The 49459-nt window shown below is 37.9% G+C and carries 48 protein-coding genes and 1 CRISPR repeat array; of the genes, 35 read left to right on the forward strand and 13 right to left on the reverse strand.

All coding sequences use genetic code 11. The annotated features are described in order from the left end of the window. Window positions 1–120: 120 nt before the first annotated feature. From PZE06_RS16625 to PZE06_RS16690, 14 genes are all read left to right on the forward strand, one after another. A complete protein-coding gene (locus tag PZE06_RS16625) occupies window positions 121–1464 on the forward strand; it encodes a sensor histidine kinase (RefSeq protein ID WP_225310714.1) in 1344 nt (447 codons plus the stop codon). Window positions 1465–1510: 46 nt separating this feature from the next. After that, on the forward strand, window positions 1511–2089 hold the full coding sequence (locus PZE06_RS16630) for a PepSY domain-containing protein (protein ID WP_095308966.1): 579 nt from the start codon (window positions 1511–1513) through the stop codon (window positions 2087–2089). Between the two features lie 244 nt (window positions 2090–2333). Beyond that, window positions 2334–2903, forward strand: coding sequence for a PepSY domain-containing protein (locus PZE06_RS16635; protein WP_150948804.1), 570 nt, complete (start codon window positions 2334–2336; stop codon window positions 2901–2903). A gap of 165 nt (window positions 2904–3068) precedes the next feature. Continuing rightward, on the forward strand, window positions 3069–3911 hold the full coding sequence (locus PZE06_RS16640; protein WP_150948807.1) for an aldo/keto reductase: 843 nt from the start codon (window positions 3069–3071) through the stop codon (window positions 3909–3911). A gap of 53 nt (window positions 3912–3964) precedes the next feature. Next, on the forward strand, window positions 3965–4498 hold the full coding sequence (locus tag PZE06_RS16645) for a GNAT family N-acetyltransferase (protein WP_150948810.1): 534 nt from the start codon (window positions 3965–3967) through the stop codon (window positions 4496–4498). Between the two features lie 767 nt (window positions 4499–5265). Beyond that, a complete protein-coding gene (locus PZE06_RS16650; protein WP_225310715.1) occupies window positions 5266–6216 on the forward strand; it encodes a sugar kinase in 951 nt (316 codons plus the stop codon). Between the two features lie 46 nt (window positions 6217–6262). Further along, window positions 6263–7618 (forward strand): PTS transporter subunit EIIC, encoded by a 1356-nt coding sequence (locus PZE06_RS16655; protein ID WP_150948814.1) that lies wholly within the window; start codon window positions 6263–6265, stop codon window positions 7616–7618. A 32-nt stretch (window positions 7619–7650) separates the two neighbouring features. Then, window positions 7651–9297, forward strand: coding sequence for a hypothetical protein (locus tag PZE06_RS16660; RefSeq protein WP_150948817.1), 1647 nt, complete (start codon window positions 7651–7653; stop codon window positions 9295–9297). A gap of 39 nt (window positions 9298–9336) precedes the next feature. After that, complete coding sequence (locus tag PZE06_RS16665) at window positions 9337–9831, forward strand: PTS sugar transporter subunit IIA (protein WP_150948820.1); 495 nt, start codon at window positions 9337–9339, stop codon at window positions 9829–9831. A gap of 196 nt (window positions 9832–10027) precedes the next feature. Then, window positions 10028–11038, forward strand: a complete 1011-nt coding sequence (locus tag PZE06_RS16670) for a LacI family DNA-binding transcriptional regulator (RefSeq protein WP_150948823.1) — start codon at window positions 10028–10030, stop codon at window positions 11036–11038. A 67-nt stretch (window positions 11039–11105) separates the two neighbouring features. After that, window positions 11106–11732, forward strand: a complete 627-nt coding sequence (hxlA, locus tag PZE06_RS16675; protein WP_150948826.1) for a 3-hexulose-6-phosphate synthase — start codon at window positions 11106–11108, stop codon at window positions 11730–11732. 4 nt (window positions 11733–11736) lie between these two features. Next, window positions 11737–12285, forward strand: a complete 549-nt coding sequence (gene hxlB, locus PZE06_RS16680) for a 6-phospho-3-hexuloisomerase (protein ID WP_150948829.1) — start codon at window positions 11737–11739, stop codon at window positions 12283–12285. Window positions 12286–12628: 343 nt separating this feature from the next. Further along, the gene (locus PZE06_RS16685; protein ID WP_150948833.1) at window positions 12629–13126 is read left to right on the forward strand and encodes a YehS family protein; all 498 of its coding nucleotides are present in this window, start codon (window positions 12629–12631) and stop codon (window positions 13124–13126) included. A gap of 5 nt (window positions 13127–13131) precedes the next feature. Beyond that, a complete protein-coding gene (locus PZE06_RS16690) occupies window positions 13132–13830 on the forward strand; it encodes a M48 family metallopeptidase (RefSeq protein WP_150948836.1) in 699 nt (232 codons plus the stop codon). Window positions 13831–13925: 95 nt separating this feature from the next. Here the strand turns inward: PZE06_RS16690 and PZE06_RS16695 are convergent, their stop codons facing one another. The 3 genes from PZE06_RS16695 to PZE06_RS16705 form a co-directional block, all read right to left on the reverse strand. Next, window positions 13926–14867, reverse strand: a complete 942-nt coding sequence (locus tag PZE06_RS16695) for an NAD(P)H-binding protein (RefSeq protein WP_150948838.1) — start codon at window positions 14865–14867, stop codon at window positions 13926–13928. Between the two features lie 85 nt (window positions 14868–14952). After that, on the reverse strand, window positions 14953–15846 hold the full coding sequence (locus PZE06_RS16700) for a LysR family transcriptional regulator (RefSeq protein WP_150948840.1): 894 nt from the start codon (window positions 15844–15846) through the stop codon (window positions 14953–14955). A gap of 109 nt (window positions 15847–15955) precedes the next feature. Next, a complete protein-coding gene (locus PZE06_RS16705; protein WP_150948843.1) occupies window positions 15956–17539 on the reverse strand; it encodes a bifunctional metallophosphatase/5'-nucleotidase in 1584 nt (527 codons plus the stop codon). 181 nt (window positions 17540–17720) lie between these two features. On the opposite strand from PZE06_RS16705, the gene PZE06_RS16710 reads away from it, so the two are divergent. The 4 genes from PZE06_RS16710 to phnE (PZE06_RS16725) all read left to right on the forward strand — a co-directional run bounded on the left by PZE06_RS16710 (window position 17721) and on the right by phnE (PZE06_RS16725) (window position 21318). Continuing rightward, window positions 17721–18794 carry a phosphate/phosphite/phosphonate ABC transporter substrate-binding protein gene (locus PZE06_RS16710; RefSeq protein ID WP_150948846.1) on the forward strand — a complete coding sequence of 358 codons (1074 nt, stop codon included), beginning with the start codon at window positions 17721–17723 and terminating at the stop codon, window positions 18792–18794. Window positions 18795–18907: 113 nt separating this feature from the next. Further along, window positions 18908–19690, forward strand: a complete 783-nt coding sequence (phnC, locus tag PZE06_RS16715; protein WP_150948849.1) for a phosphonate ABC transporter ATP-binding protein — start codon at window positions 18908–18910, stop codon at window positions 19688–19690. After that, the gene (gene phnE, locus PZE06_RS16720) at window positions 19683–20498 is read left to right on the forward strand and encodes a phosphonate ABC transporter, permease protein PhnE (RefSeq protein ID WP_095308910.1); all 816 of its coding nucleotides are present in this window, start codon (window positions 19683–19685) and stop codon (window positions 20496–20498) included. Before phnC ends, phnE (PZE06_RS16720) begins: the two co-directional genes overlap by 8 nt. 16 nt (window positions 20499–20514) lie before the next feature. Beyond that, entirely contained in the window at window positions 20515–21318 is an 804-nt protein-coding gene (gene phnE, locus PZE06_RS16725; RefSeq protein ID WP_150948852.1) for a phosphonate ABC transporter, permease protein PhnE, read from the forward strand. Window positions 21319–21652: 334 nt separating this feature from the next. Here the strand turns inward: phnE (PZE06_RS16725) and PZE06_RS16730 are convergent, their stop codons facing one another. The 5 genes from PZE06_RS16730 to PZE06_RS16750 form a co-directional block, all read right to left on the reverse strand. Next, the gene (locus tag PZE06_RS16730) at window positions 21653–22612 is read right to left on the reverse strand and encodes a dimethylarginine dimethylaminohydrolase family protein (RefSeq protein ID WP_150948854.1); all 960 of its coding nucleotides are present in this window, start codon (window positions 22610–22612) and stop codon (window positions 21653–21655) included. Between the two features lie 146 nt (window positions 22613–22758). Beyond that, window positions 22759–23487, reverse strand: coding sequence for an amino acid ABC transporter ATP-binding protein (locus PZE06_RS16735; protein WP_150948857.1), 729 nt, complete (start codon window positions 23485–23487; stop codon window positions 22759–22761). Window positions 23488–23508: 21 nt separating this feature from the next. Next, window positions 23509–24165: an amino acid ABC transporter permease gene (locus tag PZE06_RS16740; protein WP_150948859.1), complete on the reverse strand. Its 657-nt coding sequence runs from the start codon at window positions 24163–24165 to the stop codon at window positions 23509–23511. Window positions 24166–24201: 36 nt separating this feature from the next. Next, window positions 24202–25029 carry a transporter substrate-binding domain-containing protein gene (locus tag PZE06_RS16745; RefSeq protein WP_150948861.1) on the reverse strand — a complete coding sequence of 276 codons (828 nt, stop codon included), beginning with the start codon at window positions 25027–25029 and terminating at the stop codon, window positions 24202–24204. Between the two features lie 26 nt (window positions 25030–25055). After that, window positions 25056–26003: a dimethylarginine dimethylaminohydrolase family protein gene (locus tag PZE06_RS16750; protein ID WP_150948863.1), complete on the reverse strand. Its 948-nt coding sequence runs from the start codon at window positions 26001–26003 to the stop codon at window positions 25056–25058. Window positions 26004–26162: 159 nt separating this feature from the next. Here PZE06_RS16750 and PZE06_RS16755 point away from each other — a divergent pair, with 159 nt between their 5' ends. From PZE06_RS16755 to PZE06_RS16765, 3 genes are read left to right on the forward strand one after another with little or no spacing between them, the layout of a single operon-like run. Then, the gene (locus tag PZE06_RS16755) at window positions 26163–27836 is read left to right on the forward strand and encodes a M20/M25/M40 family metallo-hydrolase (protein ID WP_150948866.1); all 1674 of its coding nucleotides are present in this window, start codon (window positions 26163–26165) and stop codon (window positions 27834–27836) included. Beyond that, the gene (locus tag PZE06_RS16760) at window positions 27833–28402 is read left to right on the forward strand and encodes a helix-turn-helix domain-containing protein (RefSeq protein WP_150948868.1); all 570 of its coding nucleotides are present in this window, start codon (window positions 27833–27835) and stop codon (window positions 28400–28402) included. The genes PZE06_RS16755 and PZE06_RS16760 overlap by 4 nt, the downstream gene beginning before the upstream one ends. Window positions 28403–28419: 17 nt before the next feature. Continuing rightward, on the forward strand, window positions 28420–29847 hold the full coding sequence (locus tag PZE06_RS16765; RefSeq protein ID WP_150948872.1) for an amidohydrolase family protein: 1428 nt from the start codon (window positions 28420–28422) through the stop codon (window positions 29845–29847). A gap of 139 nt (window positions 29848–29986) precedes the next feature. Here PZE06_RS16765 and PZE06_RS16770 read toward each other — a convergent pair whose 3' ends face one another. Beyond that, window positions 29987–31084: a DUF1648 domain-containing protein gene (locus PZE06_RS16770; RefSeq protein ID WP_150948876.1), complete on the reverse strand. Its 1098-nt coding sequence runs from the start codon at window positions 31082–31084 to the stop codon at window positions 29987–29989. A gap of 16 nt (window positions 31085–31100) precedes the next feature. Beyond that, a complete protein-coding gene (locus PZE06_RS16775; protein ID WP_150948879.1) occupies window positions 31101–31493 on the reverse strand; it encodes a GntR family transcriptional regulator in 393 nt (130 codons plus the stop codon). A gap of 304 nt (window positions 31494–31797) precedes the next feature. Between PZE06_RS16775 and PZE06_RS16780 the strand changes: the two genes are divergently transcribed. The 7 genes from PZE06_RS16780 (at window position 31798) to PZE06_RS16810 (ending at window position 38629) form a co-directional block, all read left to right on the forward strand. Continuing rightward, a complete protein-coding gene (locus PZE06_RS16780; protein ID WP_225310716.1) occupies window positions 31798–32655 on the forward strand; it encodes a class I SAM-dependent methyltransferase in 858 nt (285 codons plus the stop codon). A gap of 260 nt (window positions 32656–32915) precedes the next feature. Beyond that, window positions 32916–33821: direct repeats of the CRISPR family, unit length 33 nt; unit sequence GTCACACTCTGTATGGAGTGTGTGGATTGAAAT. A gap of 93 nt (window positions 33822–33914) precedes the next feature. Further along, a complete protein-coding gene (locus tag PZE06_RS16785) occupies window positions 33915–34355 on the forward strand; it encodes a hypothetical protein (protein ID WP_150948882.1) in 441 nt (146 codons plus the stop codon). After that, entirely contained in the window at window positions 34313–34765 is a 453-nt protein-coding gene (locus tag PZE06_RS16790; RefSeq protein WP_150948883.1) for a MarR family winged helix-turn-helix transcriptional regulator, read from the forward strand. The genes PZE06_RS16785 and PZE06_RS16790 overlap by 43 nt, the downstream gene beginning before the upstream one ends. Window positions 34766–35257: 492 nt before the next feature. After that, window positions 35258–35965, forward strand: coding sequence for an ABC transporter ATP-binding protein (locus PZE06_RS16795; protein WP_150948886.1), 708 nt, complete (start codon window positions 35258–35260; stop codon window positions 35963–35965). Window position 35966: 1 nt separating this feature from the next. After that, window positions 35967–37568, forward strand: a complete 1602-nt coding sequence (locus PZE06_RS16800; RefSeq protein WP_150948889.1) for a hypothetical protein — start codon at window positions 35967–35969, stop codon at window positions 37566–37568. Beyond that, the gene (locus tag PZE06_RS16805) at window positions 37565–37774 is read left to right on the forward strand and encodes a DUF1648 domain-containing protein (protein WP_275791703.1); all 210 of its coding nucleotides are present in this window, start codon (window positions 37565–37567) and stop codon (window positions 37772–37774) included. The genes PZE06_RS16800 and PZE06_RS16805 overlap by 4 nt, the downstream gene beginning before the upstream one ends. A 21-nt stretch (window positions 37775–37795) precedes the next feature. After that, window positions 37796–38629 (forward strand): DUF6544 family protein, encoded by an 834-nt coding sequence (locus PZE06_RS16810; RefSeq protein WP_150948895.1) that lies wholly within the window; start codon window positions 37796–37798, stop codon window positions 38627–38629. Window positions 38630–38938: 309 nt separating this feature from the next. Here PZE06_RS16810 and PZE06_RS16815 read toward each other — a convergent pair whose 3' ends face one another. Next, window positions 38939–39862 (reverse strand): Ppx/GppA family phosphatase, encoded by a 924-nt coding sequence (locus tag PZE06_RS16815; RefSeq protein WP_225310717.1) that lies wholly within the window; start codon window positions 39860–39862, stop codon window positions 38939–38941. Window positions 39863–40020: 158 nt separating this feature from the next. Between PZE06_RS16815 and PZE06_RS16820 the strand changes: the two genes are divergently transcribed. From PZE06_RS16820 to PZE06_RS16830, 3 genes are all read left to right on the forward strand, one after another. Beyond that, a complete protein-coding gene (locus PZE06_RS16820) occupies window positions 40021–42216 on the forward strand; it encodes an RNA degradosome polyphosphate kinase (protein ID WP_150948898.1) in 2196 nt (731 codons plus the stop codon). A gap of 248 nt (window positions 42217–42464) precedes the next feature. Next, on the forward strand, window positions 42465–43595 hold the full coding sequence (locus PZE06_RS16825; RefSeq protein WP_191963264.1) for an MGDG synthase family glycosyltransferase: 1131 nt from the start codon (window positions 42465–42467) through the stop codon (window positions 43593–43595). Between the two features lie 23 nt (window positions 43596–43618). Continuing rightward, window positions 43619–44575 (forward strand): metal-dependent hydrolase, encoded by a 957-nt coding sequence (locus tag PZE06_RS16830; RefSeq protein WP_150948904.1) that lies wholly within the window; start codon window positions 43619–43621, stop codon window positions 44573–44575. A gap of 264 nt (window positions 44576–44839) precedes the next feature. Here the strand turns inward: PZE06_RS16830 and PZE06_RS16835 are convergent, their stop codons facing one another. Continuing rightward, window positions 44840–44989, reverse strand: a complete 150-nt coding sequence (locus PZE06_RS16835) for a hypothetical protein (RefSeq protein ID WP_191963265.1) — start codon at window positions 44987–44989, stop codon at window positions 44840–44842. Between the two features lie 342 nt (window positions 44990–45331). Between PZE06_RS16835 and PZE06_RS16840 the strand changes: the two genes are divergently transcribed. The 4 genes from PZE06_RS16840 (at window position 45332) to PZE06_RS16855 (ending at window position 48395) form a co-directional block, all read left to right on the forward strand. Next, a complete protein-coding gene (locus PZE06_RS16840) occupies window positions 45332–46177 on the forward strand; it encodes a PHP domain-containing protein (RefSeq protein WP_150948906.1) in 846 nt (281 codons plus the stop codon). A 1-nt stretch (window position 46178) separates the two neighbouring features. After that, window positions 46179–46811 (forward strand): LbetaH domain-containing protein, encoded by a 633-nt coding sequence (locus tag PZE06_RS16845; RefSeq protein WP_150948909.1) that lies wholly within the window; start codon window positions 46179–46181, stop codon window positions 46809–46811. A gap of 133 nt (window positions 46812–46944) precedes the next feature. Beyond that, entirely contained in the window at window positions 46945–47556 is a 612-nt protein-coding gene (locus tag PZE06_RS16850) for a class I SAM-dependent methyltransferase (RefSeq protein ID WP_150948911.1), read from the forward strand. Between the two features lie 137 nt (window positions 47557–47693). After that, on the forward strand, window positions 47694–48395 hold the full coding sequence (locus PZE06_RS16855) for a GntR family transcriptional regulator (RefSeq protein ID WP_150948913.1): 702 nt from the start codon (window positions 47694–47696) through the stop codon (window positions 48393–48395). Window positions 48396–48465: 70 nt separating this feature from the next. On the opposite strand, the gene PZE06_RS16860 is transcribed toward PZE06_RS16855, so the two are convergent. Further along, window positions 48466–49110 carry a GntR family transcriptional regulator gene (locus PZE06_RS16860; RefSeq protein WP_263641565.1) on the reverse strand — a complete coding sequence of 215 codons (645 nt, stop codon included), beginning with the start codon at window positions 49108–49110 and terminating at the stop codon, window positions 48466–48468. Window positions 49111–49459: the final 349 nt, after the last annotated feature.

Genomic DNA, 49459 nt, shown 5'->3' on the forward strand with positions numbered 1-49459 from the left:
AGATGTCTTGAAGAAAACGAATAAACAAACACAGCAATTACTTAAAAATCAACTATCACAATGGGTTACAGGTTTACCCGGTTATATTAGGGCTTACCTGCCTGATTTGGTCTGCGAAAGTTGAGTAATTTATATTCGACGGTAGTGTTTATTATTTTATTGATTTTACTGAATGGAGCGATTTATTATTCCTTTAGTCAGATGATGTACAAGAGTGAACTGGAAAGGACAATAGCCCAAGCAACTCGTGCTGCCGATGGGATAGGCCAAATCGAGGGAGAGGTCCCTCATCAGGAAGTTTTGCGGGCTTACATGCCGATTAATGGAATGCTGCAAATTGTCAATAACGATGGGAGCCCTGGAACAGCGGTCGTTGATCCAAATCATCAATATTTACATAAAGTGAATGTACAGTATTATGACAAACAAGTACAAGAAATTACTTCTTACGATCGGGTGACGCATACTTTTGCCTCGCTTCCGATTGTTTGGCGAAATGGGGAGGTAGCAAATCTTCAAATAACGGTAAGTTTACAGCAAACTGATGAAATCCTTTCCACCTTGCGAATAGTCCAAATTATTGTAACTTTATTGGCGATAATTCCAGTTCTTCTTTCCTCTAGATTTCTAAGCAACCTGATTACTCGTCCGATTACTTCAATGATTCAGACGATGAGAGAGATTCGGGAAAGTGGGCAATTTAGACGAATTGCGAAGTCGAAGGAATCAAAGGATGAGCTTAGTCAAATGGCTGAGACATTCAATGAGATGATCGATCTACTAGAACTGAATTATGAGAAACAAGGACAATTTATTTCAAATGCCTCTCATGAGTTAAATACTCCGTTAACGGTCATTGAGTCTTATGCTTCACTGTTGAAAAGAAGAGGGCAAGAACAGCCTGAGTTATTTGCAGAGTCCATTCAAGCTATTCATTCTGAAGCAATTCGAATGAAAAGCTTAACAGAGCAGTTGTTGAATTTGGCAAGAAATGATAAACCTTTGAGAATCGAACTTGAGGAGATTGCTCTTGCTGATGTGGTCGCTGAAATGGTCCGCACGATTGAAAAATCCTATCAGCGAAAAATTGAATTGGAAGTTGAGGGTGAAGTAACGGTTCAGACCGATTTGCAAAAGTTTAAACAATTATTCTATATCTTCCTTGATAATGCGAGGAAGTACAGTGAGGATACGATCAAGGTGCGAATTAAGACGTTGCAGCGCGAAGGTGTCGTGGAAATAATTGATTATGGAATAGGCATCCCTGCGCCAGAGTTGGAAAAAGTGTTTGACCGATTTTACCGAGTGGATAAGGCAAGAACGCGAAAAACAGGTGGATTCGGCCTTGGGTTATCATTAGCAACAGATCTTGCTGAGGCAATGGGAGCAAAGATTAGCTTAGAGAGTGTGGAAGGTTTAGGTACAACCGCCAAAATCATACTTCCACTTGCTTCTTCTCATTAAATTCTCATCTTCATTATGTATAATTTTTTTACAGGAAGGAAATGAGGTGAAATGGTTGGAATCATTTAATTGGAAGAAAATGAGCGTCGGCTTTGTCGTTATTTTTGCTGTCGTGATGTTGACTTGGCTACTGTTAAGGTTAATGGCTTCTGAACAAACGGTTTCGGCTGAGGAGGCAAAGAATAAAGTTCAAGAACTATATAAAGGGAAGATCGTCAATATTGAAGAAACAGCGGAAGTATATCAGATTACAATAAAACTAGATACCGGGGAATATGAGGTAGAAATTGCCCGCGATACTGGCGATATTGGAAAATTGAATAGAGTTAGCAAGACGGTTGCTAATACTCCAGAGGAACAAAGTCGAGAAGGCGGAGGGGAAGTGGTGCCCCCTGATTCACCTTCTGAAGGACAAAAAGAACAACCAACCAATCATATTAGTAAAGAAGAGGCTATCTCAATTGCTCTTAGCCAAGTGAAGGGTGAGATAGACGATGTGGATATCGAGCAATCAAATGGTTTGATCTATTATCTCGTAGAAATAGAAGCAAATGATGAGAAGGAAGCGACAGTACAAATTAATGCAATTTCCGGTGAAGTAATGTCGATTACATGGGATGACTAAAAGTGAGGTCATCTCTTTTTTGTTAGGACGGAAAAACACCGTTTCGCTATGTGAAAGAGAGTGTTACTTAAATTCCTTTATTGGAAGTGCCACTTATCAAACAAGTGAAAGAATCGAAGTACGTCGACCGATAGATTTGATCATTGGCTATTCATCCTTTTCTCATCAAATTCTCATTTTGCTATCCGTGAATTCTCATTTTGATTGTCTATATTGTAGATATATCAAATAAGGAGGAAACAATATGAAGAAGAAAATAATTATTTTTGGTGTGGCTGGTTTGTTGTTATTAGGTGGTTCAGTAGGTGTAAGTGCAGTCTCTGAGCAACAGAGCAATGAAAAATTACAGTCAAATGCAAATCTGCTTTCTATTGATAAAGTGAAGGAAATTGCTGCTGCAGAGGTAGACGGTGTAATTGAAAGTGTGGAGTTAGACAAGAAGCAAGGTCGTTTAACATATGAAGTCGAGTTTGATGGAGGATATGGGGAAGACGATGATATTGAAGTATATGTAGATGCGTATTCAGGCGAAGTACTAAAAGTGAAGTATGATGACGATAGAATCGTTACCCCAACTCCGAAAAGCACGAAAACGGAATCTGTCCATACAAAAACAACTAACGGAAAAAGACTAACGAAAGAAGAAGCGATTGCAATCGCAACAAAGGATACTCCAGGTAAAGTAGTCGATGTTGAATATGACGACGGTGAATATGAAATCGAAATCCACACGGATACACATGAAGTGGACTTTGAAATTGATGCGAGAACGGGCGTAATTTTGGAAAAAGATATTGATAGACTTGATGATTGAGCGTATTTAAAAATGATGAGCAAACCGGTAGACTCCAAAAAGTAGTTGACATGCTACTTTTTGGAGTTTTTTATTTGAACGGATTTTATTCCTCAAGACAACTGCTGTGATTATTTCAGAGTAGTATGATATTTTTAAAGTAATCGAAGGAAGGAAGTGTTGAAAATGAGCAGTCGAATTCCAGAAATAACGCTTAATGATGGTTTGAAAATACCGGTGGTAGGTCTAGGTACATACAGTCTTAAGGGGAGTAAAGGTGCCGCTTCAATTCAAAGTGCGATTGAAAAGGGGTATCGACTTCTTGATTCAGCTTATAATTATGAAAATGAAGGAACAGTGGGAGAAGCAGTTAGACGTTGTTCTATTCCAAGATCAGAGCTAAAAATCACCTCTAAATTACCTGGTCGCTATCATGAATATGAAAAGGCAGTCAGCGCTATTCAAGAATCATTATATCGAGCCCAATTAGATTACTATGATTTATATCTTATTCATTGGCCTAATCCTAGTAAAGATCAATACGTAGAGGCGTGGCAGGCGCTAATAGATGCAAAAAAATGGGGCTTAATCCGTTCAATTGGGGTATGTAATTTTCTTCCTGAGCATATTGAACGATTGGAAAAAGAAACAGGTGTAAAGCCTAGCATAAATCAAATAGAACTACATCCGTTTTTTAATCAAGCTGAGCAACGAAAATATCATGAGGAAAAAAACATCGCAACCCAGTCTTGGAGTCCTTTTACAAGAGGACTGAAGGATTTAAAAATTGATACACTTCAAGAGATAGCCGCTCGTTATAACAAGTCAATTCCTCAAGTCGTGTTGCGTTGGCATTATCAACTTGGAGCCATTTCAATACCGAAATCAGCATCCCCAACAAGGCAGCTCGAAAATATTTCTATTTTTGACTTTGACCTTAATGAAGAAGAAATGGTGAGTATTTCAGCATTATCGCAGCCAGATGGTAGAATTGCCAATCAAGACCCTGCAGTATACGAGGAATTTTAAGGGCTAAGAGCAATTTGGCTAAAATTAAATGGACAGTTAAGGGAGGTTTTTGGTTGGAATTTAAAACCGAGAGACTATTCATAAGGTTGTTTAACCGTAATGATTTAAACGATGTCTTTGCCATTTACAATAACGATGAAACATGTAGATTCCTTTTGCATGAGAAGTGGACAGTTGAAAATATGGAGGAAGAATTTAATAAAAAACTGAACAATAGGGCCCTTGCAAAAGAATCCAGTTTAAGCTTGGCAGTTGTTTGCCATGAAAAGGTTATCGGTGATTTATCCGTATGGTATACAGGGATGAAGGAGACAGTTGAAATAGGATATAGCTTTGCCGGTACAGCATCAGGAAAAGGCTATGCCACTGAAGCGGTGCGTGGTTTAGTTGAAAGATTGTTTACTGAATTTAAAGTGCATCGTATCCAAGCCAATCTTGATGCAAGAAATAAAGCATCACAACTGTTGTGTGAACGTATAGGCATGCGCAAAGAGGCTCATTTTATTGAGGATTTTTGGAATAAAGGTGAGTGGACGGACAGTATTGTATACGGGATGTTGCGCTCAGATTTAAATTCACAAGCTTAAGGTAAGGAGCCGTTGATTTCCATAAAATCAGCGGCTTCTAAGCTGATGAGAAAATCTTTCATCCATTATAATGAACTCATGAATCCAGCTTCAGCCTTGCCTGTCATGTTAACTTTGGCAGTTATTCCTTATAAAGCTTGCCCGGATTGCTTAATTTTCTATGTTTTGCAATGACTGCTTTTCCAACCACTGGCCAATTCCAAGGAAGAAATTTTCTACTAAAAAGTTGGCGCGATCAATATGAGAGTTTATTTTTTGAAGTGACTGCTCATTTGCATTACCGCGTTTCCGATGCGATCTGTCTAAAAGCAACTGAAAAAGAAAAATTTGAGAATGAAGCGCAGCACTAAGTTGACCCTAAAACCCCAGTTGTGGACTGCCTCCCCATTGTTAGATGATGACTAACAATGGGGAGGCAGTCCACTTTTAGGGTATTTTGCTTGCAGTTCACTAATTGATAAAAAACGCGAATAAGCAGAACAGCATGTGTGCGAAAAGGGGGTTCATGAGGACAAAGAAAGCAGGAAAAAAGCAAATCCTGTCCTCATAGGAGGTTCATGAGACGAAAACTTTGAGTAAAATGCAAGGCATGTCCGCCTAAAAGGTTTAGGAGGAAAATTCTGAAATCATTGGTTGACAAACGCTTACATTTAATTTACGATAAGGTTACTAAACCGATTTAGTAAACCGATTTATCGAAAAGAAAGGAGCGAAAAAACTATTTTCGATGACGTGCACAAAAGTATTATAGAATGGAGCGATTTAGTTTGACGAATTTGGATGTAACCACATTTGGTGAAGCAATGGCGATGTTTATTGCAGAAGAGCCAGGACCACTACATGAAGTTTCTCGTTATTATAGAGAGCTTGCCGGAGCAGAAATTAATGTGGCAATTGGTCTAGCACGTCTTGGATTAAAGAGCGGCTGGGCAAGTAAAGTGGGGAGTGATTCATTTGGAAAGTTTGTTATGGAGCGTCTTAAAAATGAAAACGTTGACATTAGTTGTGTTGTAATAGATGAAAAATATCCCACTGGCTTCCAAATAAAATCAAAAGCTCTTGTTGGCGATCCAGAAGTACAGTATTTCAGAAAAGGTTCCGCTGCTAGTTATATGAGAAAGGAAGAGTTTAAAGAAAGCTTCTTTTTAAAATCAAGTCATGTCCATTTAACAGGGATTCCGTTAGCAATTTCAGAATATGCTAAAGAATTTGCTAGTTTTATCGTTCGTAGTGTATTAAAGAAAAGGATTCCCATCTCCTTTGACCCCAATTTGCGTCCTGCACTTTGGAAATCAGAACAAGAAATGATTAGTGTTGTAAATGATTTTGCATTTAAATCCAATTATGTTCTTCCGGGACTACAGGAGGGCAGAATATTAACTGGTTATGAAGACCCAAGAGATATTGCCTCTTTCTATTTGGATAAAGGGGTAGAGGCGGTTATCGTTAAACTGGGTGAGAAAGGAACATTTTATAAGACTAGTCATGAGGAAGGTCAAGTGGATTCTTTTCCTGTAGAAAGGGTAGTTGACACAGTTGGGGCAGGCGATGGATTTTCCGTTGGATTTATTAGCGCATTATTCGAAAATTTATCAATCTATGAGTCTGTGAGGAGAGGGAATGCTATTGGAGCATTAGCGGTCCAATCGTATGGAGACTATAATGGTTACCCAACAAAACAGCAATTAGATGATTTTATGGCAATGTATACGAGTTAAACGGTTATTATGCACTAAATTAGAATAAAGAATGGGAGGGCTAGAGATGAAAGAACAAGTGGTTGCTAATGAAATTATTAAATATATTGGTGGGAAAGAAAATGTCAAATCAGTTGAGCATTGCGCTACAAGATTAAGGCTTGTTTTGATTGACAAAACAATTATTGATGAGAAAGCGATTGAGAATATTGATGGAGTAAAAGGGCAGTTTTTCTCTGCTGGTCAATTTCAAATTATTCTCGGTACAGGATTTGTCAATAAAGTGTATGATGCGTTTGTAAATGGTGATTCAAGCTTAGAGAATAACAATAAAGAAGAAGTTTATAAAAATATGAGTCTGTTGGCGAAAATTTCAAGAACACTTGGCGATGTATTTATCCCTATTATCCCAATACTAGTAGCAACTGGTTTATTTATGGGATTACGGGGATTTATTATGAATTTAGGGGTTGAATTTGATCCAACGTTATTAACATTTACCCAAGTATTAACGGATACGGCCTTTGCCTTTTTGCCTGCATTAGTCGGTTATTCAGTAATGAGGAAGTTTGGAGGCTCCCCCGTTATTGGAATTATCATTGGGTTAATGTTAGTAGCTCCGCAGCTTCCAAACGCCAACGCAGTTGCACAAGGGACAGCAGATCCGATCTTATTATCAATTTTTGGTTTATCAATACCCGTGACAGGCTATCAAGGCTCGGTCCTACCAGCTTTAGTCATTGCTATCTTAGCAGCAAAAACAGAGAAAAGATTACGAAAAATTGTTCCAGATACATTAGATTTAATCATTACACCATTTTTAACCCTTTTAATTAGTATTGTTAGTGGATTGCTCATCATTGGACCACTGATGCATGTAATAGAAGCTTTTATTCTTGATTCTTTCAAAGTGTTACTAACATTTCCGTTAGGTATTGGTGGAGCCATTATTGGTGCCCTTCAACAAGTAATTGTTATTACTGGTGTTCATCATATTTTTAAAGCATTAGAAATCGAGTTATTAGCAAAAACAGGTGCGAACGCATTTAACGCACTCGTCTCAGGAGCAATTGCGGCTCAAGCAGGGGCAGCGTTGGCAGTCGTTTTAAAAACGAAGGATAAGAAGAAAAAATCCTTATATATGTCTGCAACCATCCCGGCATTTTTAGGAATTACTGAACCGGCGATCTTCGGTATTAATTTAAGACTTATTAAGCCATTTGTATTTGGCTGTATTGGTGGAGGAATTGCTGGAATCTTCTCTTCAATCGTTGGTTTAAAAGCAACGGGAATGGCGATAACAGTTATCCCTGGAATGTTATTGTATCTAAATGGGCAGTTGCTCACGTATTTTATCGCATTGTTGATTGGTTTGGGTGTTGCTTTTACTTTGACATATTTTTTCTATAGATCTGAAGAATAATCATCCAATTATTTGCCGGGAGGGAGAACATAATGGTTCGCTTATATAATAATTTAGAATTGCCGGAGCAGTGGCCACCGAAATATGAGGAGAAAACGTTAGACAAGCCTTTAGAAGTCCCTTATCTAAAAGCAAAACAAGATATTGTCAATATTGAGATCGGTAGACAATTATTTGTGGATGACTTTTTGATTGAAGAGAGTAATTTAACGAGGGAATTTCATCAACCTAAAGTATACGAGAAACCAATCTTCGAACCGAAAACTCCCTTGGAAATGAATAATGGCTATTATCCTTGTGCATGTCCATTTAACGATGGGATTTTTTACGATGACGAGGATAATAAGTTTAAAATGTGGTACCATGCCGGTTGGTTTAATGGTGTAGGCTATGCAGAAAGCGAAGATGGTCTGAATTGGAAAAGGTTAAAGGAATTATATCCAGAGCGAGAATCGGAGAGCGTCCTTCCCCATGAATTTGGAACGATTAGGGATGGGGCGGCAGTCTGGATTGATTATCATGCAACAAATCGCAATGAAAGGTATAAAATGTTTGTCTTTCTGCGCAAATTTGACTTTGAGATTAAGTATTATCATGAAAAACCAAAGCATGCACACGATGATCCTGATTCCATCCCGCCAGAGGAAAAAGGAGTGTTGTTCCAATCAGCTAACGGTATTGATTGGGAGGAATGTGGCACAGTAGGACATTGTGGTGATAATACGGGGTTTTATTATAATCCCTTCACTAACAAATGGACTTTTAGCTTGAGAACATTCTCTTCTCTAGATCGAAGAATTAGAACTAGAGGGTATTATGAAACCGAGCATTTTATTAAAGGTACGAAGTGGACCGAAGATGATATTGTCTTTTGGACAAGAACAGATATTTATGATCGACCTGATAAAGACATGGGGTATTATACACAGCTTTATGATGTTAGTGCAACGCCATATGAAAGCTTGATGCTAGGGGTCTTTAGCATTTTTATGGGGCCACCTAATGATATTAGTGGAAAAAAAGGAACTCCGAAAATTAACGATCTGAAGTTAGCTTATAGTAGAGATGGCTTTCATTGGCATAGACCTTCATATGAAAATTTCATTTCCTCTTCTCGAAAAGAGGGTACTTGGAATTATGGATATGCCCATCCTGTAAATGGTTTATGTCTAGTTGTTGGGGATGAAATCTATTTTTATTTTTCCTGTTTTTCAGGAGTATCGCCTAAATTAGGTTCTCACAAATATGCAGGAGGGAATTTAGGATTAGCCAAGCTTAGAAGAGATGGATTTGTTTCTTTAAGTGATAAAGGGAATGGAGGCGAACTGCAAACTACAAAACTGAAGTTTGATGGTAATCATCTATTTGTTAATGTCTCCTCTGAAGCTGGAACCGTTTGTGCAGAAATACTTGATGAACATTCGAATGTTGTAGATGGCTACAGTAAAGCAAACTGTATTCCAGTAACAGGAGATAGTACAAAGGTTCAAATAAAATGGAAAAACAAGAACCTTGAGGCACTAAGAAATAAAATAATAAAAATTCGTTTCTATCTAGACAATGCTAGAATTTACTCCTTCTGGATTGCTGAGGATGAAGAGGGTCACAGTAAAGGGTTTATGGCAGCAGGTGGTCCGGGCTTTCATGAAGGCCGAGATGTGAGCAAAACAGAGAAATGAACTTGAAAAAGAGAGTAGAACGGAAGAAAAGAGGATTACATGTTTAAACAAATGTTTGGTATGAAAAAAGTGAAAATACTAGAGGAAATGGTTTATCGACCATTATCAGGCACTTTGTTAAAGCTTGAGGAAGTACCGGACCCAACTTTTTCAAAAAAGATGCTTGGGGAAGGGGTGGCCATTGAACCGAGTGAAGGCCGCGTATCATCTCCGGTTGATGGAGTAATCATTCATGTGTTTCCAACCAAACATGCAATAGGAATTCGCTCAGATAGTGGCTTAGAGTTCCTGATTCATATTGGATTGGAGACCGTTAATATGAAGGGCGAAGGATTTGCCGTTTTGGTAAATGAGGGTGAGCGCGTGCAGGTCGGTGATCCCCTAATTGATTTTTCATTGGAATTAATTAAAAAGAAAGCTTCTAGTTGTATAACACCTATTGTCATAACCAATTCAGAAAAAATTGACAGCATAGAACATATATCGGGTTTGAAAAATGGAAAAGAAGTGCTATTTAAGGTCAGAGTAAAATAGTAAAAAAATACTCCTAACCACTTAATTTAGGAGTGTTTTTTCTTATAAATCGTTATCGCTTCATGATTTCGAATGAAACCTCTGGATTAATGATTACAATGTTAAAGCTAGCAGTTTTATATTTTTCGAAAAACTGGAATTAAGCTAACATAATAGATACAATTTATGTAGTCATTTATAAAAAGAGGGTAATTTAATGAAAAAAGTAACGATGGTAGATGTAGCAAAAAAAGCAGGTGTATCTAAAAGTACCGTTTCTCAATTTTTGAACAAGCGCTTTGAATATATGAGTGTAGAAACACGGGAAAAAATTGAAAAGGCGATTGAACAACTTGGATACAAGCCTAATTATATAGCGAGGAGTCTAAAACAAAAACGTACTTCAATGATTGGAATCATTGTTGCAAATATCGTACATCATTTTTCAACTGAAGTAAGTAGAGCGATAGAGGATTTTTTTATCGAGCAAGATATTCATGCTATTTTATGTAATGCAGACAACGATCCTAAAAAGGAAAGAAGATACATTGAAATGCTACAGGCAAAGCAGGTTGACGGGTTAATTATTTTCCCAACTGAACAAAATATTGATTTGTACAAAGATTTAGTCGAATCGGGCTATCCTGTTATTTTTATGGATCGAAAAGTCGATGGCATAAATATTCCGGCTGTAAAAGTAAATAATTCTGAGGCAACAGAAGCAATTATTCAGCACTTTGTTGAATATGGACATGAAAGAATTTCGATTGTGACTCAACCTTTAACCATATCCACTAGAATTGAACGGGTTAATGGATATAGAAAAGCAATTAAAGAAAATGAGATCGAATTAAATGAGGACTTTATTATTCGTGCTGAGACAAAAGAAATTAATGGTCAGCTTAAGTTGCTTTTCTCAAGGAAGAATCCACCGACTGCCTTGATTGCTGGAAACGATTTAGTATTTTTAGAAATTCTAGAGTTCGCAAAAGAAAACAAACTAAAGATTGGAACTGACTTTTCTTTAGCTGTTTTTGATAATATTCCGTTCGCACACTTAGTGACACCAGCAGTTACAACCATTGCTCAACCTTCATATGAAATGGGTGAAAAAGCAGCTCAAATGCTGTTATCCCTTATAGAAAAGGAAAATTCAGAGTTGCAGGATGTTGTATATAATTGTCAATTGTTAATTAGAGATTCTTCTAAAATAGTTAGATCAAAATAGTATGAAAGCTGTCTAATTAATAGATGTTACATGTTGTTAATAAATCGGTTTGGTTAGAGGTGTGAATATGGATATACAATTGGCACTGGATCGAGTAACAATAGAAGATGCATTAGCATTAGTCAAAGAAACAGAGGACGATATTGATTTAATAGAAGTAGGTACTTCTTTGATAAAAGAGTACGGGATAGAGAGTGTGCGGAAAATAAAAAGTGCATTTCCGCACAAGCGAGTTGTTGCAGATATTAAGACAATAGATAATGCAGAGTACGAATTTACTTTATGTTTTGATGCGGGTGCAGATATAGCTACTGTTATGGGAGTATCCCCTATAGAGACGATAAAAAAGTGTCTACAAATAACAAATAAAGAACAAAAGCTGGTTATGATTGATTTACTGAATACTACGGAAAGTAAAAGAAACCAATTATTTTCATTAAGTAATCCGAATGTGATTTTCTGTGAGCATCTAAGTAAAGATGAACAAGAAGTATCGGGAAAAAGAAATTCATTTCCTCATTTGGATAACGGTAGGTCAATTCGCTATGCTGTTGCGGGAGGGATTACCACAGATTCTGTAGCTCAACTAATTGGCAAAAAACTAGAAATCGTGATTATTGGGTCTGCCATTACGAACTCCTCTAAACCAGAAATAACGGCAAAAAGATTTAAAGAACTCTTAAAGGGGCTTTGATAGAATGAAAGCGATCCAATTAATATTAGACGAAATACAAGATGTTATGATGAACGTAAATGAACATTCCTTAGAAAAGCTTGCAGTTTTTTTGGCAAATGGTAAAAGGATCTTTGTCGTAGGTGAAGGAAGATCTGGTTTGATGGCTAAATCATTTGCGATGAGATTAATGCACTTAGGAGCAACCACCTTTGTGGTTGGAGAAACAACGACACCATCGATTGAAGCGGAGGATATGTTAGTCGCTGTTTCAGGTTCAGGGAAAACAAAAAGTGTTGTGTGGACCGCTGAAAAAGCAAATTCGTTAGGGTGTGAAGTGGTAGCTATTACAACTGCTCCCAATTCCGAGCTTGCATTACATGCCTCATTTGTAGTGAACGTCCCGGCTTCGACAAAGTATCGTACAAGTGATGATGTAGAATCAATTCAGCCACTAGGTTCGCTATTTGATCAAAGTGTCCATATTATATTGGATGCAGTTTGCTACCTATATTCAAAGATAACCCAAGCTGACGAAGATGAGACATTTAGACGGCATAGTAATTTAGAATAGAATATAATCGAGTTTGAGAGTCTTTAAAATACAATCTGATAAAGTACATCTTTCTCGACTGTTCACATAAATGTATACTACCATGAAGATAGACGTCGTGAGTTTAAAGATTATGCGCATGCAGAATAGGTATCATCTTTGTAAAGGATGTTAAGATGGAGAATAATGAAAGGTAAAAAAGCTTGCATGCATTAGCAGGCTTTTTTACGTTGTTGCCATTTAGACGGAATAAGGAAAAATGGATTATATCTCTAAAAAGTATTATATTTAACAAGAAATATATGATGGAGTCAAAGAATGCAAGCATGGAAAGCAGCGTTTTGGAACTGAAGGAGGTTCAATAATGGATAATAACGATATATTAATTCGTTTGAGATTTGCGATGGACTTAAAGAATAGAGAAATGGCAGAAATTTTTAAACTGGGTGGAATGAGTGTAACCGTCCCAGAAGTCGTCAAGATTTTAACGAGAACAGATGATTTTGCAGAAGAAAGTGAAGAGCATATTGTATGTGATAACCATATGTTGGATTCGTTTCTCAATGGCTTCATTATTTATAAGAGAGGAAAACAAGAACCAAAACCAGGTCAGCCAGCAAAAGAAGAGCCTTCAATGAGCAAGCATACAAATATGAATAATCTTTTATTAAAGAAAGTGAAAATTGCTTTAGCATTAACGACCGAGGAGATGCTGGATATTTTCGACGAAGGTGGAATTAAGGTGACGAAAGGTGAACTTGGCGCTTTATTGAGAAAAGAAGGGCATAAAAATTATAAGCAGTGTGGAGACAATTTTGCGAGGAAATTTTTAAGAGGGTTGACTGTTCGATATAGGGGATAAGTTTGATGATATATACGCACTTAGCTGAATCGATTTATATTGAGATTAAATACAAGAATCGTACATCGATCGCCATCAAAATGGATGGTTATGGAGTGGTGGAAGTCCATGCACCAAAGGGGACATCTGATGAGAAAGTGCGTCAGGTAATAGAGGAGCAGTGGGACGCGATTCAGGGAAAACGAAGGGAGATGGAGTCCCGGCTTCGGGGACCGGAAGAAAAAATTTATGAGTATGGAGAAAATTTTCTTTATCTAGGCAATTCCCATCCGATTCAAATCTTTGAAGATATGCACGAACGGGTCGAGTTTATGGAGGAGAAACTGCATATTTACGTGGGGCATTGTGATGGGGAGAAAATTAAGCAAGCTCTAAAGCGCTTTTACTACCAACAATGCAAGGCTTTAGTAGAAAAAAGTATAGCCGTTTATCAAAGTAACTTCCAAATGAAGCCACGTTCTATTCAAATCACGGATAGTAAAACAACTTGGGGAACGTGCGATTCCAATCGTAAGCTCACCTTTAATTGGAGGTTGGCCATGGCGCCGCGAGAGGTAATCGACTATGTGGTTGTCCACGAGATGTGCCACATGGTTCACCTTAACCATGACCGCTCCTTTTGGCGCCTTGTTGGGAAAATTATGCCTGACTATAAGAAAAAAGAAAATTGGTTGTACTTATCAAGTTGGAGGATGACGGTTTAATCTTAAAGTTCACCTTTGTTTTCGGAATGAACAGGAGAGCATGCTCGGTGTTTTAAATCCCGCCCCAAAAGTACAGCTTTTGGGGCGGGAGCATGTTAGTTATCTTTTGAATGGCGTTCTCCAACTTGAAAATCATCAGAGTGCTCAAACATATATTTAACTGTCATTGGTTGTTGACCTGTAAGCTTTACAAAGTCATCGGTAAATTGATCCATTTTCCCTAGACGGATGGCTTGTGCGAAAGTAACCATACCTTCAGAAGAGAACGGGGCTTCTGAGTCTTCTTTAAAGATACCGTCAGTTGTTCTCGGCACGCCCATCGCATCAAAAATAAGATAGTTTTCTTCATCAGTAATTTCTTGATAACTGATATTGTGGCCAGTAACTTCATTACCGACGGCAACAAACTCACTAATGGTTAATAATTCAGGTCCGTTAATATTTAAAATCGCCTCATGATAATCGTGAGTGGCAAGGGCATGGGCAACTGCTTTTGCGCAGTCCGTTCGAGAAATATAAGCCATCTTTCCATCGCCTTGGCTGTTTTTTAATACTCCATCTGTCTTGACGTAGGTGAAGTAGTTTGTAATCATTGCTTCTGCATATTGAGAATTACGAAGAAAAATGTAATCTAAGCCGACGCTTTTAATATAGTTTTCTGTATAGGCATGGTCAATTTTTTCAACACTTGGATTGGTTTCATCTGTCGCGTTTACTAATGATGTATAAATAATTTGCTTGACACCTGCCGCTTTGGCAGCATCGACGACATTCTTATGCGCTTTTTGCCGTTTTATCCCTACAAATGGCATAGAGATTAAAGCAATCTTATCAGCGCCAGCAAATGCTTCAGCGAGACCGTCAAGTTTATTAAAATTGGTTACATGTGTATCAATGCCTTGTTCTTCATATTGCTTTAATGATGACGGGTCATAACCACAAAAGATTACTTGATCCTTATTTACTAAGTCTAATAAATAGGCTGCGGCCTGCTTACCGAGATTTCCATCGACTCCAGTTAATAAAAGTTTACCCATCTTCCACACACTCCTTTTTTAAATCTCCTTACAATTATATAGTATGTGAAATACTGAGCAAAATCTAATAGAAAAAGCGCATTCCCTATTGGGAAAACGAATCATACATTTGCTGGAGAAAAGGTTGCAAGGCCGGATTGCGATTATCCTTTAAATAGCCTATTTCGATTTTAAATGTATGGTGAGAATCCTCTATTGGGATTAATCGAACTTCTTCAGTGGTATACGGTAGTTGATAATTATCTGGAAAGAAGCCAATTAAATTTTCGGTTATAATATGGAAAAGCTCTGTTTCGACATCATCAACCGTTCGTATAATATGGGGTTCATACCCATCCTGTAATGCATGTTGAATCATTAAATGATAGGAATCTCCAATTGCCGCTGGACTTAACATCACGAGTGGATAATGATAGAGTTCCTTTTTTGAGATGGATGTGTACTTGAACAGGGGGTGTTGATGACTTAAAACGGCACAATACTGACCTTGATAGATTGGATAGGTTTGTATATCACTCTTCCCTTTAAAAGCGGAGTCAAAAGCGATAGCGATGTCAAAGGTCCCCTTTTTCAAAAAATCGGAAATATCCTTCAACAGCACTTTATTTAATTCCAGTTCAATATTTGGGTGATTTTCTTTAAAAGAAGGAATAAATTTTAATAAACTTTCCATGTCGGTGATAGCTGAATATTCAATGGTTAGCATATGTTTTTTTTCTTTTTGATAATAAGCCATCTTCGTTTTCATATGATTAAACTGCTTCCAAATAGTAACGGCTTCACTGTAAAACAATCGACCAGCTTCTGTCGGTTCTATCGGAATCTGTTTTCGATCAATTAGTTGCATGGCGAATTCTTTTTCAAGTGATGCAATTTGTTGGCTAATTGTTGTTTGCGAGACAAAATTCTTCTTTGCGGTTTCAGTAAAATTTTTGCATTCAACTAGATCGATGAAGTATTTTATCTTTTCAATATTCATCAAGAACCTCCCTTTCATCCAGTCCTTATTTAGCCACGTAATAGTTTGCCCTCTCAGTCAAGTGCGGAATAAAAAAGGCATTTGGAAACGATTCCGAAATGCCATTATTTTAGGAAATTACTTTCCAATTATGATCGCAGCTAGCTGTAACGGTTTTTCTTTTTAAAAAATAGTCGGCAAGTATCTCTGTCATATCTGTTTGAATTTCTTTTAAAACAGGTCTGTCTTTAAACATTTCGAAGTCGCCGCCGCCCCCAGCACGGTAGTTATTCATGACCACTTCATATTGTCCGCCTAGATTGAGCGGTTCGCCATTACGAGTAAGGGATTGAACACGCGAGCCAATAGGCTTTGAAATGTTTAAAACGTATTCAATTCCCTCCCACATATCGTAATTGTAATGCTGAGGTTTTGGTTCAATATAAAAAGGATTAACAGCAATCTCTTGCTTATCATTTAAAGTAAAATAGGAAGCGCATTTTTCCAAAGCATCCTTAATATCTTGACCAGAAATACGAATGACTTTCAAGGTGTTTGGATAAATATAGTTGGAAACAATATCTCTCATCGTCACGTGCTCGGGAAAACCTGGTGACTCATTATGAAATAGAGCTGTATTGGAAATATCGACACCAGCCGCATCCATTTGTACTTTGTTGATAAATTCAATCAGTGGATGATCGCCGGTTCTCACAAGAAATGGGTCTGAGATCGTCATATCGCCCACAATTTCACCAATCGGTTGATCGAGCCAGCTTTGCGTTTCTTGTTCAAACTCTTCTGCCAATGCTAGCACCTCATTTTCAGCAGGGGTAGACTCACTGACCTTTATTAATTCAGCAGACTTGCTGACGATTTGCCATTTTTCATGATCATGCTTAAATTGAAGGACGACCTTCCCTAAAGCTTGACCATTAAACCCAGGCTGTACGATGGTGACTCCATTTAATTCAGTAGCGATCGTGCGATGCTGATGGCCTGTTAAGAGAACATCAATGCCTTCGATTTCTTGGCAAATTTCATAACCTTGATTTTCTCCTGTCAAAGACTCCGTTGCTTCCCCGCTAATGATATCTCTTTCAAAACCACCGTGATAGGAAACAACAAGTAGATCAAATCTTTCGTTTTCTTTTAAAAACCGAACCCATTTTTTTAAACTTTCAAATGTATCTATAAACAGTAAGCCTTTAATATGATTCGGATTTTCCCAATTTGGAATGTAATGGGTAGTAACTCCTAAAACAGCTACTCTTAATCCATTGGGGAATTCTTTTATAAAATAGGGAGGGCCAAATACGGGTTTATTATTATCTTCCGCGATGATATTGGCTGATAGCCAAGGAAAATGAGATTGCTGCACAGCTTCTTTTAGCAACTTCATCCCATAATTAAATTCATGATTGCCAATGACAGCCGCATCATATTTAAGGTGATTTAAGATGCTGATCAGCGGATTTCTTTTATTAGAAAGAAATTTTGCGTAATGATAGGTTAATGGAGTTCCTTGGATAACGTCTCCATTATCGATGAGCAGCGTATAATCGAATTTTTCCCTTTCTTCATTAACAAGATGGGCAATTTTTGCCAAGCCTGAGTTTGATTTCTTTTGATTGCCATAATTTATCGGGAATATATTACCGTGGATGTCGCTTGTCTCAAGTATAACCAATTCACATGATTCATTCATTTTCATTTAAAACGATCCTTTTCATTTATTTCTTAGTTCATTATATCTCCAAAAAACAAAAAACGACAAGAAACTTCGAAAGATAACAACTTTTACAAATACTTTACATAGTTTAATATTATTTATGCTATACTTTTTCTTGCAAGTGGTTTGAATCAAAATTAGTGAAACGATGGGGGAAAAATGAATGAGAAACAAACTGAGATTTTTAATTGGACTAGCTTTGCTTATGGCAATCATTGCGGGCTGTAGTTCAAACAATGAAACGGAGAGCAATGAAGGGAACACGGATGGTGATTCCGAGGCAGTTTCAGAAAATACTAGTATTGATACACTCAAAGTAAGTTTCGTACCGTCACGTGATCCAGAAGAAATTGTAACAGCGACTGAACCACTCAAAGAGCTTTTAAAAGAAGAGCTGGGCAATCTTGGCTATGATGTAAAAAATGTAGATATTAATGTTGGTACAACATATGAAGCTGTTGGAGAAGCTCTTTCAGCAGGTACAACGGATGTCGGGTTAATTCCAGGTGGAACGTATGTATTATATGATGATGGTGCTGAAGTGGTTTTAACTGCAACGCGTGCCGCTTTATCAAATGACTCCGAAAATCCAAAGGATTGGAATGAGAACAAGCCAACTGAAGGGTTGGAAGATAAGCAAGCAACTTACTATCGCAGTATTATCATTGCGGGTCCTTCTGAAAAAGGACAAGAACTTGCAGAAAAAGTAAACAGTGGTGAAGAGTTAACTTGGGAAGATTTAAAGTCTGCTAGATGGTCTGTACAATCAACGTCTTCATCTGCTGGATATATTTACCCAACTTTATGGTTACAAGATAAGTTCGGCAAGAGCATTACAGATCTAGATAATGCTGTTCAGTCGAATGGATACGGTGACTCATTCGCGAAATTAGCAGCAGAACAAGTGGATATTGTTGTTGGATACGCAGATGCGCGCCGCGACAATGTCGATAAGTGGACTGCAGATTTCGCACGTGAAGCGACAATCTGGGACGAGACTAATGTAATTGGTGTGACACAACCGATTTTTAACGATACGGTTTCCATAAGTAAAAACTCTGAAATCATGACAGATGACTTAAAAGCGGCAATTCAAGATGCATTCATCAACATCGCTCAAACAGAAGCAGGAAAAGAAGTAATTGCTATTTACAGTCATGAAGGCTATCAAAAAGCAGAAGGCTCTAACTACGATGGTGAAAGAGATGCACAAGAATTTTTAAAGAATCTAAAATAGTCTATTGCCATAAGTGAGAGGGATATACATGTGAGAACATCAGATTCAAGGATGTTCTCATTTTTTCACGTTTATGATGAATGTGAGACATTTCAAAGAATGGAGAATTACCCATGATAGAGTTTATTAATGTTGAAAAGGTTTACCCAAATGGAACAAAAGCATTAGAAAACATCAACTTAAAAATTGATCAAGGTGAATTCGTTGCGGTTATTGGCTTATCTGGTGCAGGAAAGTCAACGCTGATTCGTTGTATTAATCGTATGCATGATATAACGGATGGCCAATTGTTTGTAGATGAAACGAATGTTTCTAATCTAAAAGGGAAACAAATCCGCCGGTTCCGCAGAAGGATTGGGATGATTTTTCAATCTTTTAATCTTGTTACAAGAACAACCGTCCTTAAAAATGTTCTTGTCTCATTTGTTCCAGATAATCCGTTATGGCGCAAGATAACTGGACTTTATACGCAGGAACAAAAAAGGAAAGCGCTTGAGGCGTTAGATAAAGTAGGTATTCTAGACAAGGCGTATGTTCGTGTCGATCAATTATCTGGCGGACAACAACAGCGTGTAGCCTTGGCTCGTACTTTGGCTCAGAATCCTGACATTATTTTAGCGGATGAACCGATTGCATCGTTAGACCCGGTAACATCAAAGCTAGTGATGGATGATTTTAAGAGAATCAATCAAGAGTTGAATATCTCTGTTATCATGAATATTCACCATGTCGAAGTAGCACTTGAGTATGCCGATCGCATCATTGGCATTCGAAAAGGAGAAGTCGTTTTTGATGGTGAATCCGCAAAGGTTACGGATGAAATTCTCCAAGAAATTTATAGTGGTAATATTGAAGAGCTGAAAGCTGCGTTAGAGGAGAGTCATGCACATGTATGATAAAATATTTCCTCCGAAAAAAATTGAGTTATCGAATGGTAGAGTTGTATTAGAAAAAAGATCTCGTACCCCGCTCATTTTGCTCATTGTCATGATTGCGGTTTACTACTCAGCTCAAGTAACAGGCTTTAGTTTTGAGGTTCTATTTAAACGTATTTCTGAGTTTTTTATCATTATTAAAGAGATGCTTAAGCCGAACTGGGGTTATATTGACGGTATTTGGCCGGAACTGATGTCAACTCTTAAGATGTCTTTATTTGGCTCTGTTGCAGGGGCATTGATTGCATTGCCTGCTGCTTTACTAGCCTCAGCAAATATTATAAAAAATAGAGTTATTGTAGCTGTATGTAAGACCGTTCTTAGTTTACTAAGGACAATGCCAACGCTTGTAACAGCATTAATTGCAACATATGTTTTTGATTTACCTGCAACGGCAGGGACGGTTGCTATTTTCCTCTTTACGATTTCCTATGTGGGAAAATTAATGTATGAGGCGATTGAAAATGTCGATATGGGAGCATTTGAAGCGATGGAATCAATTGGCATGACGAGAATAGAAGCATTTCGCTATGCGATCATTCCGCAAATATTGCCTGGCTATCTTTCCACATCTCTGTTTTGTTTTGAGGGAAATGTCCGATATGCAGCCATTCTTGGTTATGTTGGGGCAGGTGGAATTGGCAAGTTGATTAATGAAACGATCGGTTGGCGCGATTATTCAAGTCTAGGGATGATCGTCTTAATGTTAGTCATTACTGTTTACACGATTGAGACGATTAGTGAGCATTTTAGGAAAAAGTTAATTTAAAGGAGTAGTTCGGGGTATGACGACAATAGAAAAACAGTTACTGCAAGCACCTCGCAATCATCGTTACGTCCTTACAGTTGTAGCAATCGTGGTAATTTTGCTGGCGTGGTCTGTAACTGAATTTAGTCTTAAATTGGACAGTAATGGCATGAAGATTGCCTCTAATATCATTGGTGGACTTTTAAACCCAGATTTAGACTTTTTGTTTAATCTTTCGGATAAAGGCGTTTTATACTTATTGTGGGAAACTTTTGCGATCGCGTTATTAGGAACAATCGTGGGAGCTATTTTGGCGGTACCTTTGGCGTTTTTGGCTGCCTCCAACATTGTCCCAAAGCCCATTTCATGGTTAATTCGTTTATTATTAATTTTCATTCGTACGGTTCCTGCGCTAGTGTATGGATTGATGTTTATCAGGGTGACAGGGCCAGGGCCTTTTGCAGGTGTATTAACCATTGGGATTACTTCCATCGGGATGCTTGCTAAATTATATGTCGATGCCATTGAAGAATTAGATGTGAAAGTGTTGGAGTCAATGACTTCTATCGGCTGTACAACATTTGAAAAAATCCGTTACGGCATTATTCCGCAACTAGCATCAATCTTTTTATCTGTTATGATTTACCGTTTTGATATGAATATGCGTGAAGCGGCTATTCTTGGTTTGGTTGGAGCAGGTGGAATCGGGGCCCCGCTCATTTTCGCGATGCAAGGCTATAAGTGGGAGCAAGTAGGCTCTATATTAATCGGTCTAGTAATCCTCATTCTGCTTATTGAATTTATCTCGAATAAACTTCGCTCTAAACTAGTAAATGGATAAGCGAGCAAAAGGCATTTGGGAAGTGGTTTTTGTACACCCAAATGCCTTTTTATAAATTTTAAGCTTTACGGTTGAGCAAAGATCCTAGGTTCATGTTGTACGCCCCCTCGTTTCACACGTCTTTCAGTTATGCTGAAAGCTTGAGAAAGTGAGCGAAAAATCAACACCGACATATAATAGCAAAGCCGAATTTTTACTTCGAGAATGTTGGTGTAAACCACTCACCACCTTGAAGCGTCAGATTAGAAGCTAATCTTGTACCGTATAATTTCTCTAGCGCAGATCCAGACCCATAGCTTGTAAAGTGATAGTAGAAGTGTCTGATTATTTTCAATTATGCTTTTATTGGATCTCGATTGAGAAAAGCGGTTGTACAGTGGATTGCACCCCAGCCGTTTAATAATTCATCAAGTACAACTTCGACGACTTCAACCCCATTTTGCTCTAAAAGCTGTTTTGTATAAGGATTATTCGCGACCATAACAACTTTTCCCGGTTCAAGGGCTACAAAGTTCAAGCCCATCCCAAGTTTAAGCTCGTCGATATTGGTAAATTCAATGAGTTCTATTCCGAGATCGAGCAGTTGTTTCGCACAATCATAGGTTACATGCCATGGGAAAATCACAAGCTTGTTCGTATCTACCATATTCATATAACCGTCTAGATGAATAGAACCGTATGGAATTTGTGTACGGATAATATTTTTCACACCAATGTTGCGCAGCTCGGCTTCTACTTGACTTGCGCCTGATTCGTTTGTACGGCTTCCGGTACCGATAATGACGGTTTCACGGTTGATCCACATGGCACTTGCCCCTTCAAAATAACCGTCGCCATTAATCGTTTTGATGATTGGGACGCCTAAAGAAGCAAGCGTCTTAGCAACCGCCTTTTCTTCACCGCGCCTAGCTGGAATGGCTGGTCGACAAACGATCGCTCCTTCCGGTGTCATAAACATTAGATCACGCATAAACATGGCGTTCGGTCGATCTGTGCGCTGCCCCTCAATATAATGAACTTCAACACCATGGGCCCGGTAAATATTTGCTAAATCATCATGTTGCTTTCGCGCTCTTTCTGGATCAATTGGTGCCCGAAAACGAAAGTCGTGGAAATTTTCCGCAGTGATCCCTTCGATTTCTTTTCCAGGTCGGTGCATTAAAACAGCTCTAAGCTTTCCAACCTCTGAATCACAATACCAATTTCCCCAAAGTTCTTTCAGTTCGCTAGAAAAAGATTGTTCTGATGGAAACCACCGTTCGCCTTGGACGGTGACTTTTTGTGCAACTGGCATTTTATCGCCTCACTTATCATGGAATTTATATAATGGAAGAGCTCATCCGTTCCTAAATGTGTTCCTCGTTCAGTATGATGATAGCTTCTCTGCAAGCTTTGCGCCGCGATGTGCGTAAAACCATTTATACTGAAAGGCTTTGAACATTAATGATTTAATACTTTTGATAAAAAATTTTTAGCCCTTTCTGAGTCAGGATTTGTGAAAAATTTGTCCGGTGGAGAAACTTCTACGATTTTTCCATCAGCCATAAAAACAATTTGATCGCACATTTCCCGAGCAAATCCCATCTCATGCGTGACAACAATCATGGTCATTCCAGATTTTGCTAAACTTCGAATTGCATCCAGTACCTCTTTAATCATTTCCGGATCGAGAGCTGAGGTTGGTTCGTCAAATAGCATGACCTTTGGATCCATAGCAAGGGCACGGGCAATTGCGACCCTTTGTTGTTGTCCCCCGGAAAGCTGGGATGGATAGGAATTGATTTTATCACCAAGTCCCAACGATTCCAGTAGCTTTTTTCCTTTTTCTTGTGCTTCCTGTTTATCCATTTTCTTTACGTTAATCGGCGCAAGAGTCACATTATCTAGTGCACTAAGGAAGGGGTATAAATTAAAAGATTGGAAAACGAATCCGATCTCTGTACGCACCTTGTTAATATCTGTTTGCTTATGGTGGATCGAGCTTCCATCCACAATAATTTCACCCTCTTCAATGCCTTCCAATGCATTGATTGTACGGATTAATGTACTTTTCCCAGCACCGCTTGGACCGATTAAAGCAAAAACGTTGGACTGGGGAATTTCTAAATTAATATCATCAAGAACAACATTATCTCCAAACCGCTTTTGTACATTTTTGATTGAAATCATTTGGCTTCACCTCTTTTTCTGTTAATCATATGAGTTATATTTCTTTTCTAAAAATCGAATGATTTGCGAGAGGGTGAAGGTCATTATGAAATATAATACTGCAACAAATGTCCAAACCTCTATAGAACGAAAGGAAGTGGCAACTAGATTTTTCGCTACTAATGTCAAATCGACTACAGAAATCACTGACACGAGTGATGAATCTTTAATTAAAATAATAAACTGTGATGCTAAAGGCGGTAATACTTTTCGGAAAGCTTGCGGCAAAATTACTAGTCTCATCGCTTGGACATAGGTCATCCCTGAAGAACGAGCTGCTTCCATTTGCCCGCGAGGTACTGATTGGATTCCAGCTCTGACAATCTCTGCAACGAATGCTCCCGAAAAAGCAGCTAGTCCAACAATGGCGGACCAGTACGGCCCAAGCTGCAAAAATCTGCCCATTACAAAGAATATCCAAAAGAGGAGAACAAGGAGTGGAACGCCTCGCATGATTTCAATGTAAGAAGTTGCTAGAAACGAAATGATTTTGTTTTTTGAAATACGACATAATCCTAATATAATCCCAATTGGAATACTGATGACCAATGCTAGAGCCGAGATCTCTAGTGTGAGTAAGACCCCTTCCCAAAATAGGCCTATATTCTGAGGAATGACACTCCAGTCTGGCTGATACATCCATTCTCCCCCTAGATTTCTAAATTTAAATATGTTTTATTCTTCTTCTTTTACATCATTCATCCAGTCAGCGCTGTTAAACCATTTTTCAAATGACTCTAATTCTGCTGGACTACCTTTATACGATTCTAAAAATGAATTTAACCATTGTACGGTCTCTAAGTCATTATGTCTTACAGCGATGCCAAGATTCTCCGATGAAATTAAGTCATATACTCCACGAACACTATCCGCATTCATTGCTTCATATGTGCGAACTCCTGGTTCATCGTAGATGATTCCGTCTGCTTGCCCCTGTACTAACGCTAATGAAGCGGCTGGGAAATCTTCAAAGTCCACGACTGTCGCTTCTTTAAATAATTGCTTGGCAAGTAACGCCCCTGTAGTTCCAAGTGATACAGCGATTTTCTTTCCAGCTTGATCTAGCTCTTCCCAAGATGTTGTTGTTGTATCACTTTTCGGCAGCATTAATACTTGTCCAGTTGAGAAATAAGGGTTGGCAAAACTAACAGCTAAGGCACGATCGCCGCGTATGGTCATCCCAGCAATGATCATATCGATTTCTCCTGTTTGCAGAGCTGGAATTAATCCATCAAAGCCAAATTGTTTAAATTCGACATCAACATTCAATGCTTCGCCAATGGCTCTGGCTGTATCTACGTCGTATCCAATAAACTCACCATTTAAATCAATCATTTCAAAGGGGAAGTATCCTGGAGCTGTTCCAATGACGAGTTTTTTATTCTTTAAAACCTTGTCAATTGTAGATGGAACAGCGCCAGCTTCTCCATTACTTGTTTCTTTTGTACAACCTGCAAGAATGACAGTAAAAATGATTATGAGAATCATTGATATTTTTTTCATGAATTTTTCAGCACCTTTTCATTAATTTAGTTAATCGGGTCTCGATTTAGAAACGCAGTCATGCAATGAATCGCTCCCCAGCCTTTTAATATTTCACTCATATCCGCCTCAATAACCGTAATGCCGGCCGCTTCCATCTTCGATTTTGTATCTGGACAGCCAGCTGGCATAACGACTTTACCTGGTTCGAGGGCAACAAAATTAATAGAAGCATTTACTTTAATTTCTTCAAGATTTGTCGCTTCCACAATGGTAAAATCTCTATCTATTAATTGTTTCACAACATCGTAAGGTACTTGCCAAGGAAACAAGACAGCGGTTTTTTTGTCAGCGATATTGATTAAGCCATCAAGATGAGCATGGCCATAAGGAATTTCAAAGCGAATAATATGATTTACACCCATATTTCTTAATTCTGACTCTACTTGTTCAGCACCGTTTTTGTTCGCTCTAGCTCCAGTACCGATTATGACCGTTTCACGATCAATCCACATTCCACAAGCCCCATCAAACCAACCATCCCCATTGATTGTTTTTACAATGGGAACACCGAGACGACCAAGCGCTTCCGCCGTATACCGCTCCTCGCCGCGACGGGCTGAAATTCCATTGCGACAGACGATCGCTCCTTCAGGTGTCATGAATACTTGATCACGCATGAATAGGGCATTCGGTCGATCGGCTCTTTGCGTTTCAACATAATGTACATTTACACCGTGCTGTCGGTATATATTAGCTAGTTCATCATGTTGTTTCTGTGCTTTAGCAACATCCATTGGAGCTTTCCAACGGTATGTTGAATAATTATTCTCTGAAATGATCTCGATTTCTTTTCCAGGTCTTCTCATCAAAACATCTCTAAGCTTGCCGGTTTCGGAATCGCAATACCAGTCGCCCCATAGTTTAGGCAATTCGTCTGAGAAGGACTCCTCTGCAGGAAACCACCGTTCTCCCTGTATCGTTACTTTAGTCATTAGCTCCCTCCTACTAATAAATATTAAAAACATTGTAGTTTTTATAAGTATAGTTTATAATTGCCTAAAATGTCTATTAAATTTTGAAAATAATGAATAATTGGAATTGTGCTGGAAATGTTATATTTTAAACTATATAGTCTTTAAGGAGTAGATATAATGGATTACGTGACTTATGTCAGCTCAACAGATATTGAAAAGTTAATCAAACGTCTCGTTCAAGTTCCTAGCATTTCTCATACTGCCGGTGAGGTAGAAATGGCTAATGAAATCTGCAATATTTTGCTGGAGCTTCCTTATTTTCAAGAAAATCCTGAAAATGTAATGAAAGTTCCGATTGAAGGTGACCCCCTTGGCAGGGAAAATGTTGTGGCACTCTTTAGAGGGAAGGGGAGTCCTTCCAGTAAAACAGTGGTGCTGTTAAGTCATTTCGATGTAGTCGGGGTCGAGGATTTTGGTAACTTAAAAGACCATGCTTTTGCTCCTGAAGTTTACACGAAGCTATTAAAAGATGAAAAGATTTTGGATCCTGAAGTGGCTGAAGATCTTTCCAGTGGTGAGTGGTTGTTTGCTAGAGGGATTATGGATATGAAGGCAGGTCTTGCGGGACAAATTGCCGTTCTTTCAGAGCTTATGGAAGATGACAACTTTTCTGGGAATCTGCTTTTAATCGCTTCTCCAGATGAAGAGCGTAATTCTGAAGGTATGTTTGCTGTCATTCCTTTTTTAAATACATTAAAGGAAACACATCAGTTGGAATATGAGCTTTGTATATGTTCGGAACCAAGCTTTGCCTCAGAACCTGGGTGCGAGGAAAAGTATATTTATACAGGATCAGTTGGGAAATTGCTGCCTTTAATCATGTGTGTTGGCAAAGAAACGCATGTTGGTGAACCGTTGGAAGGTTTAAATGCAGGTTGGATGATCGCTGATTTAGTTACGAAGATGGAACTTTCAAACAAGTTAGTAGACAAAAAAGATAAGGAGATCAGCCCCCCACCAACTTGTTTAAAGGTGACCGATTTAAAGGAGCAATACAATGTCCAAACTCCAAGTGTTGCATATGCCTTATATAATGTCTTGACGCTTCAGAAGACGCCAAACGAGATTGTGGAAACAATTAAGGAGATTGCTTTAGAATCAGCAGTATCGATTCATGAAAAAGTAGTGGAAAAATATCAAACTTATAATCTAGCATTCGATGAAGCAAAAGAAAGAGCTTTTCGACCAGCCGTGTTCACCTTTGCTGAGCTGTATGAAAGAGGAATGAAAGATCATGGAGAGGCGTTTGTACAATCGTTTGATAGAATCATGTCCAATCAAGGGGAGATAGATTTTCGTGAACAAACAGTGGATATAGCTGTTGAACTAATGAAATACTTTGCCCATGAGGCCCCATTTTATTTAATTATGCTTGCACCGCCGTATTATCCTCATGTTTACTTGAACAATGCAACAAAGCAGGAAGAGCGTATTTCAAAAATGGTCGCTTATATTATTGAGAAAAGTGAAACACAGTTTCAGGAAAAAATTAAAGTAAAACCTTTTTTTAACGGTTTATCGGATGTTAGTTACTGTCGAATGCTTAATGATCAAGAATCACTTAGCGCCATCTATGAAAATATGCCATTGCTCGGGAATGGATATAATATCCCGATCGCAGCGATTAGAGAGTTTAATGTTCCCTCAATCAATATCGGTCCGTTTGGAAAGGACGCACATAAAAGTACGGAACGTTTAGAAGTTAAATTTTCCACGGAGGTCTTTCCGAAATTGCTTAAAGCAGCCATTAAATTTTATCTCGGTCAAGTGGGAGGTGAAGGTGTTAGATGACAGAAAATTCGAATTTTCCATCGACTGTAATTGGTCAAAAAATTCGTAACGTCCGCAAGGAGAAAGGACTTACCATTGAGGAATTAGCTCAAAAAATTGAAGTTAGTCAAAGTATGGTTTCACAAATTGAAAGGGGTCAAGCGAATCCCTCTTTAGATACTTTGTGGAAGGTAAGTCATGTTTTAGGAACTCCAATTTTTTCTTTCTTTGAAAATATTGAGCACCGCTCTGTTCAAGTGATTAAAAAGGAACAACAAAAAACAGTGAAAATGTTGCATCCCAATGTGGTTTATCGTCTATTAACTAGAAGTTCATCCCTCCGTAAAATTGAATTTTTTGAACTGCAAGTAGAGCCGTTCCATACGGAAAATCTAAAGCAGCTAGCACATAGCGGGGAAGAGTGTGGTTATATTCTGAAGGGCGAAATTGTTGTTGCAGTTGAGCATGAAAAGCATCATTTAAAAGTGGGAGATAGCATCTATTTTGATAGTACACTCCCACATAGTTTTTTTAATCCGGGGAATGAAACCGCTATCGCTATTTGGGCAATGACTGGGAAAAAATAGAGGGAGGGTGTGTCATTTTGAAAGTAGATTTAGTGATTACGCACGCACATGTTTTAACGATGGAGGGACCGGGTGTCGGTTTTATAGAAGATGGGGCTGTTGCCATTAAAGGTCATTTAATTACCGCTGTGGGCAGAACGGATGAGATCCTTGCCAATATTCAAGCAGAGCGGATGATTAATGCAAAAGGTAAAGTAGTTATGCCGGGATTCGTAGATTCTCATATTCACACAGGACTTTCCATTTTGCGGGGAGTAGCACAAGATATCAATAATTGGATGCAAAAGGGGCTTTGGCCATTTCATAAACACGTTACAGTAGATGATGCGATGAAAGGCTCGCTTGTTAATATTATTGAAGGAGTGAAAGCAGGAACGACAACTTTTTGTGATTATGACGAATCGATGAACAAGATCGTTCATAATTATGTCAAAATCGGGGCAAGAGCAAGACTGGCAGAAATGATTAATGAAATTCCCCATGATATTGGTAAAGTACCAGTAGGAGAGTTATATCCATTTAATCCGGCGATTGGGGAGCGAAAACTAAAAAACAATTTAGAGCTTATGGAAAAGTGGCATGAGAGTGAAAATGGCAGAATTACAGTAATGTTTGGACCTCATGGCCCTGATATGATGTCAAAGGAGCTTCTGTTAGAAATACGCGAAATAGCAAAAAATTATGATACGAAGTTACATATGCACTTGGCGCAAGGTGATCGCGAAATTAATCAAATGGTATTAAGATATGGCAAGAGATCGATTCCATTTTTAGAAGAAATCAATTATTTGGACGAACGTCTTATTGCGGTACACTTAACGGAAGCAAACGATGAGGAGACCGTAACTGTAGCTAAAAGTGGAGCATCGATGATTTATTGTGCGGGGAGCATTGGGATTATTGACGGGTTAGTACCTCCAATCGTTAAGTTTTTGCAGGCTGGCGGTGTTGGTGCGCTAGGCTCCGATCAAGCACCTGGCAACAACAATAATAATATGTTCAACGAGATGAAGTTTGCTGCCATATTGAATAAGGTAAAATACGGCGATCCGACTGTTTTTCCGGCGCCATTAGCAATGCGGATGGCGACCATTGAAGCTGCGAAAGCAATTGGCTTAGAGCACGAAATTGGTTCATTACGAAAAGGGAAGAAAGCCGATATAATCATTATCGATATGGAGCAGCCAAATTTAACTCCGGTTATCGTTAGTCCAATTCGTAACATTGTGCCAAATTTAGTTTACTCTGCGAGAGGGAATGAAGTGAAAACGGTGATTATTGATGGGAAAATTATTGTTGAGGACGGTGTCTTATTAACAGTCGATGAAAAAGCAGCGATTAGAGAAGCACAAGAAGCAGCAGAACGAATTAGTCTTAAAGCGAAAGATGATATCGTCGTTGCCGAAAGTGAATTGCTGCAATTTATGGAGAAGGGCTATTTGTAAGAGCAAGTGGAAGAAGGGCATCCGAGATTTTCGGAGCCCTTAAATTTTTTTATGGAGCCAATTTGTAAGCGACTCATCCTAAAGATCATCAAGAAAAAAATTTTTATAATTGTATTAGTACTTTTCGAACAGGTACTTATTATTTCGCTAAAAATGTAAAGAGAATAATCGCGATAAGTGGTAGAAAGACAATAAGATAACCAAGTGGATTAGCGAAGTTTATTGTCCAACCAACACCAAACCGTTTTTCAACAAAAATAGATGGGTCATTTTTGTTGAAATAAAAGAGACCTCCTTTCCAATAGGAATCCTCATTGGAGTCGACGATTTTCTCCTGTATTTGCGGGGCTGTTTTTTTATCTGATAGCCCCACTTTGACAGCAAAGACAATCGCGCTTATTAAGATAAGAATAAGGAAACCTAGCGGTATCAAGAACATGGCTGTTGCAGAAAATATAGTTGGGTGAATGGTTTGTAATTGAAAGTAGCTGATCAACATCGTAAGAAGCATACTGACAAAAAACATAAACCAGCTTGAATATTTTCGTAAGGTAAGCTGTCTTTGTCGCGATACTTCTGTGCTTTCGCTGTTTACTTTAATGCCCGATTTCTTCGTTCCTACATGAAGGCCTAAAAACATGAGTTGCATAATCAAAAGGGTCAAAGGAAGAAGAAGTACTGAGAGCATTGTTTTTTCAGTAAAGGCATCTGGTTCTCCGTTTATTCCCCAATGGGTTGGAATTTGCTGCGGTAATAAATCGTATTGGATAATGGTGTAAATCATGACGCCAACCGTAATTATCATTGGCAGTAAATACACTTGCCAAGGGAGCATTTCATCATGAGCGCGTGCTGATAAATCGGCGACTTTGATGTTCTTTAAGTTTTCAGTCCATTGATTTATTTTCTTCAGCCGCATGGTTTTTCCATGGAAGTAAAAATAGAGGGCAAAGCTAAAGAGAATAATCGCAAACTCAAGGAACGTTCCAAGCAAAACAATTTGCTCTTGGGTGACCGGTTGTAAGAGGGCCCATAAAAGATAGCTTGCTAAAAGGATAAGCGAAAACACACCTACAAACAGTGAATATTTTTTCTTATAGGATAGCAGCGTCTCATTGCGCAAATAATTCTCAGGGATCGTTACTCCGAAAATGATGGAACGATTTACTAGAAAAGGAATCGTTGTTTGAATTCCAGCAATAATAATCGCAATAAAAAGAAAGACGGCTAAAGTCATCGTAATACCTCCTGCATTATTTTAATTGCCCATTGCTTTTTTTAAACTCCTCGAGAAGAGCAGCAACAAGCTCTTTTATCTGTGTGGTGGGCATTCCTATCACTAAAGATTCAGCAATAAGATGCTTATATTCATCTTTAAGTTTATTAATAGTACTCTCGTTGAAATTCTGTGGTGATGTAATCACAGCACCAGACTTCGGAACGATCTGAATAATGCCTTTTTGTTCTAAATGATGATAACTTTTATTGACTGTGTGCATATTCACACCAAGGTCAGCGGCAAAACTCCTAACAGATGGAAGTGTCTGACCTGCTTTAATATATCCTCGTGCTATACCCTCAATAATTTGATTTGATATCTGCAAGTAAATGGGGATGTCTGATTCGGATTCAATTCGAATGATCATCATTCTTCCTCCAATCTGTTCTATAGTTATTATAACAAATCTGTTCTATTTTGTATAGAACAAAAACTGTGCAGACAAACTTTTCGGTTTTATTAATTTATTTTAATCCAAGCTTCACCGGTTGAATGTGGATAGAAAACGATGCTGGTAGCTGAGAATTTTCGATAAGTGGTATTGATGGCATCTGAACAATGCAAGAACAGATTGCAATTTGCTAAAAAGTATAATAATGAATCCGAATATGAATAAAGAAGGTAAAGTATTGAATAGTTAATGGGAAAATTTTCAATGGGGATGACAAGTTATGATACAATATTTATATAATTGGACGGGAGAAAAGGAAATGGCTGAAGCAAATCGACATAATATTGAACGTTTTACAGGGTTTAGTGCGCTGTACGATCAAAATCGTCCAAGTGCACCAAAAGAAGTTGTGAAAATTTTAACCCATTATTTCGAAGGTAAGCCAAAGTTAGTGGTTGATGTGGGGTGTGGAACTGGGCTTTCTTCATTTATTTGGCTTCATGAGGCTGAGCGGATTATTGGGGTGGAACCAAATGATGATATGCGTCAGCTAGCCCATTCACGCTGGGAGGAAGCGCAAAAACCAGTGCATCTTCAATTTGTAGCAGGATTATCCCATAAGTTGGGATTAACAGATGAAGCGGCTGACATTATTACTTGCTCACAATCTTTTCATTGGATGGAACCACAATCAACGTTAAAAGAGTTTGCTCGTGTTCTGCGTCCAAATGGAGTATTCGCTGCGTATGATTGTGATTGGCCACCAACATGTGACTGGAGATTAGAAAAGCATTTTTTGAAATTATATTCATTGGTAGAACAGCGTCTTTCTCAAGTGCTTCCTTTGCAATCACGAGCGCAAAAATGGCCAAAAGACAAACATCTTGAGCAGATCGAATACTCAAATCTGTTCTCTTTCGCAAAGGAAATCGTGTTTCATCATTGGGAACAATGTGATGCAGAGCGTTACGCCAATATTGCTCTTAGCCAAGGTGGCTTACAAACTGGCTTAAAATTAAGAGTTCATGAGATTGAAGAGGCATTTGCAGAATTTCGTAATCATGTGAAAGAGGTTTTCGCAGGTGAAATAAAAGAGATTCTCTTCAGTTATCGGATGAGGTTAGGGATAAAAAAATAGTAATAATTTGGCTATACTTTATAAACTGAATTTAAAAAGCTTGCTTCTAAATAATATTTGGTGCGAACCATAAGTGAACATAAATTCTCTGGGGGATTCGCACCAGTTGAATAAATCCTTAAAAAAGCTGATGCGACAACAGAATCGTTCCAAAAAATTTTCGGACAACCGTAAGTATCTTATAAAATTTCCTTGCCCCATGGAGATTCGCACTTTTTAGTATACGAAGCGTTGATATAAAAGGGCGCATAACCGGCGCTGTCACACTCTGTATGGAGTGTGTGGATTGAAATGTTGTAAATCACACGTAAATCACTTGCTACTTGATCGTCACACTCTGTATGGAGTGTGTGGATTGAAATTTTAATTTACGGACGTAAATACGCAGGTTCACCATGTCACACTCTGTATGGAGTGTGTGGATTGAAATCGTCTGACTCGCGCGCGCTGGCGAATTTGCTGCCGTCACACTCTGTATGGAGTGTGTGGATTGAAATATGTATATTTTTGTAGACTTTTATAGGAAAATGTGTCACACTCTGTATGGAGTGTGTGGATTGAAATCTTTTAGTATACCTTGGGATGTATATAGAGCGTTTGTCACACTCTGTATGGAGTGTGTGGATTGAAATCATAGCTTCGTCTCTTGTGAGTATAGGTGGAAGGTGTCACACTCTGTATGGAGTGTGTGGATTGAAATATCCATTGTTGCTACCGTTTGAACATCGATAACGTCACACTCTGTATGGAGTGTGTGGATTGAAATATATCTTCCCTGCGGGGACAGACACTTTGGAAACGTCACACTCTGTATGGAGTGTGTGGATTGAAATCGTTATTCCCTTTTTCTTATTTTTGAAAGGTAAGTCACACTCTGTATGGAGTGTGTGGATTGAAATATTATACCTAAAACAAAGAAACCGAATAATACGTCACACTCTGTATGGAGTGTGTGGATTGAAATATTTAATAACTCAATGTTCTCATATGTGTTACCAATGTCACACTCTGTATGGAGTGTGTGGATTGAAATTTCTAGAACAGCGTTTCTTGTAGATGCGTTACTAGTCACACTCTGTATGGAGTGTGTGGATTGAAATATCATCTCTTGTTGCTCCGCGATAAGTATTCGGGTCACACTCTGTATGGAGTGTGTGGATTGAAATAGTGTCAAGATTCCAGTAATTCATTGACTCAAAGAATGGGTCTCATTTATAATAAAAATAGGTAATATATTACCTATTTTGAGGGTGTCGTTGATGAAAAGAGAAATATCGTTCACTTTTATTTGTATTTTGCTTATTGCTGGCTGCCAACTTAAAGGTTACAAAGCAACAAAATTTATTAAAACTGCTGAAGATAATCGTCATCTTATTACTATTGGTTTATTCGAGGGAAGGTATGAAGGAACGCTATCAGTAAACGATTCTGACAATCTTCTAGTAGCAGGGACAGTTGAATCAGGTGATATCACTCTTCAGTTATTTAGGTCGAAAGGTGAAGAGCCTATTTTAGTCGCACAAGTTACTTCAGAAGACGGTTTAGAAACGGAAATTAATGAAAGATTTCCTACTGGAGAATATAAGTACATAATTCAATCAAAGCAAGCAAGAGAAGTAAGCATTGCTCTTGTTTTTGAAAAGAAGGAGCAGTATGCATGGACGAACATCAAGGAAGAATATTTGCATCATTGTTTTTAATCGCAAATCGACTGCAGGTGCTTGGGGATCGATTGGATGAAAGAGTCACAGTGAAGCAATGGCTGCTAGTTGCCATAATTTTTAAGAGCGGATCGGGGATGCTATCAATTAAAGAAATCGCTCGCATCGTTGGGGCAACTCACCAAAATGTGATGCAAATGGTGAAAAGCTTAAAGGAAAAAGGCTTTCTTGATATTTTTACTGATCCTAAGGATCGGCGCATCAAACGGGTTAGCCTTACAAAAAAATGCCTAGATTATTTTCAAACTCGCGGGGATAAAGAGCTGGAGTTTTTAAATCATTTATTTGCAGATTTTTCTTACGACGAAATAGAACTGTTTAGCTGTTATATTGAGAAATTGATGAGCAATATTGAGAAAATGGAGAAGGCTGGAGATGAATCGAGATGAGCAAGCCCGATTATTGATGAAGAAATTAGTGGATCGCTTGCTTGAGAGAAGCTGCCCCTCCATCCAATATCGACTCTTTACTGAAACTGAGAACCAGTGTAGAACGGAACCACCGCTTGAAAAATGTATGAGCAAATCCTGTAATTTTTCTATTCAAACGATGAAGATGGACTTCGACAGTTGGATAGTCCCCAAAATTGGATGCAATGGTTCCATCGTATGGAGTTAATGGCGAAATTGGATTTGGTTGAAAGGGTGGATTTTTTCAGGGAACAGCTTCGTTAAATAGTGGAAGTTTGCCTTTGCAGGAAAAGATATTTTGTCGGGGATTAGAGCCCATCCTTGCTTTACGCAATGGTCTCCATAAACAGGATTGCGGCTAGAAGAAGATTGAAAGAAACCTAGAAAGAAAGAGTGCGATATTTATTTCCGATTAGTCCGGATTATTCATGTCGGCATGTTTTTTCGGGGAGACGAAAGGAGTAAGTAGAAATGTTAAATGTTGATAATGTTACCTATCGCTATAATGGACAGAAGGAACCGGCAGCAAATCATTTGTCATTTGTAGTTGAAAGAGGTCTGATTTGTGGTTTGCTTGGGCCAAATGGTTCAGGAAAAACAACAGCTATTCAGTTGATCTTAGGGTTGTTAAATGCTGAAGAGGGAAGCATTACAGTGCAAAATTTTTCTCTTATTTCCGATTCGTTTCACTATAAAAGCTCAATTGGGTATTGTTCGGACAGCGAGTCGATCTATGATAACTTAACCGGGCTTGAATATTTAAATTTTATCGCTGATATGTATGGTGTCTCTTCTGGTAAAAGAGAGGAGAACTATCGCCCTTTAATTGCTGACTTTCAAGTTCAGCCCTTTTTAGATAAACCTATTAAAAGTTGTTCACATGGCACTAAAAAAAAGTTCTTTATTATGGCCTCTATCGTTCACTCACCACCGTTATGGATTTTGGATGAACCATTGACCGGGCTTGATGTAGAAGCCATGATGGTTTTAAAACGCTTGATGAAATCATATGCGAAACAAGGGAACGCAGTTTTATTTTCATCACATATTATGGAAGTTTGTGAACAAATATGTGATCAAATTGTCATTATTAAAAATGGGTCAATTGTTCATATTGCCGAGTCATTACAGGTGGAGAATAAAACGCTTGAACAGCTTTATTTAGAGGTGGTTCAATAAGATGAATATGTCTACACTTGGAAAGCTGACCAGAACATTAGTACTTATCAATATGAGCTTCATGAATGTCCGTCATACCATTAAAAAAAATCGTTTTAACTTGCATGCCTTCATGATTGCTGTGACTGGGATCATCCTTGCTGGGGCACTTGTTACTTATTATGTAAATCTATTAAATAAGCTCTATCATTATTTTTATGATGTCGGTATACCTACAGGTTATTTGCTTGTCTTCATTGGTATATTTCTACTACTTCTATTGCTTGCAGCCACCTTTTTTATCGTTCATCTATTTTTCTACTCAAATGACTATCAAGGACTACTCTATTTGCCAGTTAAACCAGAAATTTTATTAACAAGTAAATTGCTTGTTGCTTTATTGTTGGGCTATCTATTAGAATTGGTATTTCTTGTTCCAGCCTTGTGTGTATACGGTTTTTACCATCTTTCCATATTTTTTATAGTAGCAGGAGTTATGGTTTTTTTTACACTGCCTGTTATTGCTCTTACAATATTAGCGCTGATCATGATTTTTAGTTTAAAAATGGCGCAAATAAAAAGGCGAGTTAATGCTGGCATAATGGGGTTTTCAAGTTGTTTGCTTGTAGTTGTGCTTGCAAGCTTAATTCCAGCAAGTTTTCTGCGCAGAAAAACAGGAGCTGAGCTTTTAAATGAGATAATCGAATTAAATACCATTGACTACAGCATGATACTTGTATTTCTTGTAGGACTAGCGTTCGGATGTTTAATGTCGTTTTTTTTCGTCGCTAAGCATCTTTTCAGCAAAGGATTTTATCGAGTGAGTAATGGCGCTTTAAGAGAGAGGAAACCTGCAAGGATAGGAGATAATCAATTTCGGAAATACAATTCTTTTATCAGTTATTTTCGGAAAGAGTGGTATCTCTTTTTTCGTGAACCTGTCTATGTTCTGAATGGATTATTTTCGATCATTATTCCTCCCTTTTTATTACCACTTGCCTTTCAATTAGGAGAAATGGGAGGCGATTCAAGGGAGATGATACGAGAAGCAGTTGAAAAGGAGCCGTTCATGGCTACACTTCTAGCTTTAGGAGTTATTGCCATCACTTCTGCTATTCATCCAGTTGCTTCGAGTTGTGTTTCCAGAGAAGGACGCTACTTTTGGATCTGTCGCATTATTCCAATCCCGTTTCAGCAGCAAGTCTTGGTGAAGCTTGCCTTTGCATCGGTTCTTGCTTGTTGTGGTTTGCTAATGAACGGCCTTGTCTTTCTCTTTTATTTCGGATATAGCTTAAAACAATTTGTGATTATTTTCACAATAGGACTGTTATTCATCGGGCTATCGTCGTTGATAGGAGTACTGCTAGACACCTTTCGTCCAAAGCTTAATTGGGTTAATCGTTCTGAAGCTATCAAACAGAACGTCAACGTTGTACTGGCAATTTTTTTGTCATTTGGCATTATTGCCATTTTTTATAAATGCTTAGAGATGGCCATGAGTAGGAACTGGGGGGAGGCAACCATTTTATCTTGCATCGCGCTCACACTCATCATGCTAAATATTTTATTTTTCAAAGGACTTGTTGCTGTTATTAACATCAACATTAAAAGGAGGATTTTATGATGAAAAAACAAACATGGACAATTTGGCTGTTATTACTGGGAACATTTATCCTTTTGTTTATTGCTACTTTATTTTTGCCGAACAAAATTCCATTTCATTTTGATGCGAAGGGAGAAGCCGGTTGGTACGCAAGTAAGTATTTTATACTTTTATTTACGCCAGTGCCTTATCTCATTTACTGGCAATTTACCCATAATAAAAAATAAACGGTGTTTGGAGAGATATAATTGTCTAAAAAATTAGTCATTAGCATCATCATTGTCATCATTTTGTTCATATGGGTGCTCATAAAATATCATCAATTTCAAAAAAGATTGAACGAAGAAACAAAATTAATCATCGAAGAATCGATTTCAAACCCAGTTTTTTCGGCAACAGAAAAGAAATTACAGCAATTGCCAGAGCCGGTTGCAAATTGGTTGAGGCTCTCCCATTCTTTAGAAAAAGCTCCGGCTGTTTCCGTTTCGATCAGTCAGCAAGGTTTACTACGAACGAAGTCGGAAGGAAAATGGATGGAGTATTACGCTGAACAATATTCGAATGTTGGGAATCCTGGCTTTATATGGAAGTCAGAAATACAAGCAATGCCTGGAGTGACGATTTATGGCAGAGATATATATACAGGAGAGCAGGCAGATATGCATATTAGCATCTTGGGGCTTTTTACAGTTGGAAATGTTTCTGGTTCTAAGCTTTTGCAAGGTAGCTTGGTGCGCTATTTAGCGGAAATGGTATGGTACCCTCAGGTAGCTTTAGCTCCGCATATTACTTGGGAGGCACTTGATCAAACATCAGCACGGGCTACGCTCACAACTGCTGGTATGACTGTTTCCGGAACATTTTATTTTAAAGAAAGTGGTGAGCCTGAGCGCTTTGTGGCTCAGCGATATAAAGAAGAGCGTGGAGAATTTTCCTTAGAAGAATGGTCCGTTCATATGGACAAATATGAGAAAATGGACGGCGTTCTCATGCCTACTCATGGTGAAGTAACTTGGAATTTAAAAACAGGACCATTTCAGTGGCTACAGTTTGAGGTAAAAAACGTAAAATTCAATCATTAATCGTTAATTAAATGATTGTGTTAACAAGAAAGCATGCTTTTATGAAATGTTCTGAAGGGCCCATGAGGACAAATTCGGGCAAAAAAGGGAACCTCGTGTCCGCATGAAGGACCCGTGAGGACAATCACATCATTATGTGTAAATTCATACCAAAAAACAAAACAATGTTATTCAAATTTTTTGTGTACGTGAAGGGGAATCACCTTCACGTACACAAAAATTGGCGCTCCGCGTTACTAGTTTGTTTCCTTTTGCTCTGGAATACTTCTTTTTCCAACTTTTTCTCCATAGTAATGAAGACGGCACAAACTAAATAATATTCTGCTGTTTACTTGATGCAGTTAACTTTTCCTTTAAAATTCCATCCCTAATTGATTTTTCACTAAAGATAAAATAAGGTGTTTGTACAACCTCCATTAACGTTAAAAACGTCATAATCCCTGGGATAATAATGTCTTTTCGTTTTTTTGATAATCCCTTGATTTTTGAACGCTCCTCAACGGATAATGAAGATAACTCTAATAAGATTTTGTTTATATCATCGAATGTTAGTGAATGTTCGTTTGTGTGCTGTCCTTTTTGATAAATTCTTCCGAGATTTCTGGCCGTTCCGCCGATTCCGATAATCGGATAGTTAATATTAGCAAGCCAAGGAAGTTTTTGAAATTGCGATAGTAGAAATGTTCGAAGTTCCCCTAATTGTTTTGTTGTAACCTGTTCCCCAAAAGCAAACTTCGAATTTAAGGAAACGGCGCCAAATGGAAAACTAAAAAATTCTACTAATTTTCGTTTATGGAAGAGGGTGATCTCGGTACTTCCACCACCGATATCGATGGTAATTCCATCCTTTAAATCGATAGAGTCAATCACACCTAGATATCCGTAATAAGCTTCTTCATATTCACTTAATACTTTCATAGAAATACCCGTTTGTTTTTTGATTTCGTTTAAAATCTCTGCTTGATTAGATGATTGTCTAATTGCGGCTGTTGCAAATCCAGTCAGCTCGTCAATTTCCATGGCATCCATAGCCGTTTGAAAATCTTTTAATGTTGAAATGACTAGCTCGATTCCTTCTTTCGTTAATTTGCCGTTTTCCATATAGTTAATAAGACGTGCAGCCACTTTTTCTTTTTGTATCTCTTTATAATGACCCACGTTATCTATTTGATATATCGCTAAACGAATAGAGTTGGAGCCCATATCAATTAATGCTACAACTTTATTTTTCAATTTAAAAACACTTCCTTTAAAAAAGATTATCTAACTATTATAACTATATAAATGCTAGAAAAATCACAATGCTTAAAAAAAAACAAAAAAAATACATATAATTTACAAAAATTTTACAGCGGTAGTGTACTGTAATGATGTTAGAAAGAGAAAAGGAGATGGGATTAGTGCAAACCGCTGATGAAAGTTCTGTAGCAGTAAATTTAAATAATCCTGATCATTACAATAATAGAGAGTTAAGCTGGTTAGATTTTAATTATCGAGTGTTAGAAGAGGCGTTGGATGAGAGAAATGCTTTGCTAGAGCGTTTTAAGTTTTTATCCATCTTTAGTTCTAATCTAGATGAGTTTTTTATGGTACGTGTAGCTGGTCTACTTGATCAAGTGAAAGCAGGTTATAATAAGCCTGAAAATAAAGCCGGATTAACTCCGAAAGAACAATTATCGGCAATCTCTGAATTGACTCATACGCTCGTAGAGAAACAAGACCATGCCTATCTAAATCAATTAACTCCATTACTGGCAAAAGAACATGTCAAATTTGTATCAATAGATGATGTTTCACCACAATGGTTAACATTTTTGGAGCAATTTTTTGATGAACAGATTTTCCCAGTTTTAACTCCTATGGCAGTGGATGCCTATCGACCTTTTCCGATGCTTTTAAATAAATCGCTTAATCTTGCTGTTGTGATTGAAGAAAAGATAATGGAAAAAAAGAAGCATTTTCCTTTTGATGGGAATCTTGTGATTGTACAAGTTCCTGCTGTTATCAACCGATATATCGAATTACCGATTGAGAATGACGAAAGAGTTTTTGTTCTTTTAGAAGAGATTATCGCTAAGTTCATTGATAAGCTTTTATTGGGATATAATGTTAAATCCGTCACTCCATTTCGAATCACTCGTAATGCCGATTTAAATATTCATGAGGACGAAGCCGAGGATCTTCTGCATGAGATTGAAGAGGAATTGAAGAAACGGAAGTGGGGAGCGGCAGTTCGGTTAGAAGTGCAACAACAGCGCAGTGACAGGCAGGTAATTGATTACTTAATCGAGGAGTTGGAAATTCATAAGAATGATGTCTATTCCTTACAAGCACCACTTGATTTGACCTTTCTCTTTTCGTTTATTAAAGCGATTGAAGCTACGCACGAACATTTAGTTGGAACATCTTTTATCCCCCAACCTTCTGCTGATTTAGAAGGGGAAGGAGATATTTTTCAAATTATTCAGCAGCGTGATGTTTTGCTCCACCATCCGTATGATTCTTTTGAACCGGTCATCGATTTTATTTCGCAAGCTGCAGATGATAAAGATGTTCTTGCTATTAAACAGACGCTTTATCGGGTCAGCGGCGATTCTCCAATTATTAACAGCCTTAAGCGTGCGGCGGAGAATGGCAAGCAAGTAACGGTTTTAGTCGAACTGAAGGCGCGATTTGATGAAGAAAATAATGTTCAATGGGCTAAAGAGTTGGAGATGGCAGGGTGTCATGTTATTTATGGAATGACCCATTTGAAAACACATAGTAAAATCACCCTCGTTGTGAGACGTGAAAATGGAAGTATTCAAAGATACGTTCATTTAGGGACCGGAAACTACAATGATGCCACTGCAAAAATTTATACTGATATGGGATTGTTTACTGTTAACCATAAAATTGGGATTGATGCGACGAATTTTTTCAATTTTCTAAGTGGGTATATGATTAAACCGACGTTTCATTATCTAGCGATTGCTCCTTTTGGGATTCGGGATGCTTTTATTGAGCTTATCGATGAGGAAATTACATACCATAAGCAATTTGGAAATGGACATATGATTTTGAAAATGAATTCTTTGTCGGATAAAACGATTATCATGAAGTTATATGAAGCCTCCATTGCTGGAGTGAAAATTGATTTGATTATAAGGGGAATTTGCTGCTTGCGCCCTGGGATTAAAGGGGTTAGTGAAAATATTACGGTGCGCAGTATTGTTGGCACATTTTTGGAGCATACGAGAATTTATTGTTTCCATCATAATGGCGCGAATAAAGTGTTTTTATCTTCTGCAGATTTAATGACCCGTAATATGGAAAATCGGATTGAGATTCTGTTTCCCATTCTTGAGAGTGATCTGAAGCTGCGAATCCACGACATTTTAAATTTAATGCTTAGAGACAATTGTAAAGCACGCGAGCAAGATTCAACGGGGAAGTATCATTATGTGAAAAGAGTAGATGGTGAAGAAGAGATCGATAGTCAACAAATTTTATGTGAAAAAGCTTATGAAAACAAGAAACAAGTTGAAAGTAAAGAATCGAGCTGGACATTTAAAAGTTTTTGGTCAACGCTGTTTCCAAAAGATTAAAATTATGAAAGAGGCATCCATCTAATTGATGGGCTTCTTTTTTTGTAAAGTCTGGCTATATGCCGGTATTGAATTTGTCACAATTTTGTTTAGCAAAGCTTTTGTATAGTCGTAGCATCAGCATCTGTTAACTTAACATTTCCTTAAAATGGCCTCCACACTTTTTTGCTACATTAATGTTGAAGCTAGTGAATTATTTAAAATTAGCTGCAAAATGTTAAAAAATGAAAGGGGAGCTGTAAAGGTTGATGAGGAAACCAAAAGTGTTAATTTTGACGGCTAATTATGGCAATGGCCATCTTCAAGTAGCGCATACACTTTATGAACGATTTTTACTTCATGATCGTGCTGATGTCAGTGTGAGAAATATTTATCAAGAAACGAATCCCCGTTTAAATGAATGGACAAGAAAGCTATATCTGAAAAGCTTTACAAAGAGCGGTAAATATTTGTATCGTCTTTTTTACTATAGCAGTCAGGAAATAATAAAACGTCAAAATATTCTCCTTTTTCCTTATGGATATTCAACATTGAATAAAGTGATTGCAGAGGAGCAGCCTGATGTAATTATAAATACTTACCCTTCTTATGCTGTCGAATATTTTTCACAGAAAACAAATAAAATGATCCCCGCTTATACTGTCATGACAGATTATTGCCTCCATCATGCATGGATCCAACCATCCATTGAGAAATATTATGTTGCAACAGGTGAACTTCAAAGAAAACTAGTCAATATCGGTGTGGATAAAAGGAAAATTGCCGTTACAGGTATTCCCGTTGGAAAGCAGTTTGAAGATCGCTTGTCCCGACTAACTCTTTTAAATAAATATCAGTTGAATCCCAGCTTAAAAACAGTCTTAATCGTAGCGGGAGCATACGGTGTATCAAAAGAAATAAAGCAAATCTGTGAGAAATTACAGAAGAACGTAAATCTGCAAATTTTGGTTGTCTGTGGAAAGAATGAACAACTTTTTCACCAGTTGCAAGAGAAGTATCAGGAAGGCCATAACATCCGTTTATTCAAGTATGTTACTAATATGGCTGAATTATTAACGATGGCTACTTGTGTCATAACAAAACCAGGTGGAATTATCTTATCAGAAGCTGTTGCTAAAAACGTTCCTGTTGTCTTATTGGGAGCAACGCCAGGACAAGAGAGGGAAAATGCATTGTTCTTTCTGCGTAATGGTGCTGCGTTATTTTGCGAAAAGCCGGGCCAGATTGTTGAAGAAACGGAGAAGCTCCTTCAAGATGATAAAAGGTTAATGAAGATGAGCTCCTCTTTGGAAAAGATACGAGTTCCTCGAGCGACCGAAACCATTATTGACGATATTTTAGATTCATATTTCTGGAAAACGAAACAAGCCACACATTAAAAATGTGAGGGAGGCTACGAGATTTGGATACTTCGACGCATACAATAATGGGAATTGGCCTTGCAGGTCTATCATTTTTAGATCCGGCCGTTGCCGATCATCCAGAATTATTAGGTTCGCTCTTATTTTGTACGATCGTTGGCTCAAATGCTCCTGATGTGGATTACCTTTATAAATATAAAGGTAATGAAACCTATGTCAAAAAGCATCGCGGGGTTAGTCATTCCCTTTATTCTCAAGGGATATTATCATTTTTAATTGCAAGTATCGCAGCGGCTGGTACAGGTGGTTCTTATTTCCTTACCTTTTTGCTGTGGACGACGTTAGCAGTGATGCTGCATGTTTTGTTTGATGTCTGTAATATTTATGGAACTCAGGCACTTCTCCCGTTTTCAAAAAAATGGATAGCGATTAATATTTTGCCAATCTTTGATCCAATCATTACGTTTCTTCATATAGTGGGGATTTTACTATGGATAATAGGCTTTCAGTCGGGAATAGTATTTTCAATTGTTTACTTGATTGTCTTCACCTATATGGTGTTTCGATATTATGAACACAGGAAGGTAATAAAGGAATTGCATCGCCAAGGTGAACGAGATGTTACCTATACACTTCTGCCTACTTTTCGATGGAATGTGTGGGGAATTATTGCAAACGATCATGAAAAGTATAGATTGGGAAAATACGCAAACAAACAAATAACATGGTCCAAAGTATTAAAAAAAGAAAGTGATAAAAATGAAATTATTCAAGCTTCTAGAAATCATTCTTTTATAGATTATTTAATGCTCCATTCATCTTTTATGCACGCTAAAATCATCCAAACAGAAGATGGTTATGAAGTCCATTGGTATGATCTGCGCTATCAATGGAAAATCGACGAGCCTTTTATTGCAATTATTCAATTAGATAAAAAGTTAAATCTTATTAATAGCATGGTGAAAAGGGGGCTTTTAACCATTCCTGAAAGATCTTGACGGTTTTTCATTTAGCCAGTTAAACAAGTTTAATCCCATTTCCTGTGAAACCAAGGCTTGACACGCCTTTCAATATAACTGAAAGGTTTGTCTAATTCCGGTCGAGCCGATAAGAAGCAGGGAGTATCAGGAGGCTTGAAGAGTGCCCTCAAAGGCAGTGGCTGAGGAGTTAAGCTTAAAATGAACAAAAGACACCGAGAGTCTCGATGCCGTTTGTCAACAAGCTGAGACCCTCACAATTATGTGAAGGTCTCACTGTATATTTTACTCATTTGTTTCTTCAGTTTCAGTTTCTGCAGGTGTTTCAGTTTCATTCTCCTCTGTATCAACCTCATTTTGGTCTGCACAACCTGTTAGAACTCCAGTGAGAAGTAAAGCTGCAAGCAATGTTAATGATAAATTCTTGAACTTCAAAAGAATCACCTCATTAAGTAGATTTTTTTGGTACTACCTTAGTGTAGATCCAGATTATTAATGGAATATAAATAGCTATTCTAATTTCTGTTAATTATTTCCGGTAAATACGACCTAAATTAGCAACAAAAATGGTAAGACTTAGCGCCCATAATTAGCACGTACTCTAGCTTTGCAAACTAAAAATGAAAGGAACTATTGAAATTTTTCTTAACAATCCCTTAAAAAGAACTTAACTTCCGCTTAACCATTTGTACTTGGTGCCAAGTTATTCTTGAATTAAGGAACGTCGGTACATGGATGTGATTCACATAGATTAAATATAAAGAGGAGGTAGCCATCATGAAGGTAGAATTTCACTGTCATACTAATATTTCGGATTGTCCACTATCAATTGAGGAAGTATTAGAGTTGGCTTTACTGCAAAATGTAAGTCATTTGGCGATAACAAACCATGATACAACAAAAGGTTTGGAAGATGCGGTTAAAGTGGGAAAGAAGTATGGAATTGAAATTATTCCGGGAATTGAAGTGTCAGGCTATGACTTTCAAAGGGGAAAAAGAGTTCATATATTGGGCTATTTTATTGAGCCTGGGCATGCGGCGATTGAGGCGATATGCGGTCCACTTGTAGAACAAAGACACGAGATTTCAAAGGAAATGGTTCAAAGACTAATAGATAGCGGTTATGATATTACTTGGGAAAGATGTTTAGAGATCGCTCGTGGAGGAACGGGTGTATACAAACAGCACATCATGCAGGTTTTAATAGAAAAAAAATATACGAATTCTATTTACGGTTCACTTTATAAAAAGTTATTTAATAGAAAGCCCCCGGGTATCGCGTTTATTCCAATGCAATATATTGACGCGAAAGAAGCTGTTAAGATGATTCGGCAAGCAGGTGGTGTTCCAGTGTTAGCTCACCCAGGCCAATATGGAAATTTTGATATCGTTCCGGAATTGGTGGAAGCCGGACTAGAAGGAATTGAGGTTTGGCACCCACTTCATAACAAAGAGCATGAAGAGCAAGGAAAACAGTTGGCAGAGGAATATGATCTTGTCATGACAGGCGGTTCTGATTTTCATGGGGCGTATGGGGAAAAGCCAGTTCTGATTGGAAGTAAAAGTCCGGGTATTGAAACATTGCATGCTCTACAATTACGTAAAGAAAGGTTGAATGTTTAATATGCCTCTTATCTATCAGCCTAATGAGGAAAGGAAATTGTCAACCACTCCTAGTATCGATCCCACGAGTCAAATTATTGATAGCTTTGCTGGGGCATGGACATCAATAGGTGCAAATAATAAGATTGTAGAATCTTCTTTTGGGGATTACACTTATACGATGGACGATGTGACTGTCAATTATTCAGAAATCGGTAAATTTTGTTCTATTGCTTCTCATGTATGTATTAACCCTGTGCAACATCCAATGGAACGGGTAACGCAACATCACATGACTTATCGAAAAATTGCCTATTGCCTTGATGATAAGGACGATGAGGAATTTTTTGAGTGGCGCCGTACCAAAAAAGTGAAAATAGGGCATGATGTTTGGATTGGACATGGAGCGATCATTATGAAGGATGTGGAGATTGGAACAGGTGCTGTTATTGGCTCTGGGGCGGTGGTGACGAAAGATGTTGATCCGTATATGATCGTTGTCGGAACACCGGCTAGGCCGTTAAAGAGGCGATTTCCACAAGAAATATCTGCTAAATTAATGAAAATTGCTTGGTGGAATTGGTCGAGAGATATGCTTGAAACCTATTTTGAAGATTTCAATGATATGGAAACATTTATTAAAAAGCATGGGTGAAGTACAATAAATGGTGTGCCCTAATTAGCTAGGGCTTTTTCTAGTTAATATGGATGCCATAAACTACAAGTTGGTGCGTAGATATTTTTTTGAAAATTTTTAAAAATGGTGTGGCGGATGGAAGGAGGGGCAAATGAAAAAAGATCGGTTAATTAAAAAATTTGATAAACAAGCAAAAATGTATGAAAACAATCAACATAATCACAGAATTGCCAGATGGAGAAAAGAATTGATTACAAATGCATACGGAAAAGTGTTGGAAGTGGGGGTTGGAGCCGGGGCGAATTTTCCTTACTATAATCGAGCAAATGTTGAAATTACAGGTGTTGATTTTAGTTCTGAGATGATAAAAAGTGCAAAAAGAGCTGCAGACAGGTTTCAAGTGAAAGCAGAGTTTATGACAGAGGATCTCGAAGAGTTAACGTTTGCAGATAATTCTTTCGATTGCATTGTATCGACTCTTTCTCTTTGCAGCTACGCTGACCCCATTGCCGTATTACGAAAATTCAACCGTTGGTGCTGTGCGGGAGGACGCGTACTGCTGATGGAGCATGGTCTGAGCTCTAATCCATTGCTTTCCCTTGCTCAAAAAATCATAGATCCAGTTTATAAACAAATCTCTGGGTGTCATTGTAATCGCAATTTTCCTGAACTTATGAAAAAATCAAATCTTCAAGTTGAACATATGGAACGGTACTGGTCAGATATCCTTGTTATAATACAGGCAAGGCCATTAAAAGAGTAGCTAAATTATTGATCGGCCTTGTTGTGTAGAATAAGTTTCTTATCGGAAGCTATTTACAAAATTAACATCGGTGTAACACAAAGTTTAAAATCAATCGCTATACTTGTTTTAGATTGTTCAAAGGGGGATTAGCCAAATTGTCTGAAAAAGCAATATTGGTTGATACAATAATTTCGAAAATACGAAAAGGAATTTATAAACCGAATGATAAGCTGCCTTCTGAAAATGAATTGGCAGATTATTATCAAGTACCGAGAATCGTTGTTCGTAAAGCATATGAGCGCCTGCAAGAGCTTGGTTATATTTTTTCGAAACAAGGAAAAGGGAGCTATGTTCAAAATCAAAAGCTGCAAATTCCTCTCGTTTTAACGGGAGATGTTAGCTTTAGTGAGAAAATGCAAGAACTGAATTATCGCTTTGAAACAAAGAATATTGCTTGTGAAGAGATTGCCTACGATACTTCCATCTTTCATGCTTTAAACGCTGAAAAAAATGCAGCTGTATATAAAATTAGTCGCTTGCGCATTGTAGAAGATTTGCCGATAGCGGTGCATAGTTCTTATTTATCCCAAACTGTTTTTGCCAATATTATGAGGGAGGGGAGTGAGATTTCCTCCATCTTTCAATTTTTCCGCAAACAGGGCTATAGCGACTTTGAAGCGCTGAAAACAAAGCTGACTGTCATCTTCCCCAATAAAAAGGAAAGAGAACTGCTAAAATGCCCTAGCCTTGTACCACTGTTAAGCTTAGAATCAGGCTGCATAGATCGGAGAACAGGGCAGGTGTTGGAGTATTCGCAAAATATTTACAGAAGTGACTGCTTCACTTATATTATTTAAATTCCTCGCAAAAAAAGAGAAATCAAGGTGATTTCTCCGTTTTGTGCCAAATAAATGTTTAAGCCACTAATTAAAAAGACTCGGAACTTTTAATATACTTACCAAAGTGCTCCTGGAAATCTAGCGAGTTTATATCTGCTTGTAGGTGATGACGTACGAGCTCGGCAATTTTCTCTGTTTCGCCTTGGACAAGAAGACCAATCATCAATTCATGCTCTTTATGGATTTCTGCTAGTTTGTCTTTTCGATGCATATTAAGTCGTCTGAATCTTATATAGTGAACTTGAAACTGCTGTATTAAACTCCATAGAAATCCTCTCCCAGCAAGATCATATAAAGTTTTATGAAAAGCATCATCGAGCTGGAGAAATTTCTCTAAACCATCTTCTTCATCGATGCATTCTTTTTGTTTGGCAAGAATTGTTTTTAATTCATGCAACCCCTTTAATGGAAGATGATCTTTTAATTCCTTCATAATTTCTTTTTCCAATGTACTTCTTAAGAAAATAAGCTGCTCGACAGATTCAAGATCGATATAAGAAACAATGCTGCCCTTTTTCGGATAAATATTAATGTAATCTTCTAAGGACAACTGTTTAAGAATATCGCGAATCGGAGTACGTGAGATTTGGTAGCGTTCGGATAATGTCGTTTCACTAATAATGGTTCCAGGCTTTAACTGTAAGGAAAGGATATCCCTTTTCAACTCATTCATAATTTCCTCTTTTAAGGACATGTTAAAACCAACTTTCTTTTGAAATGATTCTTACACTAGTATACATGTTAAATAGTACGAAATCTATAGGGAACATCAGTTAATATCGCAATGGGACAAGCACTATGATGTTTTCTTAAAAATTGATTGACAATAGAACAGGGTGTGATTTATGATCGGTTTGGCTTGTATACAAGTCAAACTCTTTTTTGTAAGCGTTTAGTAGACTCTCGGAAATTAAGTAACTGATTCTGGGTCTTTTGGGGGATGAAAGCAATACTTATGAGGATACATTGGAATTTTCAAAATCGTTTTCAAAAAAATACGTGCCAAATAAACCACAAAAAGT

Source organism: Robertmurraya sp. DFI.2.37, assembly GCF_029211245.1.
GTDB lineage: Bacteria > Bacillota > Bacilli > Bacillales > Cytobacillaceae > Robertmurraya > Robertmurraya methanolica_A.

Bases quoted from the DNA above. Each gene is read 5' to 3' on its own strand.
- PZE06_RS16745 (WP_150948861.1), bottom strand. From the start codon at position 25,029: ATGAAAAAAATATCAATGATTCTCATAATCATTTTTACTGTCATTCTT.
- PZE06_RS16655 (WP_150948814.1), top strand. From the start codon at position 6,263: ATGAAAGAACAAGTGGTTGCTAATGAAATTATTAAATATATTGGTGGG.
- hxlB (WP_150948829.1), top strand. From the start codon at position 11,737: ATGAAAGCGATCCAATTAATATTAGACGAAATACAAGATGTTATGATG.
- PZE06_RS16820 (WP_150948898.1), top strand. From the start codon at position 40,021: ATGGGATTAGTGCAAACCGCTGATGAAAGTTCTGTAGCAGTAAATTTA.
- PZE06_RS16635 (WP_150948804.1), top strand. From the start codon at position 2,334: ATGAAGAAGAAAATAATTATTTTTGGTGTGGCTGGTTTGTTGTTATTA.
- phnC (WP_150948849.1), top strand. From the start codon at position 18,908: ATGATAGAGTTTATTAATGTTGAAAAGGTTTACCCAAATGGAACAAAA.
- PZE06_RS16780 (WP_225310716.1), top strand. From the start codon at position 31,798: ATGATACAATATTTATATAATTGGACGGGAGAAAAGGAAATGGCTGAA.
- PZE06_RS16750 (WP_150948863.1), bottom strand. From the start codon at position 26,003: ATGACTAAAGTAACGATACAGGGAGAACGGTGGTTTCCTGCAGAGGAG.
- PZE06_RS16665 (WP_150948820.1), top strand. From the start codon at position 9,337: ATGTTTAAACAAATGTTTGGTATGAAAAAAGTGAAAATACTAGAGGAA.
- PZE06_RS16840 (WP_150948906.1), top strand. From the start codon at position 45,332: ATGAAGGTAGAATTTCACTGTCATACTAATATTTCGGATTGTCCACTA.
- PZE06_RS16735 (WP_150948857.1), bottom strand. From the start codon at position 23,487: ATGATTTCAATCAAAAATGTACAAAAGCGGTTTGGAGATAATGTTGTT.
- PZE06_RS16845 (WP_150948909.1), top strand. From the start codon at position 46,179: ATGCCTCTTATCTATCAGCCTAATGAGGAAAGGAAATTGTCAACCACT.
- PZE06_RS16760 (WP_150948868.1), top strand. From the start codon at position 27,833: ATGACAGAAAATTCGAATTTTCCATCGACTGTAATTGGTCAAAAAATT.
- PZE06_RS16795 (WP_150948886.1), top strand. From the start codon at position 35,258: ATGTTAAATGTTGATAATGTTACCTATCGCTATAATGGACAGAAGGAA.
- PZE06_RS16790 (WP_150948883.1), top strand. From the start codon at position 34,313: ATGGACGAACATCAAGGAAGAATATTTGCATCATTGTTTTTAATCGCA.
- PZE06_RS16755 (WP_150948866.1), top strand. From the start codon at position 26,163: ATGGATTACGTGACTTATGTCAGCTCAACAGATATTGAAAAGTTAATC.
- PZE06_RS16710 (WP_150948846.1), top strand. From the start codon at position 17,721: ATGAGAAACAAACTGAGATTTTTAATTGGACTAGCTTTGCTTATGGCA.
- PZE06_RS16785 (WP_150948882.1), top strand. From the start codon at position 33,915: ATGAAAAGAGAAATATCGTTCACTTTTATTTGTATTTTGCTTATTGCT.
- PZE06_RS16695 (WP_150948838.1), bottom strand. From the start codon at position 14,867: ATGGGTAAACTTTTATTAACTGGAGTCGATGGAAATCTCGGTAAGCAG.
- PZE06_RS16860 (WP_263641565.1), bottom strand. From the start codon at position 49,110: ATGAATGAGTTGAAAAGGGATATCCTTTCCTTACAGTTAAAGCCTGGA.
- PZE06_RS16850 (WP_150948911.1), top strand. From the start codon at position 46,945: ATGAAAAAAGATCGGTTAATTAAAAAATTTGATAAACAAGCAAAAATG.
- PZE06_RS16800 (WP_150948889.1), top strand. From the start codon at position 35,967: ATGAATATGTCTACACTTGGAAAGCTGACCAGAACATTAGTACTTATC.
- PZE06_RS16775 (WP_150948879.1), bottom strand. From the start codon at position 31,493: ATGATCATTCGAATTGAATCCGAATCAGACATCCCCATTTACTTGCAG.
- phnE (WP_095308910.1), top strand. From the start codon at position 19,683: ATGTATGATAAAATATTTCCTCCGAAAAAAATTGAGTTATCGAATGGT.
- PZE06_RS16685 (WP_150948833.1), top strand. From the start codon at position 12,629: ATGGATAATAACGATATATTAATTCGTTTGAGATTTGCGATGGACTTA.
- hxlA (WP_150948826.1), top strand. From the start codon at position 11,106: ATGGATATACAATTGGCACTGGATCGAGTAACAATAGAAGATGCATTA.
- PZE06_RS16770 (WP_150948876.1), bottom strand. From the start codon at position 31,084: ATGACTTTAGCCGTCTTTCTTTTTATTGCGATTATTATTGCTGGAATT.
- PZE06_RS16660 (WP_150948817.1), top strand. From the start codon at position 7,651: ATGGTTCGCTTATATAATAATTTAGAATTGCCGGAGCAGTGGCCACCG.
- PZE06_RS16700 (WP_150948840.1), bottom strand. From the start codon at position 15,846: ATGAATATTGAAAAGATAAAATACTTCATCGATCTAGTTGAATGCAAA.
- PZE06_RS16670 (WP_150948823.1), top strand. From the start codon at position 10,028: ATGAAAAAAGTAACGATGGTAGATGTAGCAAAAAAAGCAGGTGTATCT.
- PZE06_RS16825 (WP_191963264.1), top strand. From the start codon at position 42,465: ATGAGGAAACCAAAAGTGTTAATTTTGACGGCTAATTATGGCAATGGC.
- PZE06_RS16640 (WP_150948807.1), top strand. From the start codon at position 3,069: ATGAGCAGTCGAATTCCAGAAATAACGCTTAATGATGGTTTGAAAATA.
- phnE (WP_150948852.1), top strand. From the start codon at position 20,515: ATGACGACAATAGAAAAACAGTTACTGCAAGCACCTCGCAATCATCGT.
- PZE06_RS16805 (WP_275791703.1), top strand. From the start codon at position 37,565: ATGATGAAAAAACAAACATGGACAATTTGGCTGTTATTACTGGGAACA.
- PZE06_RS16740 (WP_150948859.1), bottom strand. From the start codon at position 24,165: ATGTATCAGCCAGACTGGAGTGTCATTCCTCAGAATATAGGCCTATTT.
- PZE06_RS16690 (WP_150948836.1), top strand. From the start codon at position 13,132: ATGATATATACGCACTTAGCTGAATCGATTTATATTGAGATTAAATAC.
- PZE06_RS16705 (WP_150948843.1), bottom strand. From the start codon at position 17,539: ATGAAAATGAATGAATCATGTGAATTGGTTATACTTGAGACAAGCGAC.
- PZE06_RS16730 (WP_150948854.1), bottom strand. From the start codon at position 22,612: ATGCCAGTTGCACAAAAAGTCACCGTCCAAGGCGAACGGTGGTTTCCA.